Origin of the sequence: Sphingobacterium sp. LZ11T8 (genome assembly GCF_024261425.1) — a bacterium.
GTDB lineage: Bacteria > Bacteroidota > Bacteroidia > Sphingobacteriales > Sphingobacteriaceae > Sphingobacterium.
Genome location: NZ_JANBZY010000004.1, coordinates 1 through 57,671, shown reverse-complemented (window position 1 = coordinate 57,671; position 57,671 = coordinate 1). Strand labels below are relative to the sequence as shown.

At 42.0% G+C, this 57,671-nt stretch carries 45 protein-coding genes and 1 rRNA gene (1 of these 46 running past the window's edge); 16 read left to right on the top strand and 30 right to left on the bottom strand.

All coding sequences use genetic code 11. The annotated features are described in order from the left end of the window. From NLF99_RS10680 to NLF99_RS10670, 3 genes are all read right to left on the bottom strand, one after another. On the bottom strand, positions 1-96 hold the beginning of the coding sequence (locus NLF99_RS10680; RefSeq protein ID WP_254528205.1) for a major royal jelly family protein. It extends 1,011 nt beyond the left edge of the window; only the first 96 of its 1,107 coding nucleotides appear in the window; its start codon is at positions 94-96; its stop codon lies off the left edge, out of view. A 460-nt stretch (positions 97-556) separates the two neighbouring features. Beyond that, entirely contained in the window at positions 557-1,576 is a 1,020-nt protein-coding gene (locus tag NLF99_RS10675; protein WP_254528199.1) for a DUF1080 domain-containing protein, read from the bottom strand. Positions 1,577-1,603: 27 nt separating this feature from the next. Further along, positions 1,604-3,019: a Gfo/Idh/MocA family oxidoreductase gene (locus NLF99_RS10670; protein ID WP_254528197.1), complete on the bottom strand. Its 1,416-nt coding sequence runs from the start codon at positions 3,017-3,019 to the stop codon at positions 1,604-1,606. Between the two features lie 121 nt (positions 3,020-3,140). Here NLF99_RS10670 and NLF99_RS10665 point away from each other — a divergent pair, with 121 nt between their 5' ends. After that, complete coding sequence (locus tag NLF99_RS10665) at positions 3,141-4,538, top strand: DUF1080 domain-containing protein (RefSeq protein ID WP_308214531.1); 1,398 nt, start codon at positions 3,141-3,143, stop codon at positions 4,536-4,538. 64 nt (positions 4,539-4,602) lie between these two features. Here NLF99_RS10665 and NLF99_RS10660 read toward each other — a convergent pair whose 3' ends face one another. The 5 genes from NLF99_RS10660 to alaS form a co-directional block, all read right to left on the bottom strand. Next, positions 4,603-6,756, bottom strand: a complete 2,154-nt coding sequence (locus NLF99_RS10660) for a DUF4954 family protein (RefSeq protein WP_254528196.1) — start codon at positions 6,754-6,756, stop codon at positions 4,603-4,605. Positions 6,757-6,760: 4 nt separating this feature from the next. Continuing rightward, on the bottom strand, positions 6,761-8,602 hold the full coding sequence (gene glmS / locus NLF99_RS10655; protein WP_185218643.1) for a glutamine--fructose-6-phosphate transaminase (isomerizing): 1,842 nt from the start codon (positions 8,600-8,602) through the stop codon (positions 6,761-6,763). Between the two features lie 129 nt (positions 8,603-8,731). Next, positions 8,732-9,424 (bottom strand): response regulator transcription factor, encoded by a 693-nt coding sequence (locus tag NLF99_RS10650; RefSeq protein ID WP_185213517.1) that lies wholly within the window; start codon positions 9,422-9,424, stop codon positions 8,732-8,734. Between the two features lie 100 nt (positions 9,425-9,524). Next, positions 9,525-10,631, bottom strand: a complete 1,107-nt coding sequence (locus tag NLF99_RS10645; protein WP_237219572.1) for a TlpA disulfide reductase family protein — start codon at positions 10,629-10,631, stop codon at positions 9,525-9,527. Positions 10,632-10,636: 5 nt separating this feature from the next. Beyond that, positions 10,637-13,252 carry an alanine--tRNA ligase gene (gene alaS / locus NLF99_RS10640; RefSeq protein WP_254528195.1) on the bottom strand — a complete coding sequence of 872 codons (2,616 nt, stop codon included), beginning with the start codon at positions 13,250-13,252 and terminating at the stop codon, positions 10,637-10,639. A gap of 134 nt (positions 13,253-13,386) precedes the next feature. Between alaS and NLF99_RS10635 the strand changes: the two genes are divergently transcribed. From NLF99_RS10635 to NLF99_RS10625, 3 genes are all read left to right on the top strand, one after another. After that, positions 13,387-14,226, top strand: coding sequence for a universal stress protein (locus tag NLF99_RS10635; RefSeq protein WP_185218641.1), 840 nt, complete (start codon positions 13,387-13,389; stop codon positions 14,224-14,226). Positions 14,227-14,241: 15 nt separating this feature from the next. Continuing rightward, on the top strand, positions 14,242-15,099 hold the full coding sequence (locus NLF99_RS10630; protein ID WP_185213514.1) for a universal stress protein: 858 nt from the start codon (positions 14,242-14,244) through the stop codon (positions 15,097-15,099). A 106-nt stretch (positions 15,100-15,205) separates the two neighbouring features. Next, positions 15,206-16,531 (top strand): OmpA family protein, encoded by a 1,326-nt coding sequence (locus NLF99_RS10625; protein ID WP_254528194.1) that lies wholly within the window; start codon positions 15,206-15,208, stop codon positions 16,529-16,531. A gap of 104 nt (positions 16,532-16,635) precedes the next feature. Here NLF99_RS10625 and NLF99_RS10620 read toward each other — a convergent pair whose 3' ends face one another. Further along, positions 16,636-16,818 carry a KOW motif-containing protein gene (locus NLF99_RS10620; RefSeq protein ID WP_254528193.1) on the bottom strand — a complete coding sequence of 61 codons (183 nt, stop codon included), beginning with the start codon at positions 16,816-16,818 and terminating at the stop codon, positions 16,636-16,638. A gap of 73 nt (positions 16,819-16,891) precedes the next feature. After that, entirely contained in the window at positions 16,892-18,382 is a 1,491-nt protein-coding gene (locus tag NLF99_RS10615) for an amino acid permease (RefSeq protein WP_254528191.1), read from the bottom strand. A 464-nt stretch (positions 18,383-18,846) separates the two neighbouring features. On the opposite strand from NLF99_RS10615, the gene NLF99_RS10610 reads away from it, so the two are divergent. Further along, positions 18,847-20,673 carry a DEAD/DEAH box helicase gene (locus NLF99_RS10610; protein WP_185218637.1) on the top strand — a complete coding sequence of 609 codons (1,827 nt, stop codon included), beginning with the start codon at positions 18,847-18,849 and terminating at the stop codon, positions 20,671-20,673. 42 nt (positions 20,674-20,715) lie between these two features. On the opposite strand, the gene NLF99_RS10605 is transcribed toward NLF99_RS10610, so the two are convergent. From NLF99_RS10605 to NLF99_RS10575, 7 genes are all read right to left on the bottom strand, one after another. Then, positions 20,716-22,248, bottom strand: a complete 1,533-nt coding sequence (locus NLF99_RS10605; RefSeq protein ID WP_254528187.1) for a glutamate racemase — start codon at positions 22,246-22,248, stop codon at positions 20,716-20,718. Between the two features lie 100 nt (positions 22,249-22,348). Next, the gene (locus tag NLF99_RS10600; protein WP_254528183.1) at positions 22,349-22,972 is read right to left on the bottom strand and encodes an HPP family protein; all 624 of its coding nucleotides are present in this window, start codon (positions 22,970-22,972) and stop codon (positions 22,349-22,351) included. Positions 22,973-22,977: 5 nt separating this feature from the next. Beyond that, the gene (gene rlmB, locus NLF99_RS10595) at positions 22,978-23,754 is read right to left on the bottom strand and encodes a 23S rRNA (guanosine(2251)-2'-O)-methyltransferase RlmB (RefSeq protein WP_185213508.1); all 777 of its coding nucleotides are present in this window, start codon (positions 23,752-23,754) and stop codon (positions 22,978-22,980) included. A gap of 70 nt (positions 23,755-23,824) precedes the next feature. Continuing rightward, complete coding sequence (locus tag NLF99_RS10590; protein ID WP_254528182.1) at positions 23,825-25,645, bottom strand: DNA polymerase III subunit gamma/tau; 1,821 nt, start codon at positions 25,643-25,645, stop codon at positions 23,825-23,827. A gap of 507 nt (positions 25,646-26,152) precedes the next feature. Then, on the bottom strand, positions 26,153-26,878 hold the full coding sequence (aqpZ, locus tag NLF99_RS10585; protein WP_185213506.1) for an aquaporin Z: 726 nt from the start codon (positions 26,876-26,878) through the stop codon (positions 26,153-26,155). 315 nt (positions 26,879-27,193) lie between these two features. Next, on the bottom strand, positions 27,194-27,694 hold the full coding sequence (locus NLF99_RS10580) for a hypothetical protein (protein WP_237219571.1): 501 nt from the start codon (positions 27,692-27,694) through the stop codon (positions 27,194-27,196). A gap of 108 nt (positions 27,695-27,802) precedes the next feature. After that, positions 27,803-28,390: a C40 family peptidase gene (locus NLF99_RS10575; protein ID WP_185213505.1), complete on the bottom strand. Its 588-nt coding sequence runs from the start codon at positions 28,388-28,390 to the stop codon at positions 27,803-27,805. Positions 28,391-28,651: 261 nt separating this feature from the next. Here NLF99_RS10575 and NLF99_RS10570 point away from each other — a divergent pair, with 261 nt between their 5' ends. After that, complete coding sequence (locus NLF99_RS10570; RefSeq protein ID WP_254528181.1) at positions 28,652-29,542, top strand: DMT family transporter; 891 nt, start codon at positions 28,652-28,654, stop codon at positions 29,540-29,542. Between the two features lie 96 nt (positions 29,543-29,638). Next, a complete protein-coding gene (locus tag NLF99_RS10565; protein ID WP_254528179.1) occupies positions 29,639-31,906 on the top strand; it encodes an inorganic phosphate transporter in 2,268 nt (755 codons plus the stop codon). Positions 31,907-32,153: 247 nt separating this feature from the next. Here NLF99_RS10565 and mtaB read toward each other — a convergent pair whose 3' ends face one another. Beyond that, complete coding sequence (gene mtaB, locus NLF99_RS10560) at positions 32,154-33,473, bottom strand: tRNA (N(6)-L-threonylcarbamoyladenosine(37)-C(2))-methylthiotransferase MtaB (protein WP_185213502.1); 1,320 nt, start codon at positions 33,471-33,473, stop codon at positions 32,154-32,156. A gap of 178 nt (positions 33,474-33,651) precedes the next feature. Here mtaB and NLF99_RS10555 point away from each other — a divergent pair, with 178 nt between their 5' ends. The 4 genes from NLF99_RS10555 (at position 33,652) to NLF99_RS10540 (ending at position 37,671) form a co-directional block, all read left to right on the top strand. Further along, entirely contained in the window at positions 33,652-34,473 is an 822-nt protein-coding gene (locus tag NLF99_RS10555; RefSeq protein ID WP_185218630.1) for a thymidylate synthase, read from the top strand. A gap of 19 nt (positions 34,474-34,492) precedes the next feature. Further along, a complete protein-coding gene (locus NLF99_RS10550; protein WP_254528175.1) occupies positions 34,493-34,990 on the top strand; it encodes a dihydrofolate reductase in 498 nt (165 codons plus the stop codon). A gap of 40 nt (positions 34,991-35,030) precedes the next feature. Next, entirely contained in the window at positions 35,031-36,767 is a 1,737-nt protein-coding gene (locus NLF99_RS10545; RefSeq protein ID WP_254528173.1) for a M61 family metallopeptidase, read from the top strand. A 193-nt stretch (positions 36,768-36,960) separates the two neighbouring features. Beyond that, the gene (locus tag NLF99_RS10540; RefSeq protein WP_185218627.1) at positions 36,961-37,671 is read left to right on the top strand and encodes a hypothetical protein; all 711 of its coding nucleotides are present in this window, start codon (positions 36,961-36,963) and stop codon (positions 37,669-37,671) included. A gap of 186 nt (positions 37,672-37,857) precedes the next feature. Here NLF99_RS10540 and NLF99_RS10535 read toward each other — a convergent pair whose 3' ends face one another. Next, positions 37,858-38,361 (bottom strand): hypothetical protein, encoded by a 504-nt coding sequence (locus tag NLF99_RS10535; RefSeq protein WP_185213497.1) that lies wholly within the window; start codon positions 38,359-38,361, stop codon positions 37,858-37,860. Positions 38,362-38,541: 180 nt separating this feature from the next. On the opposite strand from NLF99_RS10535, the gene NLF99_RS10530 reads away from it, so the two are divergent. The 3 genes from NLF99_RS10530 to NLF99_RS10520 are packed head-to-tail and all read left to right on the top strand — an operon-like array spanning position 38,542 to position 42,134. Continuing rightward, positions 38,542-40,308, top strand: coding sequence for a long-chain fatty acid--CoA ligase (locus NLF99_RS10530; RefSeq protein WP_254528170.1), 1,767 nt, complete (start codon positions 38,542-38,544; stop codon positions 40,306-40,308). A 3-nt stretch (positions 40,309-40,311) separates the two neighbouring features. Next, positions 40,312-41,295: a YihY/virulence factor BrkB family protein gene (locus tag NLF99_RS10525; protein WP_093094871.1), complete on the top strand. Its 984-nt coding sequence runs from the start codon at positions 40,312-40,314 to the stop codon at positions 41,293-41,295. Next, positions 41,295-42,134: a DMT family transporter gene (locus tag NLF99_RS10520; RefSeq protein WP_214648523.1), complete on the top strand. Its 840-nt coding sequence runs from the start codon at positions 41,295-41,297 to the stop codon at positions 42,132-42,134. The genes NLF99_RS10525 and NLF99_RS10520 overlap by 1 nt, the downstream gene beginning before the upstream one ends. Positions 42,135-42,200: 66 nt before the next feature. On the opposite strand, the gene NLF99_RS10515 is transcribed toward NLF99_RS10520, so the two are convergent. The 9 genes from NLF99_RS10515 to NLF99_RS10475 all read right to left on the bottom strand — a co-directional run bounded on the left by NLF99_RS10515 (position 42,201) and on the right by NLF99_RS10475 (position 53,503). Further along, on the bottom strand, positions 42,201-44,903 hold the full coding sequence (locus NLF99_RS10515) for a carboxypeptidase regulatory-like domain-containing protein (protein ID WP_185218626.1): 2,703 nt from the start codon (positions 44,901-44,903) through the stop codon (positions 42,201-42,203). 78 nt (positions 44,904-44,981) lie between these two features. Then, the gene (cls, locus tag NLF99_RS10510) at positions 44,982-46,451 is read right to left on the bottom strand and encodes a cardiolipin synthase (RefSeq protein WP_254528168.1); all 1,470 of its coding nucleotides are present in this window, start codon (positions 46,449-46,451) and stop codon (positions 44,982-44,984) included. A 90-nt stretch (positions 46,452-46,541) separates the two neighbouring features. Continuing rightward, positions 46,542-47,234, bottom strand: coding sequence for a sulfite exporter TauE/SafE family protein (locus tag NLF99_RS10505; protein ID WP_254528166.1), 693 nt, complete (start codon positions 47,232-47,234; stop codon positions 46,542-46,544). A 1-nt stretch (position 47,235) separates the two neighbouring features. After that, positions 47,236-47,661, bottom strand: a complete 426-nt coding sequence (locus NLF99_RS10500) for a FixH family protein (protein ID WP_254528164.1) — start codon at positions 47,659-47,661, stop codon at positions 47,236-47,238. 1 nt (position 47,662) lies between these two features. After that, on the bottom strand, positions 47,663-49,063 hold the full coding sequence (gene ccoG, locus NLF99_RS10495) for a cytochrome c oxidase accessory protein CcoG (protein WP_254528162.1): 1,401 nt from the start codon (positions 49,061-49,063) through the stop codon (positions 47,663-47,665). A 16-nt stretch (positions 49,064-49,079) separates the two neighbouring features. Then, a complete protein-coding gene (locus tag NLF99_RS10490; protein WP_254528160.1) occupies positions 49,080-49,991 on the bottom strand; it encodes a cbb3-type cytochrome c oxidase N-terminal domain-containing protein in 912 nt (303 codons plus the stop codon). Next, positions 49,988-50,185 (bottom strand): hypothetical protein, encoded by a 198-nt coding sequence (locus NLF99_RS10485; protein WP_254528158.1) that lies wholly within the window; start codon positions 50,183-50,185, stop codon positions 49,988-49,990. Before NLF99_RS10485 ends, NLF99_RS10490 begins: the two co-directional genes overlap by 4 nt. 24 nt (positions 50,186-50,209) lie before the next feature. Continuing rightward, entirely contained in the window at positions 50,210-52,357 is a 2,148-nt protein-coding gene (gene ccoN / locus NLF99_RS10480; protein ID WP_185213489.1) for a cytochrome-c oxidase, cbb3-type subunit I, read from the bottom strand. 468 nt (positions 52,358-52,825) lie between these two features. Continuing rightward, the gene (locus NLF99_RS10475) at positions 52,826-53,503 is read right to left on the bottom strand and encodes a lytic transglycosylase domain-containing protein (protein ID WP_185213488.1); all 678 of its coding nucleotides are present in this window, start codon (positions 53,501-53,503) and stop codon (positions 52,826-52,828) included. Between the two features lie 551 nt (positions 53,504-54,054). Between NLF99_RS10475 and NLF99_RS10470 the strand changes: the two genes are divergently transcribed. Continuing rightward, complete coding sequence (locus NLF99_RS10470) at positions 54,055-55,470, top strand: pseudouridine synthase (RefSeq protein ID WP_254528645.1); 1,416 nt, start codon at positions 54,055-54,057, stop codon at positions 55,468-55,470. A gap of 74 nt (positions 55,471-55,544) precedes the next feature. Then, positions 55,545-56,012 (top strand): nucleoside triphosphate pyrophosphohydrolase family protein, encoded by a 468-nt coding sequence (locus NLF99_RS10465; protein ID WP_254528156.1) that lies wholly within the window; start codon positions 55,545-55,547, stop codon positions 56,010-56,012. A 48-nt stretch (positions 56,013-56,060) separates the two neighbouring features. Here NLF99_RS10465 and NLF99_RS10460 read toward each other — a convergent pair whose 3' ends face one another. After that, positions 56,061-57,023 carry a TIGR01212 family radical SAM protein gene (locus tag NLF99_RS10460; RefSeq protein WP_185213486.1) on the bottom strand — a complete coding sequence of 321 codons (963 nt, stop codon included), beginning with the start codon at positions 57,021-57,023 and terminating at the stop codon, positions 56,061-56,063. Positions 57,024-57,360: 337 nt separating this feature from the next. Further along, positions 57,361-57,472, bottom strand: a 5S ribosomal RNA gene (gene rrf, locus NLF99_RS10455). Between the last annotated feature and the right edge of the window lie 199 nt (positions 57,473-57,671).

Here is a 57,671-nt window from a genome sequence, read left to right as displayed (position 1 = left end):
TACCACCTGCAGATTAGGATCTTGTTTTTGGGCCATAGCATTGAAAATAAAGGAAATAGCTAATAGGATATATAAGGGTAAAGTTTTCATCATCATTCAAATTTGTTGCAAGATTTACCAGCACCTAACTAAACAACAAAAGATACAAAATACTGTTTGGACAAATCAATTTGGAAGTGAATAATTCTATCCAACAAAACCGATAATTTCCAAGTATATTAATGGACTTCATTCGAGGCATCTTCGAGAATGGTTCGAGGATCATTCGAATATGACCTGAATAAAATTTTAGCCAGGCTGGAATTTTCCGAATATGCCTCGAATGAGTCTCGAATAAGACCCCATAAATAATCCCGAAATCTCCCCGATTTCAAAGATTTTTCAGCCAAAATTCTATCCAAGAACCATAAAGCAAAAAAGGAGCCTGCCATTGCTAGCAAGCTCCTTCATTATTAATTTTTCAGACCATGTAAGAGACATAGGTCTAAATACCATTTTTCTTTAGCACTTAATATAGACCCAACAAGTCTAACTACTAAATACTTAATACTAAATACTATTTAACCCCTTCCGTAATCGTAATTTTTCTAAATTCAATCGGACCATGGTCACCTTGTATATAAAGTGGTCCTGGTTCGCCTTCTTTTGAATCAAGTGCACCACCGGTAATTCCAGGGATTTCCTGTTTGTCGATCACCGTTTTACCGTTGATAGCAACAGATACCACACGACCAACTAGCGTGATCTCCATATTGTTCCATTCATTAGGACCATTGGTAACCATTGCATTCGGCGTCAAGAATCCGTAGATAGCACCGAAATAAAGGTTGCCGGGATGTCTATCTTTTGGAGAGTCTTCGATCTGAACCTCGTAACGACCTCTAAGGTAAACACCAGAGTTACTGCCTTCAGGATACTTGAACTCCAGGTTCAATTTAAAGTCCTCGAAAGCTTTTTCAGTGATCAGGTTTGCACCAGCATCTTCATTGGTCAGGATGCCATCCTTAACTACCCATTTGTTCTTATCGTTTGATGGTTTCCAACCGGTCAGATCTTTTCCATTGAACAATTCCACCGGCTTGCCCCATGTTGGTTCAGCAGTACGGTTCAGGTAAGGTGCTTTTGTACCAGTGAAAGTATATTTTTCACCATTATTGTTGGTTATGGTACCTATGATTTCAGCACCTGCCAATTCACCTTCAATCGTGATATCCCCAGTGCCACCTTCCCATTGTGGTGGGATAGCGAAAGAGAACTTTCCGTCTTGAAGCTTGATATGGGAGATGGGTCTGCTACTGCCGCTATCTCCTACCCAGTACCCTACCAAAGTAGTGAATCCAGATAATTTGATTTCAATCCAGGAAGGCACCTGTGTACCATTCTTGTCAACGTTCAAATCCCAACGACCCAATAGGTCCTTTGATTCTTCTGGGATAGTTTGAGATGCAGGGTTGTGTTCCACTTCTTCTTTTTTGTCTTGATTGTCTGCTTTATCCTGGGTACCGTTTTGGCACGAAGTCAAGCCTAATCCAAGCATACTGGTGAAAGCTAAACCGTAAGCAAATTGTTTGATCATCTTTAATGTATTTGATTGATTATTATTTTAAACTTTATAGTATTGTTCGAACCCGGTCCTAGGCGGAGGTCCGATCAAGAGTGCATTTGCAAATTTATCATTTGTAATCTCTTTTTTGACAGGATCGAACTTAAATTTTCCGTTCAAGCGCTGCGCGATCACGCCAAGGCAGAAAACTTGGCTCAACGGCCCTGCGATTTCAAACGGTGAACGCGTCTTCTCCTCTCCTTTACAGGCCTTCAGGAAGTTTGCAAAGTGATTGGAAGGTGATGCCGGAACTTCTGGAAGTTTATTCGCGATATTCTTTGCCTTCTGTTCAGGAATGATAGATAGTGTACTGCCATGTGAACCGCCCTTAAAGGTTAGGTCTTTGCCATAAATGATCTTACCCGGGTTTAATTTAGCTGGCTCTAGGTTACCGGTGCTTGGCGGCGGAATATTCGGATCCAGTCCCGATACGCCATATCCTTCTGGAATTGGAGGCAGGTTATTGATACCATCATACCACATGATATCCAAGGCTGGCATGCCCTTGCGCTTAGGGAAGCTGAATTTCAAGGTGGATGACATCGGGAAGAAGAAGGAATTATGTCCTTCCAGCATCTCTGCCCCTACCTCGGTCGGTAAGCCCAATTTCAGGAATTCATGGGAAGTATCGAGGATATGTGCACCCCAATCGCCTAAAGCTCCCATTCCGAAATCGAACCAGCAACGCCATTGCCCATTGATAAAGTCTTTGTTGTAATTATGACCGATGGTCTGCATCTGCCAAAGATCCCAATCGATTGTGCTAGGAATGGGTTCTGCAGCTGGGAAATTCTTGATATTGACATCCCATCCATGCCATCTGCGCGGCATATTCATATGACCGACGATCTGGGTCACATCTTTGATGATCCCCGCCTCGGTCCATGCCTTATACTGGAAGTAATTGGCATCGGAATGGCCTTGGTTACCCATCTGGGTCGCCAATTTTGGGTTCTTCTTAGCTTTTTCCATCATCAGCTCTACCTCTAAAAAGGTGCGCGCCATAGGTTTCTCTACATAGACATGTTTCCCCAGGTCAAGCGCCATCATGGTAATCGGGAAATGGGAAAAATCTGGAACTCCGACCGTCACCGCATCGATCTGATTACCCATCTTATCGAACATCTGGCGGAAGTCCTGAAAACGTGGAACATCTGGAAATTGCTTGATGGCAGCTTCCGTATGCTTAGCCCCCATATCCACATCACATAGCGCAACAATATTACATAAACCCGTTTTATATAGATCCATCAGGATTTCTCCACCTCTATTCCCAATCCCAATCGCCGCTAGGTTGACCCTTTCATTTGGCTTGGCCATCAAGATATTTCCCAATGGACTGCTTGCCATCGTCAAGGCTCCACCCGCAATAATGGATTTCTTTAAAAAACTTCTTCTCGAAAAATAATGATTCATCTGTAATATGTTTAGGTTTACGAATGTTACATGTATGATTAGCTTAAAATTAAAAAAAATTCCTAATTTCAGTCACCTTATTGGACATTAATCCATAAACCTGTTACAATAAAGACATATTATGATGAGAAATACCTATTTGAAATCTGTTTTTAAAGGCACATTCGGACTTCTTCTATTGAGTTCATTGACTATTTCCTGCCAACAAGCAAATAAAAGTGCGGATGGATGGGAAAACCTGTTCAATGGCAAGGATCTGACTGGCTGGAAACCTTTGGCTGGAAAGGCAGATTATCATGTTGAAGATGATGCGATCGTTGGAGTAATGACGAAAGGTTTGCCAAATTCCTTTTTGGTAACGGATAAGGAATATGGCGATTTTATATTGGAGTTGGAGGTTAAACTGGAAGGCAGCACAACCAACTCAGGTGTGCAGACCCGGAGCCATTTTGATTCAACCGCCAATAATGGTACTGGAAAGGTCTATGGCCGCCAGATGGACATCGACCCTACCGACAGAGGTTGGACCGGAGGAATCTACGATGAAGGCCGGAGGGAATGGCTTTACCCATTGGACCTAAACCCGAATGCGAAAACGGCATTTAAGCCAAATGAATTCAACCACTACCGGATCGAGGCCATCGGCAATGAAACCAGAACTTGGGTGAACGGTGTGCCAGCAGCTTTTGTGGTAGATAGCTTGGATGATGCTGGATTTATAGCACTGCAGGTCCATGCGATCCCAGATTCATTGGATGGTAAGAAGGTTTATTTTAAGAATATCCGTATTCAGACCAAAGACCTGAAGCCCCAAGAATTCCCTAAGGATGTTTATGTGGTTAACACCCGTGCCAATGATCTTTCGGAAGCCGAAAAGGCAGCCGGATATAGCTTGCTCTTCAATGGCAAGGACAGCCAAGGCTGGCATAGCGCTCGTGGCGATAAGTTTCCAGAAAAAGGTTGGAAGATCGAAAACGGCTTGATTGAAGTAATGAAATCGGATGGTGCGGAATCGACCAACGGTGGCGACATCGTTACTGATAAACAGTACAAGGCTTTTGACCTTTCCTTTGATTTTAAACTGACTCCCGGAGCTAATTCGGGTGTGAAATACTTTGTGACCCTGGATGAAAAAACAGCTGGATCTGCTATCGGTCCAGAATATCAGATCTTGGATGATGAACTTCACCCCGATGCTAAATTAGGAAAAGATGGCAATCGTACCTTGGCTTCCTTGTATGACTTGATCACTTCGGATCGCAATCCAAGACCTAGAAAACCAATTGGGGAATGGAACCGCGGCAGAATCGTGGTTACGCCGGATAATCATGTCACCTATTACCTAAATGGCTTCAAGATGTTGGAATTTGTAAGAGGCTCAGAAGATTTCAGGAAACTGGTGGCTGGAAGTAAGTACAAGGACTGGGAAAAATTTGGCGAGGCGGAACAAGGCCATATCCTACTGCAAGACCATGGGGACGCCGTAGCATTCAGGAGCATCAAGATTAAAGAATTATAGAAAATAATATAGAAAAGGGAAAGGACCGAAATAAATTCGGTCCTTTCCCTTTTTATGCTTTATGCTAAAATTGTGCTTTAAATTCTTGGACTTTGTTTTGGAAACCCTCGAATTCGGCACTTTGCTGATTGATAAAACTATTGTCTTCCAATCGACCGACCACCTCATTCATCTCATCTTCATTTTCATAGACCATCAAGCGGAAAGGATTGTGGTAATCCTTGCTTCTGGAATTATAGATTTCATCACAGATCCATTTCTTGGTTTCCAAGGCCTCATCAAATAGCTTGTTCCAGAAATCAGCGTTCCATTCAGCTGTATCTGCTTCGGTAACCTCTTGTAAGGAAGCTAAACTATGCTTTAATTTATCTTGGATATAAGCATCACTCAAGTGATGGTAGTTTTTATGCATTTCATCCCAAGAGTTGATTTTCTTGTCTTTTAAGTCCTGTAGCAGCTGGTCCAATTTACTTACTGGAACCAATTGGCTACCGACGTTCTCAAATTCCTCTCTTTTCAATCCTGCGTTGACCAAGGCTTGGATAGTTTTGTTGAAATCCATCGGGTCAACATGCTCCAAAACCTGGCAGACCGCATAATAACGAGCTAATTTCTTGAATAATTGATAGGCTTCCTTTGGTTTCAGCAACACAACCTTGCGCTTAGAGAATTCCGCATTGTCTAGGAAGATTTCATCGACAGCCTTTTCATTATTGTTCAACCATGCTTCAGGATTATCGGTATTCAAGGATTTACTGACAGCTTGTTCAATTTCCTTGATTCCTGTAAATATCTCATTCACCGTATCTGGCGCCAAGATATCATATTCGAAATATTGGTTCTTGAAGGAACGTTTATCTCTACTGATGAATTTATTGGTGTTACGCATCAATGCATACATATTGTACATAAACCAATAGCCCGGAACGATGATCAAGCGGTCATGGGTAACATCATTGCTCACTAAAGAAAACGGGAATTTGATATCCAGTTCATGCAAGAAATCGCCTTTTACGATCAGGGTATAGGATGCAAACCTGGAATTGTGCTTTAAGCTCACACACAGCCCAGGCCAAAAGCCACGACCTGCGATAATCTCGCCATCCGCACCTCTTGAATTATGGTTGGACCCTACAGTTGCTCCCGCAGCCATATTGCTCTGACCTTTGATCAAGGCTGCACACAAGAATGAATTGTTATGGTGCTGCTCATGCGCAGGGAAAATAAGCGAATTAAGGACCTCACAGCAGGAAATGGTAGAATTATCTCCCAAGAAAGAGTTGATCAATCTGGCACCATATTTCAGCTGCGAATAGGATGATAGGATAAAACGAACTGCCTTCACCCCATAGAATACCCTACAGCCATAGCCAATGATCCCGTTGACCAGCTCACAACCCTCACCAATCTGAGTATAGGCCTCAGCGGTGGAATTGATCGTTACGTTTTTCAGTTTAGAGATACCCTTGATATAGGCATCTGAACCGATCTTAACGTTTTTGAAGGTATGGGAATTCTTGATTACGGTACGATCACCGATTTCACTATAGTAGCCTCTGATATCATTGAATTTTTCATTGGTGATATCAAAAAAGCGTTGCTGTAATTCTTTATCTTGTCTGTTGCGTGTCCATAGATAGACATCGGCAGCTTGCATGCCATCAAATGGAAGAACCGAACGGCCACCATTCTCATTGCAAAGCTCCAAAAAGATCCTGCTCTTGTCCGGGTCACCGACCTTTAAGATTCCATTCCCGAATTTTGCATTCGAGCTGGTCTCCATTTCATTTACATTGAGCAAGATAACCTCGTTCCCAACGATGAAATGGGCAATATAACGGACCTGATGCAGGGCCACGCAGTCCCCTAGATCACATGAAATGATCTGGGAATTATAGATCCCGACCGGCAAGCGGATATCGCGATATTCAAGGTAGACCTCTTCCATATCGCCGATCCTGACCAAACCAAAGAACTTGGATCTTTTGATCTGTTTCGGAAGAAATTTATCCGTAACGAGCACATCATTCCAATCGGTAGATTCATTATGATTGAGCTCGAGGATGCGGATCTCTTCCTCGGTCAGATTTCTATATTGCTTGTTGGATTTGTTTTGTTCAAAACGAAGGTAGTACTCGTCTTTTCCCTTTGGTAGATAATCGGCGGGTATGAAATCATACCCAATCCGATTTAATGGTATCTTTATTATGTATCCCATGATATTATTCCACAGTTACTGATTTAGCTAAGTTCCTTGGTTTATCAACATCTAAACCACGGTACACTCCGATATAGTACGACAATAGTTGCAATGGAACCACCGTCAATAAAGGAGCAATAACTTCATCAGCCTCTGGAACAACCATGACATCATTTGAAATGGTCGGAGTAACTTCATCTCCTTCCGTCATTACGGAGATCACCATCCCTTTTCTAGCTTTAATTTCTTGGATATTACTTACGATCTTCTCATGGTAAGCATCCTTACTTGCAATGAAAACTACTGGTAATTCCTCATCAACCAAGGCAATTGGACCATGTTTCATCTCCGCAGCTGGATAACCTTCAGCGTGGATATAGGAAATCTCCTTCAACTTTAATGCACCTTCTAGAGCCGTTGGGAAATTATATCCACGTCCTAAATAAAGTACATCGCGAGCATCTTTGTATTTGTATGCGATAGCTTTGATATTGTCAACCTCATTTTCCAATACCCATTGAACTTTCTCTGGAACATCGTGCAATTCTTGACAAAGCTCATCAAAACGCTCGTCCGAGATAGTTCCCCTTGCTTTTGCCAATTTCAATGCAAACAACATCAACACGGCAAGCTGTGCAGTATAGGCCTTTGTACTGGCGACACCGATCTCTGGACCTGCATGGGTATAACAACCAGCATGGGAAATGCGAGCAATGGAAGAACCTACTACGTTAACAATACCGAAGATGGTTGCTCCTTGTTCTTTAGCACGTTCTAGGGCTACCAAGGTATCAGCCGTTTCACCACTTTGCGAGATTGCGATGATTACATCATCTGAATTGATCACCGGGTTACGGTATCTAAATTCCGAAGCGTATTCCACCTCCACGTTCACACGACATAATTCCTCGATTACATACTCTGCAACCAGACCGGCATGCCAGCTGGTACCACAGGCCACAATAATAATCCTGCGGGCATTCGCCAACTTATCTTGGATGGCATCTACTCCACTCAGGATAATCCTATGTTCGTTCAAGATCAATCGACCTCTTAATGAATCAGCAATGGTAGTAGGTTGTTCAAAGATCTCTTTCAACATGAAGTGATCATAACCACCTTTTTCAATAGCCGCCAATTCAAGATCCAGCTTCTGAACAAATGGAGTGATGATTTCATTACCAAGATTTTTCAAGATCAGTTCATCAGGCTTTACGATGGCCAACTCATAATCATTGATATAGACCACCTCTTTGGTATAAGCCAACATAGGTGATGCATCAGAACCCAAGAAATGTTCATTCTTCCCTATACCGATTACCAATGGGCTTCCCTTACGGGCAGCAATGATGGTATCAGGTTGGTCAGCAGCGATCAACAAAATCACATAAGCCCCGGTCACCCTTTTTAGGGCAATGCGGATTGCCTCCTCAAGACCACATTCATTCTTTTCTTGTATGTCTTCAATGAAGTTAAGTAGGACCTCGGAATCCGTATCGGATTTAAATTCGTATCCTTCTTTAGTAAGTTCGTTTTTTAGTTGGGCATAGTTCTCGATGATTCCGTTATGGATCATGGCAAGTTTTCCAGATTTGGAAACATGGGGGTGAGCATTTCGGTCTGAGGGTTCGCCGTGGGTAGCCCAACGGGTATGACCAATTCCTGTAGTGCCAGCTGTGGATTGGTCTCCAACAAATTCTTCTAACGCTGCAACTTTACCTGCTTTCTTGTAAACCTTTAAGGAATCTCCTTGTTGAAGTGCTATACCAGCACTATCGTATCCTCTGTATTCTAATTTCTTTAAGCCGTCTATCACAATGGGATAAGCTTGGCGCGTTCCAGTATAACCGACAATTCCACACATATGTTTTTCTCGTTTTAATTTAAGTTTTAAAATATTGAGTAAATATATAAAATTTATTAGTGCAAACGATTGCGTGCTCTTAAAAACAAAAACCGAACCAATCTGGTCCGGTTTGTAATTAAAATTTCTTTATTCTAGTTCAAACTTGTAGCCAACCCCCTTGACTGTAGTGACATAGCTGTCTCCAATCTTTTCTCGGAGTTTTCGGATATGCACGTCGATCGTCCTATTGGTCACGACTACGGAATCCTCCCAGATCGCTTTCAGGATCTGCTCCCTTGTGAATACTTTGTTGGGTTTTGAAGCTAACAGGTATAGCAGTTCAAATTCTTTTTTCGCCAGTACAAATTTCTCATCCCCACGGAATACCAAGAAAGAATCCCTATCAATTACGAGGTCAGAGATCTCAAGTTTATCAGTTACCTGATCATCAATAACCTCTGTAGTATTTCTTCTTAAGATTGCATTGATACGGCTCATTAAAGCCCTTGGCTTAATTGGCTTGGCAATATAATCGTCAGCTCCTACATGGAAACCTGCGATTTCGGAATACTCCTCACTCCTAGCTGTCAAGAATACCATGAAGATCTGTTTGAACTCAGGCATCGAACGCATCAAACGACAGGCTTCAATACCATCCATCTCCGGCATCATGACATCAAGGATAATAAGGTCTGGAAAAACCTCTTTGGCAACTTTAATAGCTTCTTTCCCATTAGAAGCGGTATATACTTGGTAACCTTCCTTAGTTAAATTGTATGAAATGAGTTCAACAATGTCGGACTCATCATCAACCACAAGAATCTTTTGATTATTGGCCATATAAGCTGTTTTTTTGCTAAGGTATATACTTAATTATAAAATAAAGTTACCCAAAAGTTATGAAATTGTTAAGCCTTAAAATAGACTTAACAATTGATTCTTATTTTTTTAAGGTTTTCGTTAAAAAATCTTCTAATTGCTTTCCCCTCAAATTCTTAGCAATGATAACGCCCTGCTCATCTAAGAGGTAAGATGCTGGGATACCTTTGATGGAATAATCAATAATCAATGGAGAGCTCCATGCCTGAAGGTCTGAGATATTCGTCCATTCTAACTTATCGTCCTGTATAGCACGCATCCAAGAGCCTGGATTGTTATCCAAGGACACGCCTAAAACAGTAAAATTATGGTCTTTGAAGTTATTGTATTGTTTGACGATGTTAGGGTTCTCCTCACGGCAAGGCATGCACCATGACGCCCAGAAGTCTACCAAAACATATTTGCCTTTATAGTCTGAAAGCTTTACGGTTTTATTATCCGGTGTATAAGCCAAGATTTCGGGAGCGGCTTGACCTACAGCCAGCTTCCTAAGTTTATCAACCTCAGTCTTGAACTCATTCACATAACGATTGTTTGGGAACTCTGCTTTGATTTGATCGGCATAGGCAATCAATTCTGGTTCGGCCATTTCGGGATCCAATGTGCTCATTACATAAAAACCGGCCAAGTCATTGTTCTTTTGGGCAAATGAAACCGCCTCAGCGATGTAGTTCTTAAAGAAAGGTTCGAACTTCATCAACATCTCAGAACGTAGATTTTGGATACCATTGGCATCTAAATCATTGGTAGCACTTGAAAAAGCCTGTTGCAAGGAGTCCCGAACGAAATCAATCCTAGACTTCTGTACGGCAAAGTCTTTCAACTTCTGAGAAAGCTCCGAACCCTTCACTTCGTACTGGTCAGGATTCTGCAAATTGACATTGAATTCCACTGCCTTACCAGGTTCCAGGATAATTGGATACCTATTATTGCCCACGGCCAAGGTCAATAACCTCTCTTGAGTAGCCGGTCTTTCAAACTTGAAACGGTTGCCATCCGCAATAAATGTTGAATCTAATTTCTGTTCACCTTCATAGAAGCTGACCACTTTCACATTCCCTGGATTCTCGATCACACCGCCAACCTGAATGGTATCAGAATTTGAACATGAAGACAAACCAGCGGATAACATCCCCACCAATCCAATATAAACTGCAAACTTTTTCATTTTTCTTATTTAATAAACTCTCTTGATTTTGAAATCGCTCTCTCCAATCCAGAAGCATCCTTACCCCCTGCTGTCGCAAAGAAAGGCTGGCCACCGCCACCACCTTGGATTTCCTTAGCCAAATCGCGAACGATGTTACCTGCATGCAATCCCTTTTCTTTTGCCAAGTCATCAGAGATCATCACCGTGATGCTTGGTTTTCCATCAATCACTGCACCCAATACGGCATAAAGGTTATTGATTGCTCCCTTCAGGGTATAAGCCAAAGTCTTCACCGCATCCACACTTGGAAGGTCTACGATGGTTGCGACATAGTTGATATCGCCAACTTTTTCCAATTTCTTCTCGATATCATTTTTCAGTCCTTGGGACTTTTCTTTCACGTAGTTCTCAATCTCCTTTTTCAAGGCATTGTTCTCATCCAATGTTTTTGAAAGAGCAGAAACAAAGTCCTTAGGGTTGTTCAATAGCTCCTTAAGGTTATCAAGCAATTCAAAGTGCTCACGGATCACTTGCTCCGAACGGGTACCGGTAATGGCTTCAATCCTTCTCACTCCTGCCGCAACCGCAGATTCCGAAAGGATCTTGAAGAAACCGATCTGTCCAGTTGCCGCAACGTGCGTACCACCACACAGCTCCTTAGAATAGGAATCATCAAAGGTGATCACACGCACATGATCTCCATACTTCTCTCCGAATAGGGCTGTAACACCCGAATCGATCGCTTTTTGAAAAGGAACATTACGCTCTTCCTTCAAAGGTACATCTTGGCGGATCTTCGCATTCACGATGTCCTCAATCTGTTTGATCTCCTCGTAGGTCAACTTCGCGAAGTGCGAGAAGTCAAAACGTAGCACATCTGGAGAAACCAACGAACCTTTTTGGTTCACATGTTCACCCAATACCTGTTTCAAAGCAGCATGCAACAAGTGCGTAGCAGAGTGATTAGCTTCAGTATCCTTTCTTTTCTTCACATCCACAACCGCTTCAAACTCTCCGCTCAGGACAGCTGGAAGTTGGTTGACGAAGTGTATGAAAAGTCCATTCTCTTTCTTCGTATCCAGGATGCTAACCTTTTCATTGTTATCCAAAGAACGTAAATAGCCTTTATCACCGACCTGACCACCACCTTCTGCATAGAATGGCGTTTCAGAAAGCACCAATTGAAATTGATCTTTACCCTTGCTAGAAACCTTTCTATATTTCAGGATCTCTGTGGTTGCCGTTAAGTTATCATAACCCACAAATTCACTCTCCGCTTCATCATTTACAAGGACCCAATCTCCAGTATCCACAGCCGTTGCAGCTCTAGATCTTTCCTTTTGGGCCAATAATGCCTGTTGAAACCCGTGCATATCCACGGTCATGCCCTTTTCCCTAGCCAATAGTTCGGTCAGGTCAATTGGGAAGCCGAAGGTATCGAACAGTTCGAATGCGAATTCCCCGTCTATGGCCTCATGGTCTGCTGAATAGGTTTCAAAGCGTTGGATCCCTTGGGTCAGGGTCCTCAAGAAGGAAACCTCTTCCTCCAAGATCACCTTTTCTACAAAATCCTGCTGTTGGTACAGTTCATCGAACACTCCTTTGAACTGCTCCGCCAATACAGGAACAAGCTCATGGATAAAAGGAGTCTTGAAATGCAAGAAAGTATAGGCATAACGTACAGCACGTCTCAAAATCCTGCGGATCACATAACCCGCTTTATTATTTGACGGCAACTGCCCATCAGCGATGGCAAAACTTACAGCCCTGATATGATCAGACAGCACGCGCATGGCGATATCCGTCTTCTCATCGGCTCCGTAAGCAATACCCGATTTATTTGCGATAAATTGAATCAATGGCTGGAATACATCCGTATCATAGTTGGATGATTTACCTTGGATGGCACGCACCAAACGTTCAAAGCCCATCCCTGTATCGACATGTTTTGCCGGCAGGGAAACCAAGCTTCCATCTTTTAACCTGTTGAACTGCATAAATACCAGGTTCCAGATCTCGATAACCTGTGGATCATCCATGTTGACCAAGTCCTGACCCTTCACCTGAGCACGCTCTTCATCCGAACGCATATCGTAATGGATTTCAGAACAAGGACCACAAGGACCTGTATCACCCATTTCCCAGAAATTATCCTTCTTGTTACCCAATAGGATACGATCTTCCGGAATCAATGCCTTCCAAAGGTTAAAGGCTTCTTCATCCTGTTGCAAGCCTTCAGTAACATCACCCTCAAAAATCGTCACGTAAAGACGATCCTTGTCTAATTTCAACACCTCAGTCAATAGCTCCCAAGCCCATTCGATTGCTTCTTTCTTAAAGTAATCACCAAAAGACCAGTTACCAAGCATCTCAAAAAGGGTATGGTGATAGGTATCAATCCCTACCTCTTCAAGGTCATTATGTTTTCCGGAAACACGTAGACAACGCTGTGTATCGGCCACTCTTGGGAATTTGGCGACAGCTTCTCCTAAAAACAATTCTTTGAATTGGTTCATCCCCGCATTGGTAAACATCAGTGTAGGGTCGTTCTTCACTACAACTGGTGCCGAAGGAACAATTTGATGTCCTTTACTCTTGAAAAAATCTAAAAAGGCTTGACGTATATCTCTACTAGTCATTTAATTCGTGTCTAATTTTAGCTGCAAACTTACTCAAATTTGACGAGTAAACTCGCCATTCAAGCCAATTTTTATTAATATGACGCATATTTTTCCTAAATTTATCTCTGTAAAAACACACAACAAAATAATTCATGAAGATGACAATTATTGTCCCTACTGATTTTTCTGAAAATGCTGGCTTTGCGGCAGATTATGCCTGCCAACTTGCACAGGAAAAAGAACACAACATCCACCTATTACATTGCTACACGTCTAGCTCAGTAGGAGAAAATGCTTCTGAAGAAACCAATGGCACAGGTCTTTTGGCGGATGAGAAGATACAAGAATTGCAGACAAAGCTGCTCAGGAAATATCCTTCATTGCATATTAGCATTGAATGCTCCAGAGGTTTGATCATAGACAAACTGACTGAGCTTTCTCAATCTGGAAAATATGCCATGATCGTGATGGGTGCATCAGGCGAAAGCCAGTTGAAATCCATTTACTACGGAAGTACAACTGTGGCTGTGGCTTCAAAATCAGAGGTCCCCGTGGTTGTTATCCCGAACCAAGCATTCCAATTCGGAATAAATCATGTTTCCTTATTGACTAACTTTAAAGCTGCTGAATTGGATACTCTAAAGGAATTCCAGGATATTATCGGGGTACCTCAAGACTTGACCTTGATCCATGTGTTCAAGGAAAGCCAAAAACCCGAAAACATCAAGGACGACCTAGACTCCTGGGCCTTCAATATCCGCGAGATGGGTTCCATTCAACAGGTAAATACCATTGCTGAACCTATCAATAAAGATGATATCGAATTGGATTCAGTACCTGAGGTAGTCAGCAAAGTTATTGCCGAGGTAAATCCACAGATAATATTGATCACACCTAGTAGAAAAACATTCTTTGAAAGGTTATTTAAAAGTTCTGTTTCTAAAGCCTTAGCTTTGGAACTTGATAAACCAGCTTTTTTCGACAAAATATAAATAAAACTATACAGCATGAGCAAACTACTTATACCTATTGACTTCTCAGAGAATTCTGACAATGCCATCCATTACGCTTGTCAAGTCGCTCAACAAGGTGGACAAGAAATTGATCTGATCCACGTGTTCTCTTCACATTCTAACACCTATGCCAATGTGAAAGGAGAAACTCCATTGAACGACCCTAGGGTTCCTGAGGCTGAACAAAACATGGTAGATACCCTTGCCAAGTATCAGCAAGAATTCCCTAATGTGAAGCTGAATAGCATATTTAAGGATGGAAATCTTTACGATGAAATCAAAGCCGTAACTAACGCTACTGCCTATGATGCCGTTGTCATGGGAACTCAAGGTGCTTCTGGGTTAGATGCTGTATTTATCGGCAGCAACACCTATGATACCATATTAAACACCACTACACCGGTATTGGCGGTTCCAGAAACCTCTACCGTCTTTAAAAAGGACAGTATAGCCTTGCTTTGTAATTTCAAGGAAGCTGAACTTACTGCTTTACAACAGGCAGCTCCTTTGTTCAAGGCTGATTACAGACTGATATTGATCCACGTGAACACCAACGACAGGCCTATTAAAGATATTGATGCTGATTTTAAGGTTTGGATCGACAGAATCGAAACCGAACTAGGCATTTCTGACATCTCCTATATCATCAAACCGCAGACCTTGTTCATGCGCCAGAAGGAAACTGTTGCACAGGCAATCACTTCCGTCCTATTGGATGAACAGGCAGACATCCTGATCTTGACAAAAAGCAAGAAAAGTGTGTTCAGGCAATTGACGGAGTCCAATGTCATCAAGAAAATGGCTTTTAACATCCAGATCCCAACGTTCTTTGCAAGGGTTTTGAAGGCATAATTATAGGTTTTTCACTACAAAATCATGATATTTTAGGCTGAGTTGCCAAAACAAGTTGTTTTGGCAACAAATTTGCCATGCCTTTGGCATAAAAGCATATAATATTATGAAAACACTTTACTTTAAAAAAGTTAGCGCATTAGCTGCTGCTGTTTTAATCTCTTCTGCTACTTTCGCTCAAACCAACACAGCTACCGTTGAAGGCACGACTACTTTAGGTCCAACTACCCAGTACAGAACTTGGTCCATCGGAGTAAATGCAGGGGTCCTTAATCAATCAAACATTTTCGGCTTCAACAGAGCTGGATTCGATAAATTAAACCACAACGTAGGTTACTCTGCGTATGTTAAGAACCAAATCTCCCCATCTTTCGGAATTAAAGCTCAATACATGGGCGGTAAAGTTGGCGGTGTCAATGAAACTGCTGGCGCAGCAATTTCCGAGTTTGAAACTAAAATGCCTTGGTCAGCAGCCCTATCTGGTGAGTTCACTATGGCAAATACAAACTGGAGGTTCTTCAACAGTATCATCAAACCTTACTTCGCTGTCGGTGTAGGTGCAATGAGTTTCGAAACCACTACGAAAATCGGTGAAACTTCAACTACTGCAGAATCTCAAACAAAACTTTTCGTTCCAGTTGACGCTGGTTTCAAATTCGCAGTGGCGAAAGGAATCAACATCGACTTGGGTTACCAGTTGAACTGGGCAAACCAAAACTTTGATGGAGTTCGTGGTGATCAATACAAAAACGACCTGTTCTCCTATGCACATGCTGGTCTAGAGGTTGCATTGGGTGACGGAAGCAAACCTTACCTTGGAAACTCAAACCCTGTGGCAACAATGGCTGCAAGATATGATGAGTTAAAAGCAGAGCGTGATGCTTTGGTTGCTGCAAATGAAAAATTACAGTCCAACATGGATGAAATCAATGCTGGCTTAGAAGATAGTGATGGCGACGGTGTTGCTAACAAATTTGACAAATGTCCAGATACTCCTGCAGGAACTAAAGTTGACGGTTCAGGATGTCCACTTCCAGAAGCTAAACACGAGACCAAAGTGATTGAGAAAATCGTAGTGACTGAAGAAGATAGAAAAGTTGTTGATGAAGCTATCAAAAACTTGGAATTTGACTTGAGCAAAGCTACTATCCGCCCTTCATCTTACGAATCATTGAATAGAGTTGCAGCTTTATTGATCGAGAAAAACTTCAGCTTAAAACTTGCCGGTCACACCGATAACACAGGTTCACTTCAATTGAACTTACGTTTGTCAAAAGAACGTGCAGAATCAGTTAAAGCTTACTTAGTATCTAAAGGTGCCAATGCATCACGTATCGAAGCTACAGGTTATGGTCCTAACCAACCTATCGCTACCAACAGTACGCCAGAAGGACGTCAGTTGAACAGACGTGTTGAATTTACCTTATTCTAGGAACAACTTGCATTAAGCTAAACAACATACAATCAAGAAGGACCTGCATCTGCAGGTCCTTCTTATTTTTAGCCCTATCTAGGCCTTTTCTTTCCTACAGGAAATTAGCCTTCCAACAATTTGACTACATTTTTCAATAGTGTCTTAAAGCGTACTCCTGAATCCTGTTCCACCGTAAGGGTTTGATGTCCGGTCTTGCTTACATGCAGATCATTCACCCTACCCGATTTCCCTTTATGGGTCCCTGCGATTACTTGACAAAAATCCCCATTATTTATCGTGTCCATAAGTTAATGTATGGTTAAAATAAAAAGGGGTAGAAAGCCTGTGCCCTACCCCAATGATTAAATATGATTATCCTTACTCAGAAGTTCCAGAAGCTTCTGCTTCTTTCTCTTTCCTGATCTTGGAATGTTTATGTCCGTACAAGAAATAGAATGCAACACCGATTGCCATCCAGATTCCTAAACGCTCCCAGCTCTCGATCGGAAGACCCGCCATCATCAGCACACACACCAAGATACCTAATATTGGCACCAAAGGCACCAAAGGTGTCCTAAACGGACGCTCAAGCTTCGGATTGGTCTTACGCAACACCAACACTCCGATACACACTAATGTAAAGGCAAATAATGTTCCGATACTTACCATGTGCCCTAGATCTGAAACCGGCACAAATCCAGCAAACAAACTTACGAAGATCATAAAGATCAAGTTTGTTTTCCAAGGCGTCTGACGTTTAGAAAGGTCCGAGAACAATTTAGGCAACAGACCATCCTTACTCATCGAATAGAATACGCGGCTCTGACCCAACAACATCACCAGGATCACCGATGTATATCCAGCAATGATTGTCACGATCATCGCCGTATTCAAGAAATGATAGCCAGTTTTTTCAAATGCCGTCGCTACGGGTTTTGCATCACCACTGAACACAGTGTAAGGTGCCAAACCTGTCATAACATAAGCAAACAGCACATATAATATAGTACAAACGATCAATGAACCGATAATCCCGATAGGCATGCCTTTCTTAGGATCTTTCGCTTCCTGCGCAGCAGTACTTACCGCATCAAAACCAATAAATGCAAAGAACACAACCCCTGCAGCCTGTAGAATCCCTGTCCAGCCATAGTGTCCCCGATAATCACTATTCCAGAACTCCCAGAATCCCATTTGCCCAGTCTTCACCATTTCCTCACCTTCGTTTGTAGGGATCAATGGCGTATGGTTTGCAGGATCGATAAATTGCCAGCCCAATACGATAAACAAGATCACCACAGCCACCTTCAAAACAACCAAGATGTTATTGACAAAGGAAGACTCCTGCGTTCCGCGCATCAGCAGCAGCGACAAGAGACAAACGATGATAATGGCAGGCAAGTTGATTACCCCGCCTTCAAATGGTCCTGCTAGCACCTCCTGGGGGAGATGGACCCCTATCAATAAGAACAGCTCATTGACATATTGCGACCAGCTCACCGCAACGGTAGCAGCAGCCAAAGCATATTCAAGTACAAGGTCCCAACCGATGATCCAAGCCATAAACTCGCCCATGGTCGCATAGGAATAGGTGTAGGCACTTCCTGCAACAGGAATCATGGAAGCAAACTCCGCATAACATAGCCCAGCAAATGCACAGCCTACCGCAGCAATAACAAAAGATATCATTACCGCGGGACCAGCATGGTCAGCAGCAGCAATCCCTGTCAAAGAGAATAGTCCCGCACCGATAATGGCTCCAATCCCCAAAGCAATCAGGCCAGAACTGGACAAGGTCCGTTTCAGGGTACCTTCGCCGCTCTGTTCAGCTTCAGAAATTAATTTTGTAATAGATTTTTTATACCACATAAATTTAGATGAATAATTAAAGAATCAAACCTACAAAAAAATTAAAATAGATTACAATTCATTAACAATTCATTAGCAAGGACGCTAATAAATTAAAAACTACAATGATTTAACCTTATTTCTTTGCAATCATTCGTTCTAGACAAGAACTATCAGAATAATTATTGGCAGGATTCAATCAATACAGAATAATTAAACCCAATACATTTATCACTTTTTTGCTACATCCAGCAAAATCCTCAAATTTCTTTTATAAGTATCGATAATTAAACCAAAACCTTAATAAAAAACCATTGTTTAATAGGTAGATAAAGAAATTACAGCAAATCTATTTGTGGACCTATTCCGAAAATCGGAAATAAAACATTTTTTAATCCACAAAGTATTGAAAATTAGGATTTATCAATTATTGTAATTACCTTTGCACCGCCTTAGGCAATAGTGCCTATTGTATATTTTATTTCATGAACCCATTTTTAGAACTGGGAATCCGTGAAGAGATTGTTAATGCCATCACTGAGTTAGGTTTCGAGAAACCTTCTCCCATCCAGGAAAAAGCCATTCCTGTATTACTGACTGGTAACGACGATTTTGTCGGATTAGCCCAAACAGGTACAGGGAAGACAGCGGCATTTGGTCTTCCACTTTTAGAACAACTAGACTTTTCATCAAAACAACCTCAAGCATTGGTTCTATGTCCAACGCGTGAGCTATGTTTGCAAATCGCAAGAGACCTAGAAAAATTTGCCAAGTACATCGATAACGTACATGTGGTTGCCGTTTATGGCGGTGCCAATATCGGTGATCAATTACGCCAGATTCGTCGTGGTGTTCAAATCGTTGTTGCCACTCCAGGAAGGATGTTGGATATCATTGGCCGTAATGCCATTGACTTCTCCAATGTTCGCTATGTAGTGCTTGACGAAGCTGACGAAATGTTGAACATGGGATTCCAAGAGGACATTAACAATATCCTTTCTGAAACTCCTGACGACAAAAAAACTTGGTTGTTTTCCGCAACCATGCCTAAAGAAGTGCGCCGTATCGCGCAGAACTACATGAACGACCCGAAAGAGTTGACTGTAGGAACCAAGAATACGGGTAACGAGAATATCGAGCACCAATACTTCATGATCAAGGCGAAAGACAAATACGCTGCTTTTAAACGTATCGTCGACTATTACCCTGAAATCTTTGGTATCGTATTCTGCCGTACTAAAATTGAAACGCAAGAAATCGCTGAAGCATTGATCAAAGACGGCTACAACGCCGACTCCCTGCACGGTGATCTTTCGCAACAGCAACGTGATAAAGTAATGAAACGCTATCGCGAACGCAACTTGCAATTATTGATTGCTACTGACGTTGCAGCTCGTGGTATCGACGTGAACGACGTAACACACGTAATCAACTATTCATTACCAGACGAAACTGAAAACTATACGCACCGTTCTGGTCGTACCGCTCGTGCCGGTAAAACTGGTATTTCGATCTCATTGATCAATGTGAAAGAAATGAGCAAAATCCGTCATATCGAAAAGATTATCGGAAAAGAATTTATCCGCAAACAAGTTCCTCAGGGTACTGAAGTATGTGAAAAACAATTGCTCTCTCTTGTTGACAAAGTACACAACGTAGAAGTACATGAAGATCAGATCACTGCTTTCTTACCTCAGATCATGGAAAGTTTGCAAGATCTTTCTAAAGAAGAAGTAATCAAAAAATTCGCTTCTTTGGAATTCAACAGATTCTTGAACTACTACCAAGATGCTCCTGACTTGAACATGGAAGCCCGCGAAGCAAGAGGCGAACGTGGTGAAAGAGGTGAGCGTCGTACTGGATCCAAAGGTTATACCCGTTTGTTTATCAACTTGGGATCGGTGGATGAGTTCAGCCGTGGAGACATGCTTTCTTACATCTGTAACAAAGGTAAGATCTCAGGTAAATCAGTTGGTAAAATAGACCTTAAAGGTGTATTCACTTTCTTCGAAGTACTTGATGCTGACGTAGACAGTGTATTCCAAGGATTCAAAGGTGTAGACTTTAACGGTAGAGACGTTAGAATCGAAGTTTCTGGCGACAGACCTTCATCAGACAGAGGCGGAAGACGTCGTTCTGGTGGTTTCGGCGGTGGTGACCGTAGAGACAGAGGTGATAGAGGTGGAGACAGAGGCGGATATCGCGGAGGTGGTTCTGGTCGTAGAGACAGGGGCGACAGAGGCGGATCTGGCGGTGGTTTCCGTGATTTCTCCGGAAAACGCAAAGACAGAGAGTCTAGAAACAGATATTAGAAAATAAAAAAATAAGCTCCAAATTTGGAGCTTATTTTTTTATTACTTGATCCTGATCTCTTCAGCATGTCCTTTCATCTTGCTATTGCCCTCTGAAAAGTTACGCATCAACTCATAGGTATTTGGTATAACGTTCCTAAACCTCTCCAAGGTCATGTCCGATATATTTCCTCGATCAAAAGGCACAACCTTCACATACTCCTGAATCTCATTTTCCTTCCTCCCATATTTATAGTCGTAGGTAAACCTAGCTTCTCCCCCCTCCAATTGAACCGATTTATTATCTTGGTTTGGAACGGAGATATAAAACTCCGAATTATTCAACATATCCCCCTTGGAATTAAACAGCTCCTGCTCTTCCAAGGCATCATATAATTCACGGGCAACAAAAACAGATGGGTCAATGATATGGACTTCATTATCGATCAAAGCCTTGTATTTATACGCTCCATCATTCCCTTTATATTCCTTCAACTCGCCTAACACCTGATTAATTTCCTTGACCAGATAAGGATAATGCGTACAACCTAAAACCATCGCTTTCAATGGCTTAGCACCTTCCGTCTTACGCATCTGTTCCAGCAAACTCACCAAATGATAACGGATATAGTTTTCCGAAGAATTGATCTGCATCATCGTGCAATCTTCTGTATCCTTGCTATCACAGAGCATCTGGTTTTTATCAAAATTAAAATTATAGATATCCATGAGCGTACGGTCGATCTTATAGTCCTTGTTATCTAAGGAAGGTCCTCTATAATCGGCCCGCGGTGCATTGGCACTGGTCTTTATGAAATCTGGTTCTTCATCCACGGCCTCAGCTACGCCATGCCCACCTTGATTAAAGATCTGCAAGTCCCCAGTATGGCCAGCAAGAGCGATCTGCTCTTTTATCGTTCGTTCATATCCGCCAGATGCAATGGTCCCCACGGTAGCAAATACCGCTATAGAGCCCGACTCATCTTTATCAAACAGTGCCAACGTTCCTCGTGCAGCTGCATTGATGACACCGATCACAGGAATATCAAGATTGGTCTTTTTCATAAAGGCTTCAGCATCCTTATACCCATATGCTGTTGCTGTATTGCAGGCAATCACTATTGCCTTCACCTTTTCCTTATCACTGTTGAATTTTGAAGCCTGATAGTTAGGATAATATTTGTTCGAAAGCAAGAACTGAAAATCCTTGATGATATGTTCAACCAGAAGATCATCCTTTTCAGCGGAATGGTAATTTCCATAAGGCATATTCGCCTGGTCCGCCAAATAGATAAAATTCTCCTGCTTGAAATCAAGCACGCCATCCTTTTCCTTCGATCTCGAGCGATTGTTATGTTCATCGAAATTTACGAGTGCATCCAACACGGTCAAACCACCCGTACCGGAATCAAAAACACCGATCGGAAGATTGTTCAACGACTTAGGATATTTCTTGAAATCAACATAGTAAAAGTTTTTCTGATCCTTTAAGATGGCTTCCTCGATCTTTAAAGGGCTTTGCGCCTGCACATAACATGTACTGCCAAGCGAAAGCGCAAAAATGGCCAGGCCATTTAGGATAGTTAGGTGTTTCATTGGACATTCGGTAGATTGCCGTAAAGTTATTCGTTTATTCTGATATTCAAAATAAAAAACGCATAAACATGCAATTATCGCAAATAAAAAAGACCAATATTCAAATATTGGCCTTAAATCTTTCAAATCGTTGCTTCAATTGCTTTCGTCTTGATCTCCTCAATCGGGAATATCGGACTGGATAATGTCTTTTCTTGGTGATATTGTTAAATATCAATGCCACCAACAGCAAGATCAATGTCCCCAACAGGACTGGCGCTAAGACATAGAGATAGCCTAATTCCGTGATTTTGGCTCCCCCACTAACTGCAATCAATGCCGTTGCTCCACCGGGCGGGTGCAAGGTCCTGCTGAACTGCATCGCAACAATAGAGCTAGCTACAGCTAAAGGAGCTGTCAACCAGATCACATCCGGCAGTACCTTTGCTATGGTCACCCCAACGATGGCCGAAACTACATGTCCACCAACCAAGTTCCTAGGCTGCGCCAAGGGACTCTGGATAGCGCCATAAACTAAAACAGCAGAGGCTCCAAAGGAGCCTATTAAGAATACATTTTCTAAAGGAGGAAAGTGAAGCGACTGTATAAAAGCAATCAGCCCGATGCCAATAAAGGCACCCAGAAAGGACCAGAAATGTTCCCTGAAATCCACCAAGGTCTCACGGTACATCACATACCGATATACCCTAAAATGCCTAGCTACAGATTTTTTAAGTCTATCCACCAAGGTTAGGAGATATTGCGCTGTCTAACCGCTTCATAAATTACAACGGCAGCTGAAACCGAAACATTCAGGGATTCAATCTCGCCGAACATTGGGATCTTAGCTAATTTATCCGATATACGGATCAAATCATCCGATACACCAACATCCTCTGCACCCATGATGATACAGCTTGGCGTGGTATAATCCACATCGTAGATCGATTCCTTGGTTTTTTCTGTACTCACGACCAATTGAACTCCTGAATCAATCAAGAATTTTGCAACACGGCCTAGCGAATCCTGTCTACACACCGGAATCTTATAAAGAGCACCGGCTGAAGTTTTGATCGCATCAGGGTTGATTTCCGCAGAACCCTTTTTAGGAACAATGATCGCATGCACACCAGCACATTCCGCTGTACGTGCTATCGCTCCCATATTCCTGACATCGGTAACCCCATCCAACATCAACAACAAAGGAGTCTCCCCTTTTTCATAGATCGTTGGCAATAGGTCTTCAATGTCCTGATACGTAATCGGAGAGATCACGGCGATGACACCTTGATGGTTCTTGCGCGTAATTCTATTTAATTTTTCAATAGGTACCTGTTGGAATGCAACATTCTGCTCTTTTACTAAAGCTTTGAATTCAGCAAACAAAGGTCCCGACAGACCACGTTGAACAAATAAGGATTCAATTTCTTTTCCACTATCAATGGCTTCCATGACAGCACGGATCCCAAATACCATCTGATTTGTCTCACGCTTTTCGGACCTGTCCCTACGTTGAAAATTTTGCATGTGTTTTTATTATGGATAAAGGCCTTAACAGCCTGAAAAATAATTCGTACAAAGGTAGAAAAGAAAATGATTAGCTTAAACCCAAATCAAATGTTTTTCTCAACTCATCAAGCATCGGGTTTTTGGCAACCATGGCCTGATATTTTTCCTGTGAAGTATAAGGTTTGCGCTCTTTGGACTTCTCTACCATCACCCCGTCAATATCCAGGGAGAAGTTTCGCAATTGCACCCTTAGGTAATTCAGCATGTCGATCTTACCTAACTTAAGCTCTTCCATCTGCACCATGTTCTCAACCTCCACCTTGATGGTCGTCCCTTCCAGGACTGGCGCATTCGAGGTCATAATGGTGTACAGGGTAATCTTGCTCTCGTTACGAAGGATTTCAGCAAATTCGTTCCACTTGCTCAAAAATCCATTCTGGGTAACTTCATAGAATTCATTACCTTCTACCAATTCATTTTCATCGTCACCTTCTGCCTTTTTATCGTCAAAGATCGTATTCAGGTTAGGTACGGAAATAGAAGTCTTGATATTGCCCCAGCCTTTAGCGGCCGGTTTAGGAGTATCAGTTGCTGGAACAGGATTTGAACTTGCAGCTGCCGGCTTGGATACCGGAGTACTTGGCGCAGGCTTTGGCATTGCCGCAGGTTGAGCAGCGGTTTGAGCAGCCTGAGAAGCAGTTTTCTCCATTGCAGCTGGCCCAGAGCCATTTGCAACAGCAGGGCTTACACCTGGGTTAGGGAGTTTTTTTTTTAATTCAGCTAATGCTGGTAGACCTTCTGCTCCTAGTTGAATTGCACTCGCAATATGGCACATTTTCAGCAAGGAAAGCTCCACCTGCAATCTTTGGTTCTTACTGCTGCGATAATTGACCTCACATTGGTTTGCGATATTCAAGGCAGATAACAACAGACCGCTGGAAAGCGATTGTGATTGTTCCAGATATCTTTTCTTCACGTTTTCACTGACTTCCAATAACTTCAAGGTACTTGGCTCCTTGCTCACCAATAGATTACGGATGTGCGAAGATAAACCTGCGATAAAATGACCGCCATCAAAACCGTTGTTCAACACCTTATCAAAAATCAATAAAGTATTGGCAGCATCCTGTCTGGCGATGGCATCCATCAATTGGAAGTAGTAATCATAATCCAAGATATTTAGATTGTTGATTACCGCTTGGTAGGTCAGGTTCTTATTGGAAAAACTAACGATCTGGTCAAACATCGAAAGTGCATCACGTAGACCGCCATCAGCTTTCTGCGCAATGACATGCAGGCCATCCATCTCATAGGTCACCGCTTCTTTTTCCGCAATGCCAGCAAGATGGTTCGCCATATCCTCCACTTTGATCCTGTTGAAATCAAAGATTTGACAACGGGAAAGAATGGTAGGAAGGATTTTATGTTTTTCCGTGGTAGCTAAGATAAAGATCGCATAGGAAGGTGGCTCTTCCAAGGTTTTCAAAAAAGCATTGAAAGCCTGTTGCGAAAGCATGTGAACCTCATCAATGATATAGATCTTGTATTTACCTGTTTGAGGTGGGATCCTCACCTGATCGATCAAGGAACGGATATCGTCAACCGAGTTGTTGGATGCCGCATCCAGCTCATGGATACTGAAGGAATTCCCATTCTGGAAAGACTTACAGCTATCACATTGCCCACAGGCCTCATTCGATTCCGTGATATGCTCACAGTTAATTGTCTTTGCCAAAATACGGGCACAGGTAGTTTTACCAACACCACGAGGTCCACAGAACAGAAATGCCTGAGCTAACTGGTTGTTATGTATTGCATTCTTAAGTGTTCCGGTAATGTGTTGCTGCCCTACCACCGAGTCAAATGTGACCGGCCTATATTTCCGCGCAGAGACAATGAAATTATCCATGCACGAAGATAATCATTTTCAAAGTTTGGCACAAGCAAAAACCGTTTTGGAAACATTTCTCTTGATAAGCGAATGAAGAGCGAACAGCGATGATGGGGGATTGTACGATGAAAGGAGATTAAACTCAGAAAAGCTTGTATTGCTGTACAACATAGTTGGGGGATTTTACAATGAAGGTGATCAAATCCATAAAAGCTTGTATTGCCGAACAGTTCCTGCACCTTCGCTGCAGGATGACAGGACATGTTGAAGGAAAACCGTACAGATTCCTCACTGATCGTTCAGAATCAAAAACAAAAAAACATTTCCCTTAACCTCCAAGGAGCCTTGAGTTACGATCATGGCCCATCCTCTCATCCTTTTAATCCTGGTACACTCCCAGATCTTGGCCCATCCTCTAATCCCTTTCATCCTGGTTCAAATCCCCTACCCATTCCCCTACCCACAAAAAAGAGTTGCCCAATGGAGCAACTCTTTCATTTAAATTAATCAAAATAATATTTTCAATTACGCACTTTTCGGTTCGTTCTGCACCAATCTCCACAGTACGGCACCGATTACTGCACCAACAAACGGAGCGACCAAGAACAACCAAACTTGAGAAATTGCATTTCCACCTGCAAAGATCGCAGGTCCAAGGCTTCTAGCAGGATTCACTGAAGTCCCTGTGATAGGAATAGCAACCATGTGGATCAAAACCAAGGAAAAACCGATAGCCAAACCAGCCATCGTTCCATTTCCAAGTTTTGATGTGGTGCCCAGAATAACGAACAGGAACAGGGCTGTCAATACCGTTTCGGTAATAAATGCTGCCATCATTCCATACTCATTCTGATAACCTGCGCCCCAGCCATTCGACCCATACGCCCATTCGCCAGCGCTGAAACCAGCAATCTGACCCGACAAAATGGTCTTCAACACAAAGGCTCCTAAGATACCACCCAATACCTGGGCAGCAATATAAACTATAGCATCCTTTCCAGACATCCTTCCCGAGACCAGGACACCCAAGGTAACCGCCGGATTGATATGACAACCCGATACGCCGCCAATTGCATAGGCGAAAACTACCACGGATAAACCGAAAGCCAAGGAAATCCCCAATAACCCTAGGCCAGATGTATGCGCTAGCGTATCACCTCCGGCAACAGCTGCAGCACCACAGCCAAACAATACCAAACCGAATGTTCCAATCAGTTCAGCAATGAATTTAGATAATGTTTTTGTTTCCATAATTTATTATTTGGACACAAATTAACAATTAATATCAATAATTACCTCATAAAATAATGGTAGGATTATCGCCACAAAAATGGAAGTCATCCTTTTTTCCAAAAGGGAACAGAGCATCTTTTTAGTTTACAGGGGATTAATCGAGATTCAATAAATAAAAAAAAAGGACCGATATCACATCGACCCTTTTTCTTAATTGTTTTACCTAATAACCTTTAAATCACCAAACAATTTATTGAAACAAATTACTTGACTCAAAAGTAGGGCTATTGGTTAAAGTTACTGTTAAGAGAAAATTAAATAATAAATTTCCTTTTATCTCGCCTTTGCCGTCGCCAACATCCTTACCACCTCATCGATCGTGGTACGGCCCGCTTCGACCATTTTGTCTGGCCCCGGATAATCCGGATCAAAGGTTACAGTCTTCGTTTTTTCTTTATAGGCGAAGGTCAGCTTGTACCTTGGCTTGCGCTCGCCAGCCGGTCTCTTGCTGAGGTCCACCGTCATATCGTCCGGTAAATTCCAGAAGCCCAACTCCTGCGCTTTCCTGTGCAGATACAACAGGTCATTGTCACGAAGTTTCAAGCTATCCTTTACCAACTTGTTGTCTTTTGTAAGGTAATCATATTCCTGTGTCTTGGAATTGAAATGGTTCAGCATGGAATCTGGAAATCCATAGGTAATTTCGATATGATCGAAATCTGAATAACGGTATGGTGCGTTTTTCACCATTGCCGAATAGTAATAAACACAGTAAATTAAGAATGGAACTACTACACATAGCCCTAAGAAAATCTTTTTAGTTTTTTCTGACATGATATGCTATAAAATGTGCACAAAAATAGGGATTTGTACAGATTTTAACAGGCTAATTTGAGAATAAAGCCGAATATCGGACATAATACTGTCATAAAACAGCAGCCACTAACTCTTTGGCGTTCCGCTGCGCTTGAAATATTTATAATACCAACTATCGTTCAGGTTGGAGATGATAACACCTTTGCGCGTGGATACATGCACAAACTTGCCATTGTGCAGGTAAATACCCACATGGTCGATATTCCGACCGCCAAAGGAAAAGAACACCAGATCCCCCTCCTTCAATTGCTTCTCATACTTCCGCTTCACATTGTCAGCCATGTCCCTTGAAGTTCGTGGCAGCTCCTTGCCATAGATCCTATCGTACATCAGGGTCACAAAACCCGAACAGTCCACCCCGCGTTTATCCATACCCCCCATTCGGTGCGGCGTGCCCATCCATTCATCGATCATTAGGTATAGGTTCTTGTTATCGAGATCCTTGGTCTTCACGCCCAACAACTCGGCATAGTTTTCCAGCTTGTTCCCAGAATACTCCACCCCTCTGGCATCACTGGCATCCGAAATTGGAGCTCCCTTCTTGGGCTTTACATTTCCATAAGAACCTCCTCCGGCAGTTTTTCGCTTCGCCCCACAGGAACTCAACAAGACCGCCGCCAAAAGAAAAAGTAATAAGCTGTAATTAATCTTCATCCAAAACCTCCAAACCAAAAATATCAAGCTATTCCATCAAAGCCCACCTGTTTTTTTCCACAAATGTGACTTACTTTATTGCCAAAGCCATACAATATAGGTTATTAATCCTTAAAAACAGGATTTGAACGGAAATTATTTGTCACGACAACCAAATTTTATGCGCGCTAATTTTTACCTGTACGAATGGATTTGTCTTTTCTGTGTCATCAACTGTTTTTATCCTTAGCGCATAGTACTTATTTAATTTACTTTTGCGCCATGAATAAAACAAAAGGCGCAATAGCCGTATTCCTTGGAGCCGCGAGCTTCGGAATTCTATCCACCTTTGTTAAAAAAGCCTATGCACAAGGTTATAACCTTGGCGAAGTCACAGGGATTCAAGCACTATTAGGGGTTGTCTTTCTTTGGCTAGCTTGGCTCCTCATAAAAAACTCCCAACAACAAAAGAAATCCCAGACCCCATTAAGCCCTAAATGGAAAATTTACCTGAGTGGGGTAAGTACGGGCATGGTCAGCATATTGTACTATAAATGTGTAGAACTGGTCCCAGCTTCCTTGGCCATCGTCCTCCTGATGCAATACATCTGGATCGGACAGATTATCGAACTGATTTTCTTCAAGGTAAAACCTCAGCTTAGCCAAATCATCGTTATCATTGCCATCCTTGCCGGTACGGTCTTCGCTACTGGCATGATCGAGGAACCTTTGGAATCCTTTTCTTTACTGGGGATCGGGTACGGCATGCTTGCTGCAACCGCCTACTCTGTCTTTATGATTGTCAACGGCCGTGTGGGCAATGATTACCATCCGATCCATAAAAGCGCCATGATGATCAGTGGTGCCTTATTCCTGATTATGGTCACCTTACAACCCTTCAGTTTGTTCGGCAGCGAAACGTTCATGGGAATTTTACCTTATGGCATGTTGCTGTCCATCTTCGGAACGGTCATTCCACCGTTGCTCTTTGCTTACGGCATGCCTAAAGTGGGGTATTCCCTTGGCGCCGTACTAAGTGCCGTAGAGCTCCCGGTAGCCGTCTGTATGTCTTACCTGGTCCTGCAAGAGTCGGTCAGCTGGGTCAAATGGATAGGCGTTATTTTTATTCTTTTAACGATATTCTGGAAGAATAATTTGAAAACAAATAGCTAAATTTTAAGGTTTTTACCCTATACTTGCAGTTTTAGAAATTATATTTCAGTTTTAGTCTGATCACCCATAACAATCTAGATTGAAAACATATACATTATGGAGAACTACCTTTATCTCGTACTCATCACGCTTGCTGTCCTGGCAATCATAGACCTGATGGTCGGTGTTAGTAACGATGCTGTAAACTTCCTGAATTCAGCCATTGGATCAAAAGCCATCCCTTTCAAAAGCATCATGATCATTGCCAGTTTGGGGATCCTTTTTGGATCGGTCTTTTCGAGCGGTATGATGGAAATCGCCAGGAGCGGGATCTATGTCCCCAGTAAATTCTCTTTTGATGATGTAATAACCATATTCCTCGCCGTCATGATTACGGATATCATTCTATTGGATGTCTTTAACTATTTCGGCCTGCCAACTTCAACCACGGTATCCATCGTGTTCGAGCTCTTAGGTGCTGCGATCTGTTTGGCTATCTATAATATCGCTATTAAGAACGGAGATTGGTCTACCCTTTCTACCTATATCAATACAGAAAAAGCCTCTGAGATTGTCTACAGTATCTTACTCTCCGTCGTCATTTCCTTTACGGTCGGTATGGCTGTACAGTATATTTCCAGGGTCCTGTTCACTTTCCAGTTTGAAAAGAAACTAAAGACCATTGGGGTTTTCTTTGGGGGAATTGCCATGGCTTCTATCTCTTATTTTATCCTGATCAAAGGGATGAAAGGTGTATCGTTCATTGGTTCAGATGTCAAAGACTGGGTTCAGACGCATGAATTGCTCCTATTGGGTGGATCATTTGTAGTCTTCACCATCCTAAGCTACATCATTAACCTGTTGGGATATAATATCCTGAAGGTGATCATTGGAATTGGAACCTTTGCGTTAGCGCTTTCATTCGCGGGGAACGACTTGGTAAACTTTATCGGTGTACCAGTAGCCGCAGCTCAATCGGTAGAGTTCTTCCAATCGATCCCTGGCGCCGACCCGGACAACTATATGATGGATGCATTGGCATCCAGTGATATAGTTGCCCCTACCTGGATCTTATTAACCGCAGGTATCGTAATGGTCATTACCTTATGGACCTCCAAAAAGGCCAAAACCGTTATTGAGACGGAAATGAGCCTTTCCAATCAAGGTGATGGTAACGAGAAATTTAAATCCAATATGCTATCCCGTAGCATTGTAAGAGGATTTATCAAACTTGGTTCAGGTTTGACTTACCTGATGCCGAGGACCTTGCAGGCAAGTTTGGACAAAAAATTTGAAAACCCACTGTTAACTGCCCATAGAAAGAAAAAGAAGTCAAAAGATGAACCAATGTTTGATATGATCCGCGCTTCGGTCAACCTGATGGTTGCTTCCAGCCTGATCGCCCTAGGTACATCCATGAAACTTCCCCTTTCGACCACCTATGTAACCTTTATGGTGGCCATGGGTACTGCCTTTGCAGACCGTGCATGGGGCCGTGAGAGTGCAGTTTATAGGGTTTCGGGAGTATTCCACGTTATCGGCGGTTGGTTTGTGACTGCGGGTTGTGCATTCGCGGGAGCGGTAATCTTCGCGTTCTTCCTAAAGATTGGCGGAATCGTCACTTTTGTGATCTCCCTGATCGTACTTGCCCTATTGCTTTATAGAAATGCAAAGAGCCATGACCGCAAGATCAAGGCAAAGGCATTACAGGAACTGAACCTGGAAAAAGGCGATATCATCGGTCTACAGCAGGTAATTGAAACCTCTGCCCAACAGATCAGTGAAACGTTCTCCAAGACCAACCTATTCTTCAAGGAAGCCATAGACTCCCTGATCAAGGAAGACCTGGATGCCCTGACAAGCAATAAAAAGTTGATCAAGAAACTGCAGAACGACCTGAACTCAACCAACAACGCGATGTATGATTATATCCGTAGTTTGGATGATAATTCCGTGAAGGGAAGCCGTTATTATATCATATCCTTAGGTTATCAACAGGATATGGTAGAAAACGTAGCGGTCATCAACTCCAATGCCATGTCGCATGTGGACAATAACCACAAACCGCTGAAGATCAGTCAGGCAAAAGACTTAAAATATGTGGTGGAAAGAATCGCTGAATGGTTCTCAAAAATCAACATGACCTATAAACGACTGGATTTCAGTAAGATTGATGAGATCATTAAAGAAAGAGAAGATATCCAAGAATACATCAACAATCTATTGGACAAACAGATAGACCGTATCAGGACTTCTGAAAACAGTCCTAAGAACAGTAGACTGTATTTCTCCATTCTTCTCGAAACCAATGAGCTGATCAGTTCAACCTTCAAGTTGATGCGACTTCACAAAGAGTTTGACAGCTTCAGAAGAAGAAATGCTTAGCAGCTCAAATTCAACTCAGGCAAGTAATTATTCCCCATAAAAAAGGACCCAAAAACAGCTAAAGAAAAGGCAGGATTTAGACCAAAAGGAAAGGTCTAAATCTTGACCTTATTCGAGATTGCTTCGAGACACATTCGGGAAATGGTTAGAAATAATTCTATCCAATCCGAACGTTTCCGAATATGTCTCGAATGAGACTCGAACAAAGTCAGAATAAAACCAAAAAAAATTGGGGTATACTATCCGATTAATGCGCTAATACCTCTGGCAATTCCTCGATATCCACATCCCCATTTTCAGAAATGGAAATGAACTTAACGGGAACAACCTCGTTTACCAACAAAGGATCATAAGGCGTACGCACTTTCACATAGTTCTTGGAGAAGCCATGCATATAACCATCTTTGATATCACCTTCAAACAGAACCTCATCGATAGAGCCTAACTGCGATTCGTAGAAGGCTCTACGTTTCTTTTCTGAAAGGATATGCAACATCTTGCTTCTATCGCTTCGCTGGGCACCCGGTACGGCACCTTCCATTTGAGCGGCAATGGTATTTTCACGTTCTGAATAGGTGAATACATGCAGGTAAGAGGTATCCATCTCATTCAAGAAGTTGTATGTATCTATAAAATCCTCACGGGTCTCTCCTGGGAAACCGACGATAACATCCACCCCGATACAGCAGTTAGGCATCAGAGATTTGATCTTAGCAACGCGTTCGCTATACAGTTCACGTTTGTATCGGCGTCTCATTTGTGCTAGGACCTTATTGTTACCTGACTGTAGGGGCATGTGGAAATGTGGCACAAACCTTTTGGACTGTGCTACAAATTCGATGATCTCATTGGTCAATAGGTTGGGTTCAATGCTAGAAATACGGATCCTATCGATTCCTTCCACCTCATCCAATGCTTTCACCAGATCCACGAAGCGATCTTGGCGCTTGCCGTCACGGATGCCGTAGTCACCGATATTCACGCCAGTCAGCACGATTTCTTTGACGCCGGAAGCGGCAATCTCTTCAGCCTGACGCACAATGTCCTCAATCTTGCCCGAACGGCTGGCGCCACGTGCCAAAGGAATCGTACAGAAGGTACAGGAATAATCACAACCATCCTGAACTTTCAAAAAGGTCCTGGTACGGTCGCCGATGGAGAATGCAGAAACAAACTGATTGGTTTCGTCGATAGGGGCATTATGGACCACTGCTTTTTCGTTCTTGGTCAGGTCATCGATATGTTCAATGATGTTGAATTTTTCGGCAGCACCTAATACCATGTCCACACCCGGGATTTCAGAAATCTCCTTAGGTTTGAGCTGCGCATAACAGCCAACAATGGTAATATAGGCATTTGGGGAATGCTTCAGGGCTTCCTTTACGACCTTTCGGCACTTGCGGTCAGCATGATCGGTCACCGAACATGTATTGATCACATAAACATCTGCCGCGCTGTTGAAAGGCGTAGTTTCATAACCCGCATCCTTAAAGATACGACCTATAGAGGAGGTTTCTGAAAAATTCAGCTTACAACCTAACGTATAGAAAGCAACTTTTTTTCCCATAATATTTTGCAAAAATACACAAAATGATGCAAAATGTTAAGTATTGATGAATTGTGATATTTTAATGATTAACCTGGGATTGTAAAAAAACGGGAAACTTCCGCAAAGGCCCCAAAAAGCAAAATGCAATTTCAAAAAAAAGGGTATCTTCGTAGGAGAAAAAAATCAAGGGAAATCAATGAAACAATATTTAGACTTACTTGAACACGTATACACGACTGGTGTTGAAAAAACGGACAGAACTGGAACAGGAACAAAAAGTGTATTTGGGTATCAAATGCGTTTCAATCTAAAAGAAGGATTCCCCCTTGTAACGACCAAAAAGTTACATTTACGCTCCATTATCCATGAGTTGATCTGGTTCCTGAAAGGTGAGACCAACATCCAATATCTCAAGGAAAACGGTGTAAGCATTTGGGACGAATGGGCGGATGAAAACGGCAATTTAGGTCCAGTTTATGGTTCACAATGGCGTTCATGGCCTACTCCTGATGGCCGTCATATCGACCAGATCAGCCAAGTGATCAATCAGTTGAAAAAATCACCGGACTCCCGTAGGATCATTGTTTCGGCATGGAACGTAGCGGAAATCGAAAATATGGCTTTGCCTCCATGTCATGCCTTTTTTCAGTTCTATGTAGCGCCGGCGCAACCTGAGAAAGGGATCTTAAAACCGCAGCTATCCTGCCAATTATACCAACGCAGTGCAGATATTTTCTTGGGAGTACCGTTCAACATTGCTTCCTATGCCCTATTGACCATGATGGTGGCGCAGGTATGCGATATGGAAGCGGCAGATTTTGTCCATACCCTTGGTGATGCGCATATCTACAGCAACCATTTTGAGCAGACCGAACTGCAATTGTCACGCGATCCGAAACCACTTCCGCAAATGAAGATCAACCCTGATGTGAAAGACATCTTTGATTTCAAGTTTGAGGATTTTGAATTGGTCAATTACGAACATCACCCGCATATCAAAGCTCCAGTAGCTGTATAATAAAAACTAAAACATTTAAATGAGTTATCCTAAAGTTACATTTATTGTGGCGGCAGCCGAGAATAATGCAATTGGAAAAGGTAACCAAATGCCTTGGCATTTACCCAATGATTTCAAATACTTCAAGGCCAAGACCATGGATCATTCCATTGTCATGGGTCGGAAGACCTTTGAGTCCATTGGTAAAGCCTTGCCAGGCAGAAGGAATATCGTCATCAGCAGACAGCCTCAATTTAGGGCAGAGGAAGTTGATGTCGCAAACAGCATCCAAGCGGTAATTAATTATTGCAGGGATGAACAGGAAATATTTATCATCGGTGGAGCAGAGATCTACAAGCAATCCTTGCCCATTGCAGATGAAGTCCTATTGACCAGGGTGCACACCAATATTCCAGATGCGGACGCCTATTTTCCGGAACTGCCAGAGAATGAATGGGAGTTGGTCAGTCAAGATGCCCATCAGAAGGATGAAAAGCATAAGTTCGACTATACTTTTGAAGTTTATAAAAGAAAATAAGGGATGCCAAACAAGGTTTCCCTTTTTACGTTTAAGAATTATGAGTAATAGCAGTATACAGTTCCAATTATCTTTTATTGAGCCTCAGGCACATTATGTGGAGGTCCGAATGATCCTTGAAGGATTTGACCAAGATTACCTTGACCTCAAAATGCCGGTCTGGACACCTGGTTCCTACCTCATCCGTGAATTTGCAAAAAACGTGGAGCAGATGAAGATGGAAGATACGAATGGTAACCTCCTTGAATTTGACAAGATCAACAAGAATACCTGGAGAGTTCATTCCAAGGGTTCGCAGGTAAAGGTATCCTATCGTGTTTATAGCTTTGAACGCTCCGTGCGTACCAATTTTGTGGATGACCAACATGCCTTTATCAGCCCAGCAGGGACTTTCCTGTTCGTGGACGGCTATTTGGACCATGCTTCCACGGTTCAGGTTGATCTGCCAAGTTTCTGGAAAAAGATATCTACAGGTTTGGAATTGGTAGAGGGCAAACTCAATCTCTTCTTTGCAGAGAATTTCGATATCCTTTTTGATTCTCCGCTGGAGATCGGTAATCAGGATAGCTGGACGTTCAATGCTGCGGGTATACCCCATGAATTTGCGATGGTGGGAACGGCCAATTACGATAAAGATCGCTTGTCAGAAGATATCACAAAGATTGTGGAAGTAGAAACGGCGATCTGGGGATCGAATCCGAATGACCGATATGTATTTATTACCCATAATTATCAAAGTTCACACGGTGGATTGGAACACTTGAACTCGACGGTCTTGGCAGCATCCAGGTCCGCTTATTCCAATAACATCACCTATAATAATTTCTTGAGCTTGGTAGCCCATGAGTATTTCCACTTATGGAATGTCAAGCGTTTGAGACCCGCGAACTTGGGTCCATTCAACTATGATGAGGAAAACTACACCCCATTATTATGGATCTTTGAAGGTTTTACCGCCTATTACGACAACCTAATTACGCGTAGATGCGGATTTAGGAATGAACAGGAGTATCTAAATGAATTGGTTTCGGAATTCAATCTGGTATTGAACCGCCCTGGACACAAGGTTCAATCGGTGGGTCTTTCCAGTTTTGATACCTGGATCAAACAATACCGCCCTGATGAAAACTCATCCAATGTCAGCATCTCCTATTACAACAAAGGAGCTATGTTGGCCACGATGATTGACATCAGCATCATTGCGAAGACCAATGGCAGCAAACGTTTGGACAATGTCCTGAAAGCGGCCTATGAAAAATATTACCTGATTGAGAACAGGGGAATCAGCGAAAAGGAATTCCAAGACTTGGCAGAAGAGGTTTCCGGAATCTCCCTGAAGGAGATTTTTGACGCAGTCTATACCACAGAAGAAATTGACTATAATGCTTATTTCAACGCGATAGGTTATCAGTTCATTGACATCAATAGGGAAAACCAGACACCTAGCATAGGGATCAAGGTTTCGCATCAGGATGGACGTACCATCATCAAGAATGTTGACCGCAATTCCGCTGCTTGGCTGGATGGATTGAATGTAGATGATGAAATCGTGGCAGTCAACGGAAATCGCTTGGATCCGATGGGTAGAGAACTGGACCAGGCTGTGATCAACAGCAAGATTGGTGATCCTTTGCAGATCCTGGTCGCTAGAGATGGCCTGATGCGTGAAATCACGATCCAGTTGAAAGCTAGTGAAAAAGTTTCCTACGTTATTGAAAGAAAAGAAGACAGCACAGAAGAACAAAGAAGGTTAGGTAATATCTGGCTTTCTTTATAATCTTGAAAAGTAGAAATACCCAGCAATCGAATCCCTTTCGTTGCTGGGTATTTTGTTTTCGCTCGTCCAAAGCAATTAACCACTCATTATCAATAATTTATTTGAATTTTTTCTTTATTTTTAATGGCACACAATTAACAGAATCGAACCTAAGACCAATTTCAGGTTCCGTACCGTTTAACCAATTACGGCCATGCAAATAAAACCCATTCAAAACCACAACCTATATGCCTATCGGCGTCTCCGAAGGGCAATTGGTTATCTAGGGATTTTTCTCCCAACCATTTTAGTCCTGCTATCTTTAATCAAATTCTTTGCGACCAAAATACAGCCCTCCATCAGCCATTATTACTATACCAACCTTCGGGAAATCTTTACGGGTACATTATGTGCTGTAGGCTTGTTTTTGATCTGCTATAAAGGAAATGGGAACAGGTCAATTCTCAAGAACGACAATTTACTTACGAATGTTGCCGGGATCATGGCTTTCGGGGTTGCTTTTATCCCAACAGATCCTATTTCGGACTCCTGCCTGAAATGTACCTTGATCAACTTTAGCTTAACTTGGTTACACTATGCCTTTGCGGCAGTGTTGTTTTCCATTTTTGCCCTATTATCCATCAATGTCTTTACCATCGGGCAACAGAAAAACTCCGATATTCCGGTCAGTATGTTCAATGAAAACCGCATCTACAGATTCTGTGGCTATGGCATAATACTTTGCGTAGTTATGGTCCCTCTAAAGCTGTTCCCCTATTCTACCCTCGTTTTTGAAGCCTTAGCCCTTTGGATGTTCGGGATATCCTGGCTGATCAAAGGCAGGGCACTCGGGGACGAAGGCGTAATTGGCGAAAAAGTATACCGGGAGCATAATGCGGTGGATACGGAGAAGGCAGTTGAGTAGATATGAGATGTGAGTATTGAGATGTGGGATAGAAAATTGGATAGGAATGGGATAGATATGAGTATTGAGATGTGAGATATGAGACAGTATAATTGACAGCCTTTCTATCTCACATCTGATATCTCACATCTCAATACTGTAACAACGAACAAGGCCTTGCTTTTTGATGCAAGGCCTTGTTCGTTGTTAAAACGTGTATCTTATTGAGAATCCCACTCCATCCCAAATCCTGAATCCGCTTTCTTGAAGGAAGTCGAAATAAGGTTTGATATCTAGTGACAATGCTAGTGGAGCTTGCGGAATTTTGTATTCCACCCCTACGATACCATCAACACTCAGGGCCATTTCGGAATGTTTGTCAAAACGTTGCCCTTCTTTGTTGGTAAATGCTTTACTGGTATATGAACCTACGGAACCACCGAATCCCCAGAACCAAGAGAAATCATTGTACAATGGCAAGTGGTTTTCATAGAGACCTACCAAGCGGAACCTGCTGTATTCCGAGTTGCCCTGTATACTCAGGATTCCTTCCAAAGCCTTGTTAGGATTCATTGTATAACGATATGTTAATCCAGTAGCCGAACCAAATCTGGCACCGATGGCATGTTGAGATTGCAGCTGCGCGTTGGCAAGGTTAGTTGATGCAATAAAAGCGATAAAAACTAGTGTTAGTTGTAAGATTTTTTTCATTGAAAACAAATTTCTATTCCTCAAAAGTACTATTAATTTTTTAAACGCTTAAAACCGATTTTCGGTATAAGTAAAGTCAAAAATTATTCTGCAAGCATAGTTTTTCTTTAAAAAATTATATATTAGTCATTACCTAGATATGTATAACCAATTTTGTATTTTTAAGGGGAGATAAACATTATGAGCAATAATAAAAGATTATTTGATTTAATCAGTAACTATCAGAAGGAATTTTCCAAAGAGATCATGGTTGCTGGCCGCTCAAAGAATGGTTGGAAGACCTATTCCACCCAAGAGTTTGTAGAAATCATCGATAATATTAGTAAGGGATTATTGGCAAAAGGGATTCAGAAAGGCGATCGTATTGCCTTGATGTCCGGTAATAGACCGGAATGGAATTTCATTGACTTTGCCTGTAACCAATTGGGTGTGGCGACAGTGCCCTTATACCCTACCCTTTCCAATCAGGACCTCATCTATATCCTGAATGATGCTGGCGCAAAGCTTTTGTTTGTAAGCAATGAAGAGCTTGCGAAGAAAGCTGACCTAGCATTAAAGGAAAACAACCAAGAGTTAGAGGTTTTTACGTTTGATGATATCCAAGACCGCAAGAACTATCTTGAGGTTCTGGGACTTGGTAAACAAAACGACCAGGACCTGCAAGCCCATAGAGATGCAGTTCAACCTGAGGATCTATTGACCTTGATCTATACTTCAGGCACAACGGGTAAACCCAAAGGCGTTTTCCTATCCCATAACAATATCATTTCCAATGTGGAGGCATGTAACCATTTGGTGACCGATGAATACAAGAAAGCATTGAGCTTCTTGCCTTTATGCCACATCTTTGAGCGAATGGTAGTGTACCTGTACCTTTCCAAAGGGGTACAGATCTATTATGCGGAAAACCTAGATAATATCGTGGTCGACATCAATGATGTAAAACCAGATCTATTTACGACGGTCCCACGTGTATTGGAAAAAGTATATGATAAGGTCGTTGAGAAAGGCAAGAACCTTACCGGCATCAAGAAATCATTGTTCTTCTGGGCATTGAACTTGGGCTTACGTTATCAAGAACCTAAAAAGAACTCCGGATTCTACAACTTCCAATTGGGCATTGCCAGAAAATTGATCTTTTCAAAATGGAAGGATGCATTAGGTGGAAACATCAAATTGATTATTTCTGGTGGTGCAGCATTGCAGGAACGTTTGGCAAGAGTGTTCTGGGCGGCAGGTATCAAGGTTTTGGAAGGTTACGGATTGACCGAAACTTCCCCGGTAATTGCTGTGAACTCCTGGAAGGAAGAAGATGTGAAGTTTGGAACAGTTGGACGCGTATTGGACAACCTAGATGTTAAGATCGCTCAGGATGGAGAGATCCTGGTAAAAGGACCAAGTGTGACCAGTGGCTACTACCATAACGATGAGGCGACCAAAGAAGCCTTTACCGAAGATGGATATTTGCATACCGGCGATATTGGTGAACTGACTCCAGATGGTTTCTTGAGAATCACCGATCGTAAAAAAGAGATGTTCAAAACCGCGGGAGGTAAATATGTTGCCCCTCAAGTTTTAGAAAACAAATTGATGGAATCTACCCTGATTGCCCAGGTGATGGTCATTGGTGAGAACCAACGTTTCCCAGCGGCATTGATCGTTCCGGCATATGAAGAGCTTGAAAAATATGCCAATCACAAAGGGATCAGCTTCAGTTCAAAAGAGGACTTGATCAAGAATACCGACATTTTATCTAAATACGAACAGGTTATATCACAGGCAATGGCTAACTTTGGGCATTGGGAGCAGGTGAAGAAGTTTAAGTTGTTGCCGAAAGAGTGGACCATCGACGCTGGTGAGTTGACTCCGAAGTTAAGCCTTAAACGAAAAGTTATCCTGCAAAAGAATGAAGAGGTAATAAAATCAATCTATTCTGAACAGGGATAATCTATGCTAAAAACAATTTGGACCAAGATAAAGGAATTCTGGCAACTACTATTGAATGCAGGTAATGCATTTGCTGATGACAACTGCATGAAGCTAGCCGCTTCACTTGCCTATTACACCGTATTCTCTATTGGTCCACTTCTGTTGATTTTAACATGGACACTGGGATTTTTCTATGGCAGTGCCCTAGATGGTAGCGAGGGTGCGCGTGAGCAGGTCATTGATGAGCTGAATCAATTGTTTGGAAAAGAAATAGCCACCTTGCTGGAATCTACCGTACATAATCTATCCCTTTCTAGCCGCTCCAATATTGGAATCATCGTCGGTGCAGGCACCTTGATGTTCACTTCGACCACTATTTTTGTGGATATCCAAAATTCAATCAATTCCATCTGGAAAGTAAAGCCTAAACCCAAGAAAGGTTGGTTGAAATTGATCATCAACAGGTTGATTTCATTCTCCATGATCCTAGGTCTGGTTTTCCTTCTATTGGCATCGTTGATTATCTCCAGTTTGATTGGCGTGATGACGAGCTATTTCAATCAGTTTATGGAGAATTGGGATATCAGTTTGATCGATTGGGTGAATACGGCCATTACCTTTTTGGTGATCTCGTCTTTATTTGGAATTATCTACGCCTTCCTTCCAGATGCGAAGGTTCGATTTAAGGATATATTGGGCGGAGCCCTTTTTACCGCATTGTTATTTATGTTCGGTAAGTTCCTGATCTCCTTATACCTTTCACAGAACATCACTGCCAGCTCGTATGGAGCCGCAGGATCCATTATTATCTTATTGGCCTGGGTTTATTACTCTGCTGCCATTCTGTACTTTGGAGCCGAGTTTACGAAAGAATACGCCATCAAATATGGCAAAGGAATTCAACCAGCTTCATTTGCTGTGTTGGTAAAACAGACGGAATTGGAAATTGACCCTGAAACTGGAATTAGGGAAGTAGTAAAAAAACATAGCGACCCAGTTCAGTAGTGGAAGATCAAAAAAGCATCCAATACATGTTATTGGCGGGCTTTTTCTTCGCCCTGATGAATATTAGTGTCAAGTTGGTTTCGCATCTTCCAACCATGGAAGTGGTACTTTTCCGTTCGGTCATCAGTTTGCTGGCCTCCTATGCCATCCTGAGAAAACAAAACATCCCTGTATTTGGAAATAACAAGAAATTGCTGATTGCAAGAGGAATTGCTGGCTGTTTAGGGCTGGTAGGTTCTTTTTACACCTTGCAGAATATTCCATTGGCCTCTGCAGTGACCATCAATTATACAGCTCCCCTATTTACGACCATTCTAGGGATCTTCATGGTCAAACAGTATGTGAAGCCTATTCAGTTTCTGTTCTTTGGAATGGCGATCGCAGGTGTTTTGATGATGAAAGGTTTTGACTCCAGGATATCCAATTTTGATTTAGCGGTGGGCTTGATGTCTGCACTGTTTGCAGCCATTGCCTATAATATCATTGCGAAGATCAAAACCAGTGAGCATCCCTTGGTTATCATTTTTTACTTTCCATTGATCACGATTCCATTTGTCGGAATCTATAGTATTTTCGATTGGAAAACACCACAGGGCATTGATTGGTTTTATCTGTTATTAGTGGGTATCTTAACCCAACTGGCCCAATATTACATGACGCTTTCGTATCAGACCGCTAATCTTTCAAAGGTATCGAGTTTAACTTACCTAGGTGTGGTTTACGCACTGGGCATTGGATTCTTCTTTTTCGAAGAAACATACAGTTTATATTCCCTATTGGGAATTGGATTGATTATCCTGGCCATTCTATTCAACATGCGGGTAAAGACTAGCAAATAACTTTTGTATAACAACAACAAGGGCAGCAATTAAGATTGCTGCCCTTGCTGTTTATAAGAATTTTATTTATTTCACATTGTAATAGTAAATCTGTCTACCGACATTTCCCTGAAGGTCATTACCTTCCACGACTACCTTGTATTTACCGGTTCCATCAGCATTGAAGAATTCCAGGTTAACTTCACCTTTCGAATCTACGCGTACATCTGGGTTCCAATAAACTGTTGTTCTGTAGTCATTGGTATTTTTAGACTCTGCTGTTGTATACTTCGGCTCGTAGAATTTACGTTCCTTCACATATCCTAGCGGATAGAAGTCGATTACGTTTGATTTAGGCAACATGGCTTCAATCTGCGCCATGGTCATACGCGGTTGTTTTTTCTCTTTCTTGGTGATGATCGAAACTACACCATCATTGTTGTACAGGTTTCTTACGGTACCCAGGTCATCACGCATAAAGATCTCGATAGCCTCGATATCAGCTACCTGAATCGAGTTGATGGAAGGCTCGTCTATTGGCATACCATTCAGGAAGAACTGTACGGGTACACGGCTGCCTTGGTTGAAATTTCTGGTGATATAATATTTCTGGGTATTGACATCATAGGTAATCCCTGTCAACATCGTATTTAAACACATGCTCAAGACATTACAGCCATTGAAACGGCTTCCTTCGATACGGTGTTCAGGCATGGAAAGCCCCGTCAATGCCGAGAAGTCCTTACTGGTCTGCTTTTTCTCTTGGGTTGCTGTTACCACGACTTCCTCGATCAGGTTATGCGTCCTGAATTCCTTTTTGCTATTGTCAAGGTATGCTTTTAGGTTCTCATCGATATTCTGGATGTTTGCAGCCTTATTAGGATTAGCTTGATCAATCTCTGGGAATAGCGTTGGATCCAAGGTGATTACCAGACTTCTGAAGTTGTCATTACCTCGAGCATTCAAGGTAGCTTTCAGGGAATCCGAAAAGACTAGGTTTTCGAATGTATATCTACCTGAATTATCAGTATAAGCATCTTTTTTAATTGCAGCTCCTGGGATATTCAACAATAAACCACCATTAGGCTGGACACGTCCGGTATTTTGGCGAAGGACCCCAGTGATCGTAATTCCTTGTTCAGGCATGAACTTCACTTGCGGTAGTCTTCCACTCACCAGATCCTTATATTCAAACCTTCTAAATCCTTGGGTCAACATTAAGGCATCCAAGGCTTCCAATCTGTTTTCGTTTTTAGGATTGAAGTAATAGTTTGGCTTTTCGATATAACCCTTTAAATCCGAGGCAACCAACATATTGCTGACAATACCTTTATCATTATCATCATTGTAAGGTACCTTGCTTTCATCGATGACAGAAACAGAGAAGTTCCCAGGCAGGCTATCCACTTTGGTATCCAGGTTCAGTTTCATTTTCACCAGATCCTTTCTTGCATAGTCCGTTTTATCAGTAGACACTTGGATTCCGATCAGTTCCTGCGGTTGGATAAACACCAAACGCTCGGATACAGGTTGTCCATCAGGGGTCATCAATGTAATCTGTACGACACCGTTCGGTAATTCCTTTAAAGGAATTCTAACCGATACTGCCGGACTTTTAATGGAAGCTTGGGCAGCATAGATCAAATGTCCATTCAGTTGACCAAAAACATAGTAAGGTTTGTTTTGGATGGAGCTGAAATATTGATCATTGGTAACTAGTCCTAGGTTGATAAATTCATTATCCTGAGAAACAGCCACGACGTTGATCTTATCGTCTACAACGGCCGGAAGGTCCACAGTTTTCTCGATTCCATTACCTAAGGTCACGACAGCTTTGTAGGTTTCTCCGGAAACAGGAATCATTGTAAATGACCCCATACCCATGCCTAGATCTTCAAAGCTGGCAATCTCTTTCTTTTTGCTATCGATTATTTTCCCTTTAACCGGAACGGATGAGCCACCCGATTCCATGGCCTTAAAGGCAACCTTTTTGGAAACTCCAGAGATAAGGTCCCCACCTTCTGGGAAAAACTGAATATCTACATCTTGATAGGCATTCGCCAAAGAATATTGACCTGTTTGTCCTTCATCCAATTGAACAACCAATCGGCCAGTCTTGAATTTGTCTTTTTCCTTATGGGATAGGTTGATCGTGATCCGACCAAGGTCATCCGTTTCAGCCTTTCCTTTATCAAAGGCATCCCAACCATCATTGGCTTCCCAATTCAATTTTTTACGACCTAGGGCCTGTCCATCTGGACCTCTGAATTGAATGGTAGCTTTGGTTCGGTTTCCTTCCTGTTGATAGGTGATATTGGCACCCATCTTTTTGTTGATTGCATCACCAATTGGAACTACCTTATTGAAAAAGTAGCCCATATCAAAGTTCATCATCCACTTGCTATATGCCCTGAACCTATAGTTGTCCTGAGACCAAAACTGAGGATCAAGGACCAAATGTCCCTTTCCCGCACCTTCCTGCATGGGGATCCTTAGGGTCTGCATCAGAGAGTCCCTGCTGTTGATGACATCGACATAAACGATCTTGCTCGGGTCGTAATTAAATAGATTGGTATTTAGATAGGTTTTGAACCACAATGTATCTCCCACGGCATAATATGGCTTATCAAAGTGTAAATGCACTTTTTCTACTGGGTAAACCGAGAAATATTTTTGAACATTTTCTACTGCAGTATTGATTGGAATTGCAGGTTTTTCTTGGCCCTTAGCTGTGGTAAATAATGAGGTAAAAATTACGACTGCTAAAAGTAAACGATTAGTTAACTTCATCAATATTTAATTTTGAAAAAGCTAAATATATTGAATTTTTAGGGAACGAGGGAAGCCTTAAGGAAATTTAACAGATACCTACAGCAATGGCGCAAGCAATCGGCAAAGGGAATCCACTCCTCTCTTCCAAGCTTTTCTTTTTTTCCAATCCTTAATGGTAATCAGCACACAATTTTCACGGTCAATATCATACTGCTTTTCCATTTCTCTACAGAAATCTCGATTGGAGATAACAGCAGCAACTTCATAATTGATATAAAAACTTCGGAAATCAAGGTTGACAGTTCCTACATAGGCAATTTTGCCATCAATAATCGAGGTTTTCGCATGTAAGAAACCTTTTTCATATTGGTAGACCTTTACTCCTCTTTCCAGAAGTGGTTTGAGGTAGGAAAAGGTTGCATGTTGAACAAACCAGGAATCACCTTCAGCAGGGATCATCAATTCGACATCTACGCCGGCTGCTGCTGCCGTTTTAAGTGCGGTAGATAATTCTTCTGAAGGAATAAAGTATGGGGTACATAATTTTATGCTTTCACTTGCCTCTCCTATACTGATGAGCAATGCTTCCATATTAAATGGACCGATAGAACCAGGGTCACTGGAAGACAATGCCACTGCACTCAACTGATCGGTTACTACAGGAGTTTCACGAAGATATCCATCATCCAACTTAAAGGGTTTGCCGTCGGTCTGGTTCCATTGGTTCCAGAAGCTGATCTGGAACATAGCCCCCACATTCCCAACGATCTTCACCGAGGTATCTCGCCAATACAGACCAAATTCATTCGGGTTGGCATAGCGATCTGAAATATTGATACCTCCAGTATAGCATACAAAGCCATCGATCACCGCAATTTTCCGGTGATTACGGAAGTTGGAGTTTGCCAACGAAGTAAAGGTCACAGGTAAGAAAGCCTGGAATTCTATTTTGCTATCTTTCTTTTTCCGCATGTATCGAACGACCTTTGGCGAGCCGAAGCTGTCCACGATCAGCCGGACAATTATCCCTTCATTGGCTTTCTTTTCCAGTAAGTCCAGGACTTGGGTACCAATATTGTCCAAATCAAAGATATAGAACTCCATATGGATGGAATGCTTGGCTGCTGCCAGGGATTCCAAAAGTGCAGGAAACATCTGTTCACCATTGACCAGGAGCGTTACTTCATTATTTAAGGTCGGTGTGGAGAGTTTTTCATTCTTGAGATAAGAATACACTCGGGATAGATCGCCGATCTTGCTCTGTATATTCCGAATGGACCATTGTATCAATGGCTCCAACCGCTGGAATTCCTTTTTCAACCGCAGGGTCTGTTCCTGGTTGATCCGTTTCATTTTCTTGACCTTTGAAAACTTCTGTCCAAAAAGATAATAAAGGATTAGCCCCACAAAAGGGATAAAAACGATGACCAGTACCCAAGAAATGGTTTTGGTAGGATTTCGGTTTTCAATTAAGATGGTTATGATTACTCCAACATACATTATCGTTAATGGGATCCAGCCCCATATTTCCAGAAAATGTAAAACGGTCTTTAAGTGCTCCTGCATAGATAGAAATTATCTCTAATAACCAACTTAGCCTGTATTTGTTTTGAGACAAAAAACAAGGCTTCCATACAAGATAGGAAAGAAAATCAATTATGCACAATTCATTGCACCATCTATGTGCAATAAGGGGCTCAAATATGGGATATCTAGGTTAGCTCCCCTCAAGATGAACCAAGCACCCATAATCAGGAACAAAATAGGCAATACCGTAGAAAAACTGGTCTTGAAGATACGTTTCGGGAAGTTGCCGGCAAAAGAAAACACCAGCAATAAAGGTAGGGTACCTAGGCCGAACAGTAACATAAAAAGAAAGCTATTGGTCAAGGAGTCTGCATTTACGGCAGATGCCAAGGCCATATAGACCATTCCACAAGGCAGGATACCATTCAGTATACCGGCTATAAAACTTCCTCCAGGCCTATACAGCCATTTGCTCATAAACTTTGCAAAGGGTTGGATGGCTTTGGTCTGAATGGATGCGAGTTTCGATGAACTCTTGCCAAACATATAGAAAAGACCAATGGCAAAAAGGATAATACCGGTAACCAGGCTAAAACCCTGCTGCCAACCTTGGATAGTGGCTGCATTTCCAAGTACACCTAACAGCAGGCCTAATAATCCATAGGTCAGGATGCGGCCAGATTGATAGAGTAATTTATTAAAAGTCGTTTTCCAGGAGATCTTCTGCCCTGCCTGAACGGCAAGCAGCAGCGGACCGCACATGACCGCACAGTGGATACTGCCCAAAAGGCCCATAAAAAACGCCAGATAATGATAAGTCATTTTATTGAATAAACACGGCGTGATCGGAAATGTAAGATTTATCCGAATGCACCCAGTCAATTTCTAATTTCCAATTCCCTTTCTTGAAACTACCTACAGGCAGTTTAAACTGATTGTTTGCTGTATTGAAAGGTAATACTTGATCGAGGTTTTTGTCATCCAAGCGGGTAAACCTCAGGGTTCCTTTATTTCCAGCAGATGAAAACTCAATCAGTAAGCTGTCTTTGAGCAATTGAAGTCTTGGTTTAGCATGATCTGCGAGCAGGTTTTCTTTTTTATGGAAAGTTTCATCATAGTTCAGCCCTTTTTCGTAGTAGTCTGACTCGACCAAGGTATCTGAATCATGACTGACCATATAGATCCCTGCACCAACAATAAATAGCATAAATGCCCCTAAACCAAATACTATCTTATATCCCCAGTTCATTTTATTTTTTTGCTGGAGGCGCAATAAATGTCGTCTCCATGGTTTCTAAAACTTTATCGCCAACCATGATATCCACCTTCACGTCAGTTTTATATTGTTTGATGGATTGCTGGTCTGCTATCAAAAATAAGCTTAATTTCGCACTTCCTTCACGGTTCAAATGGGAAATAGGATTCACCACCTGAATTTTGACCCCTTCCGTGGCACTAACCAAGTCGAAGTCTAGGTCCTTACTCGTTTTATTGATCACTTCCAAGGTGTACAAATTGGTCACCGTTCCATCGTCACGTTTTTGGTAGGTACTCCCTTTTGCACGCAATAGACGACCATCCACATCAGAACGGCTGAAGATCATAAAACCAAAGATCCCCATCAATACCACCAGAATTCCGGTATATATGACTGCTCTGGTATTCTTCCTCTTACCTGCATCCTCCGTTTCCGTGCCTTCTGCTTCTGCCAAAGTATAGAATCCGATCAGACGTCTTGGCTTGTCAATCTTATCCATAACGGCATCACAAGCATCGATACAGGCTGTACAGGAAACACATTCCAATTGAGGCCCCTTACGGATATCAATCCCAGTAGGACATACATTCACACAGAGGTTACAGTCGATACAATCGCCTTTCTCTTCAGAAGAATCTTTTCTGATTTTTCCTCTTGGCTCTCCCCTTTTCACATTATAGGCAACTGTAACAGAGTTGTCATCCAAAAGCACCCCTTGCAATCTACCATATGGACAGATACGTGTACAAACGATCTCTCTGACAAATGCGAACACGAAATAGAACACCAAGGTGAAAACAATAATAGATAGGAAACCTACAATATGGTTTTCAACAGGATCTGTGACGATCTTGTAAAGTGCATCCACCCCAATAATATAGGAAAGGAACAGATTGGAAATGATAAAGGATATCAGCAGAAAAACAGTGTGCTTCAGAAACTTCTTCCAAGCCTTGACATCGGTATCAGGACCTTCATTCAATTTTTTCTGTTGGGTCCAGTCCCCTTCGATCAGGTATTCGATCCTTCGGAATATGAGCTCCATAAATATGGTCTGCGGACAAGTCCAACCACACCATACACGGCCATAGACAGCAGTAAACAGGACGATACAGACCAATACGATCAGCATCCCAAACAGGAAGATATGAAAGTCTTGTGGGTAAAAGATGTTACCAAAGATGGAGAACTTCCTTTCAATGATGTTGAACATCAAGAAAGGGTTTCCGTTTATTTTTAGGATGGGACCTAAAAAGAAGAACAGTAGTAATCCGTAGCCAACAACCTGTCGATAGTTAAAGAATTGCCCGCTAGGTTTCTTAGCGTATATCCATTTTCTTTTCGATTTATCTATTTGGTTTTGTTGATTGGATTCATTTACTACTGTTCCCATGATTTTTTAATATTTATTATTTTGTTGCTGTACTATCTGCTAGAGCTTCGCCTTCAGCAGCTGGAGCAGCACCTCCTTCACTTTCGTATGCAGTGACTTCAACGCCTTCTGCACCTTTTGGATTTGCAGGTTTGGTATCTCTCAAAGTGAGGATAAAATTACTTACCTCTGCAATTTGCGCTGGTGTCAAGGTTTGTTCCCAAGGCACCATTCCTTTTTCCGGAACACCATATTTTACGGTTTTAAAGATGTCCTTGATCTCGCCACCGTGCAACCAGAACCTATCGGTCAAGTTAGGACCAATGGTACCTTCCCCATTTGCACCGTGACAGGCAGCACAGTTCGTTGTGAACAATGCCTTACCATTTGCTGCCAGCGTTCCAGTTTCATCCACCTCGATGGTGTTTTCATCAAAGGAGTTGGCAGACTGTGCCAAGAACTCTTGTTTTTCAATCTCTGCTTTTGCCATCTCGCGCTCGTATTCTTGGTCTTGGTTCAATCCCCAACCGAATACCTGGTAAATCAATAGGTATACCACCGCAAAGACTACAGAAGAATAGAACAAGGCGTTGAACCATACCGGAATAGGATTGTTCAATTCCTCAATTCCATCGTATTCATGGTTTTTGATCACCATGTCTTTTTCTTCCTCCAGAGGTTTCAAGCCCATGATATAGTTCCATGTGCTCTTCCAGTAATTCTTTCTGGACAGTTTCCTTTCCGCTTTTTGGCGTTCTTCTTCTTTGACAACCTCTGGCATGGTCACCTTCAACATAGACCTCAAGGCCTTGTTGATGGTGATGGCAGCAGCCAATACAGCGATCAATACGAAGAATACGGCTAGATAGAAAATATCGTTATATAAGTTGCCTGTACCAATCGCAATCAGCGTTCCTGATACACTGCTCAGTATTAATATTAGATTCATATACGTTCAGATTCAGGTAAGTTATCATTCTGTTTATCGGATTCATCAAATGGTAATCCTTTCATGTAATCCACAAAGCTTTTCTTCATGGTAAACAGCATAATGGCTACCAGGATAAAAAAAGTCAAGAAGATTAACAGCGAGATGATCAAGTAAATCTCATCTCCATGTAAGTTTGTGATTTGACTCCACATAGCTCTTTCTTTTTTTGTGTTACATTAATTGTTTTCTGCTACTTTATTCGCGTCATCTGCTTTCTTAGGCTCAGCCTTGATGTCTGTACCCAAGCGTTGTAGATAGGCGATCATCGCAACGATCTCTTTATTTGGTTCAACCTGAACATCGTTTGCAGCTAAATCTTTCACGATGGCTTGTGCTTGCTTTTCTGCGTGTTCAACAGCATTGTTGATTTCATCATCCGAATAAGGCACCCCTAGTTTCTTCATCACCTTCATCTTACCGGTTAGGTATTTGTAGTTGATATCTTGTTCGATCAACCATGGATATGGAGGCATGATACTTCCTGGTGAGGTGATGGTTGGATCCAACATATGGTCATAGTGCCATTTGTGCGGATATTTACCACCGATACGGTGAAGATCTGGTCCGGTACGTTTCGAACCCCATAGGAATGGATGGTCATAAACGAACTCTCCAGCCTTACTGTACTCACCATAACGTGCAGTTTCCGAACGGAATGGACGAATGGTCTGCGAGTGACAGTTCACACATCCCTCACGGATATAGAGGTCACGTCCGGTCAATTCCAAAGCGGTATACGGTTTCACCGAAGCAATTTTAGGAACGTTGTTGGCCACTGTAAAGGTTGGGATCATCTCCACGATACCCCCGATAAGGATAGCGATCAATGACAACACCATAAACAGGATAGGCTTACGTTCTAAACGACGGTGAGCAGATTTTTCTGTTTTTTGGATTGGCTCTAATGCCGGTGCTTCTGCTGGCTCATTGGCAACCAAAGAACCTGTTTTGATGGTCTTAACCAAGTTATAGGTCATCATGATTACCCCTGTAAGGTAAAGGATACCACCTACAGCACGCATCATGTGCATTGGAAGGATCTCCAAGGTAGTAGCCAAGAAGTTAGGGTATTTCAATACACCTTCTGGCGTAAAGTCTTTCCACATCAAACCTTGTACTACTGCTGCCCAATATAAAGGAATAGCATAGAACAAAATACCTAATGTACCGATCCAGAAGTGGGCATTCGCCAATTTCTTAGAGTACAGTTGCGTTTTATAGATCCTAGGGATCAACCAATATAGGATAGCGAAGGTCATGAAACCGTTCCATCCTAGGGCACCGATATGCACGTGTGCAACGATCCAGTCCGTAAAGTGGGCAATAGCGTTAACTTGTTTCAAGGATAACATAGGTCCTTCAAAGGTTGCCATACCATAACAGGTCAGTGCTACAACCATGAATTTCAAGATAGGCTCAGTCCTAACTTTATCCCATGCACCACGTAAGGTCAATAGACCGTTGATCATACCACCCCAACTTGGAGCGATCAACATAATGGAGAATACAACACCTAAAGACTGTACCCAGCTTGGTAAAGAGGTATACAATAAGTGGTGCGGTCCGGCCCAGATATAGATAAAGATCAAGGACCAGAAGTGTAGAATACTTAATTTATAGGAATATACAGGGCGGTTAGCCATCTTAGGCAAGAAGTAGTACATCAGTCCTAAGAACGGAGTCGTAAGGAAGAATGCAACCGCATTATGCCCGTACCACCATTGTACCAATGCATCTTGAACACCTGAATAAACGTAATAACTTTTCCACATACCCACTGGCATCTGAATGGAGTTCACGATGTGAAGAACGGCAACCGTAACGAAGGTCGCAATGTAGAACCAAACGGCCACATACATATGTCTTTCTCTACGTCTGATGATCGTTCCGAACATGTTGATACCAAACACTACCCAGATAATGGTAATGGCAAGGTCAATTGGCCATTCCATTTCTGCATATTCATGCGAACTGGTCAAGCCTAACGGAAGGGTAATTGCTGAGGCTACAATGATCAATTGCCAACCCCAAAAGTGGATCTTACTAAGTAAATCGCTAAACATCCTGGCCTTTAAAACCCGCTGCATGGAATAATAAGCCCCCATAAAAATGGCGTTTCCTACAAAGGCAAAGATTACTGCGTTGGTGTGTAAAGGTCGAATACGCCCGAATGTGGAATATTGGAGTCCAAAGTTTACCTCTGGCCATACCAACTGCAAGGCTGCGATTAGCCCGACAGTCATCCCGACGATCCCCCAGATTACAGTTGCGATTCCAAAATCTCTGACAATCTTGTTGTCATAATTAAATTGCTCTACCTGCATTATTCTTATATATTAAGTTAACGATTCAAAATTACCAGTCTGCCCATGACATTCTAATGATAATGAGAAGCAAGAAAATGTGATTTCAATCACTTTTTTATTTAGGAAAGTGGCAATCGCAAAAACGGATAACCAAAAAGAAGGTGTAATAGGTAATTTAGGTCTTCATAATCTTATTGAGGACCAGGTTCAATTCCTGATCTTTTCGAAAAATTGGGATACGGCAAATAGCTTCTCTTTAGTTTTCCTCCAATCCACTCAATACGCTTTTCATTAGGTCAACAAAAAATCCCCGAAAGGGATTTCATTATTTTAAATTTAGGTAAATTCTACTAAACATAGGATGATTAGGCATATTAATTTTCAAGTATTTGTTTAGTGATAATATACCTATTAAATAAGGCACAAAAAAAGGAAACCTCTGGGTTTCCTGATTTGGTATTGTTCATAAAATTAGGCTTTCGCGCTTTATGTCGTTTCCAAGATTGCTTTCATGGAAATGATCTTATAGACGTAGGCTGCAGTTTCCGAATTCAATTTCAAGTCATAATAATTGTCTTTCTTTTGTCTTCTTAGGGAAGCTCTCAAACTTCCGCCACCAACGTTATAAGCTGCTGCCGCTAATGTCCAATCACCGAACTCTTTGTGCAATGATTTCAGATATTTTGCTGCCGCATGTGTAGACTTAATCAAGTCTAAGCGCTCATCCACACTACCATTCACTTTCAATCCATATAAACGGGCAGTTGCCGGCATAAATTGCCAATAGCCACCAGCTCCTTTATGAGAAGTTGTTTTCGGGTTCAAGCTACTTTCAACCACAGCAATGTACTTGAAGTCTTCAGGAACACCATAACTTTTCAGGATTTTTGCAATGCGGGGAAGTAATTGATCCGCTTTTTTGTGAATGTGATGTGAGGGCTTTTTTAGATAAGCAAACCTACTCAGGTACTTGTCTAGTTTTTTCTGTACAGTAACTTCTTCCAATGGAATATCAGTTTCTGCAAAAGAGAGCTGACTATAGGGGTCGTTTTCTGCCTCTTTTTTAGCCAATGTTTCCGAAATATTGGCTTTCATCGAGTGGTCCAATGCCTTTCTAAAAGGATCGGCCATCTCTGGTTGGGGTTTGGAGTACAAGTTTGACATTAACATTAACATCAAAAGCGCACTACTACATAATACTCTTTTTTTAACCATTCATTCCCTTACTGCTACCCTATTCACGGAACTTGTTTAAACCGATCAAAAAGTAGCTTGGTGAAAAATCAAGCTCCAAAAGTACAGCTTATTACTTTAACGCACAAACAATAGTATTAATAAAGAAAGTTAATTAAAGTTAAAACCAAGTAAAACCTACGTTAAAACCACTTTAAACTACTTTTTCAAGAAATCCTCAAATTGTAACATTTTTGGGCTATTTTTTATTCTTCAAAAGCTCATATAAACATATATTGACCTACATTGAGGTTTTAAAACGAAGAAACAAACAATCCTAGCAACTAAGAAGCTGCACTTTCCCTAGGTTTTTCCTTACAATCCCTAAATCGCTATAAATTAGATTATTAGGCCTCCATGGAGCTTAAAGCGAGTTTTAAACAATGTTATTGTATAAGGAATCTAATATTTAACAAAGTATTGTGTTTAAATGCTGAATGAGTGAAAAAATTGCCTATCTTTGTGGCTCATTTTTTCGAATTATGCCATTCAATAGCAAAAGGAACAGTCGAGACGACAACTCCAGAAAATCAAGAAGCAGTTCAGACGGCTTCAGAAACAACAAAAAGGACGATAAATCATCCTTCGATTCATCGAGAAGTTACAAATCCGACAAATTTAATCGTGACTCAAATTCTGACAAAAGCAGATTTGACAAAGACTCCAAGTTTGGAAGAGATTCCAAATTCAACAAGGATTCTAAATTTGCCAGAGACTCCAAATTCAATAAAGACGGAAGACCTGACAGAGACTCCAAGTTCGGAAGAGACAATAAATTCAACAAAGATTCTAGACCTGACAGAGATTCCAAATTCGGAAGAGACGCCAAATTTGACAGAAGCTCCAAATTCGGAGCTGATGCTAGACCTGACAGAGATGCTAGACCAGATAGAGATTCAAAATTCAATAGAGAGGAAAGACCGGAAAGAAAATCAAGGTACGGCGATGAAGCTACACCTAAAAGAGGTTCTAAATTCGGAAAGGACTCAAAATTCAATAGAGATGGTAAGTTTGAAAAACCTTTCAACTCAGACCGTCCATATAAAAAGTTTGATGGAAAAGGAAAGGACTTTGGAAACAAACGTTTTTCCCGTGACAATGATGAAAGATCAGATCGCGACTTCCGCAAAGACAACTTCAGAAAACCTAAGCAAGAGAAAAACTTCAACGCTGAGGATGATGGTTTGATCCGTTTGAACCGTTACATCTCTAACTCAGGTATCTGTTCACGTAGAAAGGCTGATGAGCTGATCGAAGCTGGAGTTATTTCAGTAAACGGTGTTGTGGTTACTGAATTAGGAACCAAGGTTGATCCTGCCAAAGATGAAATCAGATATAACGACGAACGTCTGAAACGTGAGAAAATGGTGTATGTCCTTTTGAACAAACCAAAAGATTATATCACCACCACGGATGATCCTCAAGAGCGCAAAACCGTTATGCAACTGGTTTCTAAAGCGACTAAAGAGCGTATCTATCCAGTAGGACGTTTGGACAGAAACACCACCGGTCTTCTTCTGTTGACCAACGATGGCAACCTAGCTGAGAAATTATCCCATCCAAGAAATAACATCAGCAAAATCTACAATGTGGAGTTGAGCAGGAGCCTTAGCCAAGGAGATTTCAACAAGATCGAATTCGGTATTGAACTGGAGGATGGCTTTATCAAACCAGACGACCTTAGCTTCGTTGTAGGAGGCTCAAAAAAGGAAGTTGGCATTCAGATCCACAGCGGTAAAAATAGGGTCGTAAGACGCATATTTGAGTCCCTAGGTTACGAAGTTGAAAAACTTGACCGTGTGGTTTATGCAAACCTGACCAAAAAAGATCTTCCTCGCGGACGTTGGAGGTACCTTGAAGAGAAGGAAATCATCCAATTAAAGCATTTAATGAAATAGCATACAAGGCGCAATTGGATTGCGCCTTTTTTATTTGAGCCCACTTTCGTATTTTTAACAAAATTAGATTTGATATGACAGACCCTAAATGTTTAACGTCGGTGGCTGAATTCCATAAAACATTTCAGCACCCGATTTTAGATCAACCTACAATCCCTTCAGAAACTCGTTGCAAATTGAGAGTATCCTTGATCGCTGAGGAATTGAAAGAACTTGAAGAAGCTATTCAGGACAAAGATCTAGTAGAGATCGCCGATGCCCTTTGTGATATTCAATATGTACTTTCTGGAGCCATCTTGGAATTTGGATTAAAGGATAAATTCAATGACCTGTTCAATGAAGTTCAGCGCTCTAACATGAGCAAAGCCTGCAAAACGGAACAGGAAGCCATAGAAACCCAAGAACATTACCTAGCCAAAGGCGTCGAATCTTATTATAAGGAAATCGATGGCAAATACTTGGTGTTCAGAAAAGGCGATGACAAGACCTTAAAATCAATTTATTACTCTCCAGCTGATCTAAAGACCATCGTTGAGAAATAAAAAACATATGCTTAAAAGAAAAAGGATGCCAATTGGCATCCTTTTTCTTTATATCGTCAGGTCAGCTTCTCTATAGGCCGAACCTTGTTTCACTCCTCTTTCTTCCAATCCCTTATCAATCTTGGTCTGAATACCCGATTTAGGAAATCCCCAATTAGGTGCAATCAGCAATTCCTTATCTGCAATACCAAATATCCGTTGGATAATGATATCAGGTCTCAATAATGGAATAAACTTGGCCAAGAAATCGGTATACTCTTCTATGCTGAACAAATGGAATGGTTCACGCTTATATTTTACACCCATGATAGAACCCTCCACGATATGTAGGTGGTGCAATTTCACAAACTTGATCTTGGGATGCTTATTGATTTCATCGGCATACTTCAGCATCATTTCCTCCGTTTCCCAAGGAAAGCCAAAGATCGTATGAACACAGAGTTCCAAGGAGGTATTTTCCAACATCTTCATCGTTGAAATAAACTCATCGTGCGAACATCCCCTGTTGATGCGTTCCAAGGTATCATTATAGATCGATTCCATGCCCATTTCAAGGTCCACATCATACCGATCGGTATAACTTTCCAATAATGCTATCTTCTCAAAATCCAAACAATCCGGACGCGTACCGACCGAAAGACCTAAGGTGTGTTCCGGACAGATACTCAAGGCCTCATCATACATCATCTTTAGGAGATGTGTCGGTGCATAGGTATTGGTATTTGGCTGGAAATAGATAATGAACTTCTCAGCTCCATAGCTATTTCTCGCGCGTTCGATACCATTTTCTACCTGCTCCCTGATCGATGGGATCTTACGGGCCGTATCAGGCGTAAAAGAATCTACATTGCAGTAGGTACATCCACCATAACCCTTGCTACCATCACGGTTCGGACAGGTAAAATTACCATCTACGATAACCTTAAACACCCGTTGTCCGTCGTATTTTTCTTTCAGATAAGCCCCATAGTGGTTATAAGGCTTAATACCATTATCTAATTGTGTACCCATTGAAATGCAAAGATAAGGAATTTTGAAAGAAATAAATGATTTGAGTTTAAGGGAGTTGTGGGAAATTGGGTTTGAACCAGGATGGAAAGGATGGGTTTGAACCAGGATTAAATGGATGAGAGGATGAACCAAGATCATCGGAAAGAACCAGGATTAATGGGATGGGAGGATATTCCAGGATCGTGATGGACAATATGGCTCCCGAACGGCCCCGGTACCGTATTGGCGTATGGCATACCCGCCGGCATGTCCTTCCCTGCTGCACGGATATATAAATATAGATTGCCCCGTAAAAACAGAAAGCCCGCTGTCTGTTGACAGCGGGCTCCCGTATAAAATTAGGCACCGACCTACTCTCCCACCTGTTACGGCAATACCATCGGCTCTGGCGGGCTTAACTTCTCTGTTCGGAATGGGAAGAGGTGGACACCGCCGATATAGGCACCTGAATACCTTTTTGTGACCATCGGCAGATGCATAAAGTCTCGATACTCGATACTAAATACTAACTGCTCAACAGCACATTGACATGTTATTGGAAGAAAAGATCAGAAAAAGAGAGAGGACAACAGGTCTATCCGCATTGGAAAGCTTCGGGCTATTAGTACCACTCGGCTTTGGTCTCTCAACCTTTACACCTGTGGCCTA

Bases quoted from the DNA above. Each gene is read 5' to 3' on its own strand.
- NLF99_RS10675 (WP_254528199.1), bottom strand. From the start codon at position 1,576: ATGATCAAACAATTTGCTTACGGTTTAGCTTTCACCAGTATGCTTGGA.
- NLF99_RS10670 (WP_254528197.1), bottom strand. From the start codon at position 3,019: ATGAATCATTATTTTTCGAGAAGAAGTTTTTTAAAGAAATCCATTATT.
- NLF99_RS10665 (WP_308214531.1), top strand. From the start codon at position 3,141: ATGATGAGAAATACCTATTTGAAATCTGTTTTTAAAGGCACATTCGGA.
- NLF99_RS10660 (WP_254528196.1), bottom strand. From the start codon at position 6,756: ATGGGATACATAATAAAGATACCATTAAATCGGATTGGGTATGATTTC.
- glmS (WP_185218643.1), bottom strand. From the start codon at position 8,602: ATGTGTGGAATTGTCGGTTATACTGGAACGCGCCAAGCTTATCCCATT.
- NLF99_RS10650 (WP_185213517.1), bottom strand. From the start codon at position 9,424: ATGGCCAATAATCAAAAGATTCTTGTGGTTGATGATGAGTCCGACATT.
- NLF99_RS10645 (WP_237219572.1), bottom strand. From the start codon at position 10,631: ATGAAAAAGTTTGCAGTTTATATTGGATTGGTGGGGATGTTATCCGCT.
- alaS (WP_254528195.1), bottom strand. From the start codon at position 13,252: ATGACTAGTAGAGATATACGTCAAGCCTTTTTAGATTTTTTCAAGAGT.
- NLF99_RS10635 (WP_185218641.1), top strand. From the start codon at position 13,387: ATGAAGATGACAATTATTGTCCCTACTGATTTTTCTGAAAATGCTGGC.
- NLF99_RS10630 (WP_185213514.1), top strand. From the start codon at position 14,242: ATGAGCAAACTACTTATACCTATTGACTTCTCAGAGAATTCTGACAAT.
- NLF99_RS10625 (WP_254528194.1), top strand. From the start codon at position 15,206: ATGAAAACACTTTACTTTAAAAAAGTTAGCGCATTAGCTGCTGCTGTT.
- NLF99_RS10620 (WP_254528193.1), bottom strand. From the start codon at position 16,818: ATGGACACGATAAATAATGGGGATTTTTGTCAAGTAATCGCAGGGACC.
- NLF99_RS10615 (WP_254528191.1), bottom strand. From the start codon at position 18,382: ATGTGGTATAAAAAATCTATTACAAAATTAATTTCTGAAGCTGAACAG.
- NLF99_RS10610 (WP_185218637.1), top strand. From the start codon at position 18,847: ATGAACCCATTTTTAGAACTGGGAATCCGTGAAGAGATTGTTAATGCC.
- NLF99_RS10605 (WP_254528187.1), bottom strand. From the start codon at position 22,248: ATGAAACACCTAACTATCCTAAATGGCCTGGCCATTTTTGCGCTTTCG.
- rlmB (WP_185213508.1), bottom strand. From the start codon at position 23,754: ATGCAAAATTTTCAACGTAGGGACAGGTCCGAAAAGCGTGAGACAAAT.
- NLF99_RS10590 (WP_254528182.1), bottom strand. From the start codon at position 25,645: ATGGATAATTTCATTGTCTCTGCGCGGAAATATAGGCCGGTCACATTT.
- aqpZ (WP_185213506.1), bottom strand. From the start codon at position 26,878: ATGGAAACAAAAACATTATCTAAATTCATTGCTGAACTGATTGGAACA.
- NLF99_RS10580 (WP_237219571.1), bottom strand. From the start codon at position 27,694: ATGTCAGAAAAAACTAAAAAGATTTTCTTAGGGCTATGTGTAGTAGTT.
- NLF99_RS10575 (WP_185213505.1), bottom strand. From the start codon at position 28,390: ATGAAGATTAATTACAGCTTATTACTTTTTCTTTTGGCGGCGGTCTTG.
- NLF99_RS10570 (WP_254528181.1), top strand. From the start codon at position 28,652: ATGAATAAAACAAAAGGCGCAATAGCCGTATTCCTTGGAGCCGCGAGC.
- NLF99_RS10565 (WP_254528179.1), top strand. From the start codon at position 29,639: ATGGAGAACTACCTTTATCTCGTACTCATCACGCTTGCTGTCCTGGCA.
- mtaB (WP_185213502.1), bottom strand. From the start codon at position 33,473: ATGGGAAAAAAAGTTGCTTTCTATACGTTAGGTTGTAAGCTGAATTTT.
- NLF99_RS10555 (WP_185218630.1), top strand. From the start codon at position 33,652: ATGAAACAATATTTAGACTTACTTGAACACGTATACACGACTGGTGTT.
- NLF99_RS10550 (WP_254528175.1), top strand. From the start codon at position 34,493: ATGAGTTATCCTAAAGTTACATTTATTGTGGCGGCAGCCGAGAATAAT.
- NLF99_RS10545 (WP_254528173.1), top strand. From the start codon at position 35,031: ATGAGTAATAGCAGTATACAGTTCCAATTATCTTTTATTGAGCCTCAG.
- NLF99_RS10540 (WP_185218627.1), top strand. From the start codon at position 36,961: ATGCAAATAAAACCCATTCAAAACCACAACCTATATGCCTATCGGCGT.
- NLF99_RS10535 (WP_185213497.1), bottom strand. From the start codon at position 38,361: ATGAAAAAAATCTTACAACTAACACTAGTTTTTATCGCTTTTATTGCA.
- NLF99_RS10530 (WP_254528170.1), top strand. From the start codon at position 38,542: ATGAGCAATAATAAAAGATTATTTGATTTAATCAGTAACTATCAGAAG.
- NLF99_RS10525 (WP_093094871.1), top strand. From the start codon at position 40,312: ATGCTAAAAACAATTTGGACCAAGATAAAGGAATTCTGGCAACTACTA.
- NLF99_RS10515 (WP_185218626.1), bottom strand. From the start codon at position 44,903: ATGAAGTTAACTAATCGTTTACTTTTAGCAGTCGTAATTTTTACCTCA.
- cls (WP_254528168.1), bottom strand. From the start codon at position 46,451: ATGCAGGAGCACTTAAAGACCGTTTTACATTTTCTGGAAATATGGGGC.
- NLF99_RS10505 (WP_254528166.1), bottom strand. From the start codon at position 47,234: ATGACTTATCATTATCTGGCGTTTTTTATGGGCCTTTTGGGCAGTATC.
- NLF99_RS10500 (WP_254528164.1), bottom strand. From the start codon at position 47,661: ATGAACTGGGGATATAAGATAGTATTTGGTTTAGGGGCATTTATGCTA.
- ccoG (WP_254528162.1), bottom strand. From the start codon at position 49,063: ATGGGAACAGTAGTAAATGAATCCAATCAACAAAACCAAATAGATAAA.
- NLF99_RS10490 (WP_254528160.1), bottom strand. From the start codon at position 49,991: ATGAATCTAATATTAATACTGAGCAGTGTATCAGGAACGCTGATTGCG.
- NLF99_RS10485 (WP_254528158.1), bottom strand. From the start codon at position 50,185: ATGTGGAGTCAAATCACAAACTTACATGGAGATGAGATTTACTTGATC.
- ccoN (WP_185213489.1), bottom strand. From the start codon at position 52,357: ATGCAGGTAGAGCAATTTAATTATGACAACAAGATTGTCAGAGATTTT.
- NLF99_RS10475 (WP_185213488.1), bottom strand. From the start codon at position 53,503: ATGTCAAACTTGTACTCCAAACCCCAACCAGAGATGGCCGATCCTTTT.
- NLF99_RS10470 (WP_254528645.1), top strand. From the start codon at position 54,055: ATGCCATTCAATAGCAAAAGGAACAGTCGAGACGACAACTCCAGAAAA.
- NLF99_RS10465 (WP_254528156.1), top strand. From the start codon at position 55,545: ATGACAGACCCTAAATGTTTAACGTCGGTGGCTGAATTCCATAAAACA.
- NLF99_RS10460 (WP_185213486.1), bottom strand. From the start codon at position 57,023: ATGGGTACACAATTAGATAATGGTATTAAGCCTTATAACCACTATGGG.